The 55,836-nt window shown below is 70.8% G+C and carries 56 protein-coding genes and 2 pseudogenes (1 of these 58 only partly in view); 30 read left to right on the plus strand and 28 right to left on the minus strand.

Translation table 11 applies throughout. The features are described 5' to 3' along the window. On the plus strand, positions 1-2,585 hold a 2,585-nt coding region (locus tag LB823_RS04350), incomplete at its 5' end, for a transglycosylase domain-containing protein (protein ID WP_308011420.1). Further along, a complete protein-coding gene (locus tag LB823_RS04355) occupies positions 2,582-4,267 on the plus strand; it encodes a glycosyltransferase family 87 protein (RefSeq protein WP_374201271.1) in 1,686 nt (561 codons plus the stop codon). The genes LB823_RS04350 and LB823_RS04355, both read left to right, overlap by 4 nt. Here the strand turns inward: LB823_RS04355 and LB823_RS23665 are convergent. Together LB823_RS23665 and LB823_RS23975 are read right to left on the minus strand one after the other, a co-directional pair. Beyond that, positions 4,159-5,502 (minus strand): annotated as a pseudogene (locus tag LB823_RS23665) (hypothetical protein); the annotation flags it as partial. The gene LB823_RS04355 and the pseudogene LB823_RS23665 overlap by 109 nt on opposite strands. A 48-nt stretch (positions 5,503-5,550) precedes the next feature. Continuing rightward, complete coding sequence (locus tag LB823_RS23975; RefSeq protein WP_224645548.1) at positions 5,551-6,393, minus strand: CPBP family intramembrane glutamic endopeptidase; 843 nt, start codon at positions 6,391-6,393, stop codon at positions 5,551-5,553. A gap of 113 nt (positions 6,394-6,506) precedes the next feature. Here LB823_RS23975 and LB823_RS04370 point away from each other — a divergent pair, with 113 nt between their 5' ends. Further along, positions 6,507-7,055: a hypothetical protein gene (locus LB823_RS04370; protein WP_224645549.1), complete on the plus strand. Its 549-nt coding sequence runs from the start codon at positions 6,507-6,509 to the stop codon at positions 7,053-7,055. A gap of 10 nt (positions 7,056-7,065) precedes the next feature. Here the strand turns inward: LB823_RS04370 and LB823_RS04375 are convergent, their stop codons facing one another. Further along, a complete protein-coding gene (locus LB823_RS04375; RefSeq protein WP_224645550.1) occupies positions 7,066-8,556 on the minus strand; it encodes an aldehyde dehydrogenase family protein in 1,491 nt (496 codons plus the stop codon). A 78-nt stretch (positions 8,557-8,634) separates the two neighbouring features. Between LB823_RS04375 and LB823_RS04380 the strand changes: the two genes are divergently transcribed. The 3 genes from LB823_RS04380 to LB823_RS04390 all read left to right on the plus strand — a co-directional run bounded on the left by LB823_RS04380 (position 8,635) and on the right by LB823_RS04390 (position 10,993). Then, entirely contained in the window at positions 8,635-9,624 is a 990-nt protein-coding gene (locus tag LB823_RS04380) for a nitronate monooxygenase family protein (protein ID WP_224645551.1), read from the plus strand. Next, complete coding sequence (locus tag LB823_RS04385) at positions 9,621-10,382, plus strand: enoyl-CoA hydratase-related protein (protein ID WP_224645552.1); 762 nt, start codon at positions 9,621-9,623, stop codon at positions 10,380-10,382. The genes LB823_RS04380 and LB823_RS04385 overlap by 4 nt, the downstream gene beginning before the upstream one ends. A 110-nt stretch (positions 10,383-10,492) precedes the next feature. Continuing rightward, positions 10,493-10,993, plus strand: coding sequence for a DUF805 domain-containing protein (locus tag LB823_RS04390; RefSeq protein ID WP_224645553.1), 501 nt, complete (start codon positions 10,493-10,495; stop codon positions 10,991-10,993). 136 nt (positions 10,994-11,129) lie between these two features. Here LB823_RS04390 and LB823_RS04395 read toward each other — a convergent pair whose 3' ends face one another. Together LB823_RS04395 and LB823_RS04400 are read right to left on the minus strand one after the other, a co-directional pair. After that, positions 11,130-13,301 (minus strand): 3-hydroxyacyl-CoA dehydrogenase NAD-binding domain-containing protein, encoded by a 2,172-nt coding sequence (locus LB823_RS04395; protein ID WP_224645554.1) that lies wholly within the window; start codon positions 13,299-13,301, stop codon positions 11,130-11,132. 33 nt (positions 13,302-13,334) lie between these two features. Then, positions 13,335-14,543, minus strand: coding sequence for an acetyl-CoA C-acetyltransferase (locus LB823_RS04400; protein WP_224645555.1), 1,209 nt, complete (start codon positions 14,541-14,543; stop codon positions 13,335-13,337). Between the two features lie 112 nt (positions 14,544-14,655). On the opposite strand from LB823_RS04400, the gene LB823_RS04405 reads away from it, so the two are divergent. Next, complete coding sequence (locus LB823_RS04405; protein WP_224645556.1) at positions 14,656-16,239, plus strand: AMP-binding protein; 1,584 nt, start codon at positions 14,656-14,658, stop codon at positions 16,237-16,239. An 84-nt stretch (positions 16,240-16,323) separates the two neighbouring features. Beyond that, positions 16,324-16,893: a hypothetical protein gene (locus LB823_RS04410; protein WP_224645557.1), complete on the plus strand. Its 570-nt coding sequence runs from the start codon at positions 16,324-16,326 to the stop codon at positions 16,891-16,893. A 24-nt stretch (positions 16,894-16,917) separates the two neighbouring features. On the opposite strand, the gene LB823_RS04415 is transcribed toward LB823_RS04410, so the two are convergent. After that, positions 16,918-17,862, minus strand: coding sequence for an oxygenase MpaB family protein (locus LB823_RS04415; protein ID WP_224645558.1), 945 nt, complete (start codon positions 17,860-17,862; stop codon positions 16,918-16,920). Positions 17,863-17,989: 127 nt separating this feature from the next. Here LB823_RS04415 and LB823_RS04420 point away from each other — a divergent pair, with 127 nt between their 5' ends. Next, the gene (locus LB823_RS04420; RefSeq protein WP_224645559.1) at positions 17,990-19,174 is read left to right on the plus strand and encodes a TetR/AcrR family transcriptional regulator; all 1,185 of its coding nucleotides are present in this window, start codon (positions 17,990-17,992) and stop codon (positions 19,172-19,174) included. A 10-nt stretch (positions 19,175-19,184) separates the two neighbouring features. Here LB823_RS04420 and LB823_RS04425 read toward each other — a convergent pair whose 3' ends face one another. The 12 genes from LB823_RS04425 to LB823_RS04480 form a co-directional block, all read right to left on the minus strand. Next, positions 19,185-20,102, minus strand: coding sequence for an oxygenase MpaB family protein (locus LB823_RS04425; RefSeq protein ID WP_224645560.1), 918 nt, complete (start codon positions 20,100-20,102; stop codon positions 19,185-19,187). 10 nt (positions 20,103-20,112) lie between these two features. Next, a complete protein-coding gene (locus tag LB823_RS04430) occupies positions 20,113-20,307 on the minus strand; it encodes a hypothetical protein (RefSeq protein ID WP_224645561.1) in 195 nt (64 codons plus the stop codon). Further along, a complete protein-coding gene (locus LB823_RS04435; RefSeq protein ID WP_224645562.1) occupies positions 20,307-20,522 on the minus strand; it encodes a hypothetical protein in 216 nt (71 codons plus the stop codon). Before LB823_RS04435 ends, LB823_RS04430 begins: the two co-directional genes overlap by 1 nt. An 18-nt stretch (positions 20,523-20,540) precedes the next feature. Next, on the minus strand, positions 20,541-21,428 hold the full coding sequence (locus tag LB823_RS04440; protein ID WP_224645563.1) for a hypothetical protein: 888 nt from the start codon (positions 21,426-21,428) through the stop codon (positions 20,541-20,543). 14 nt (positions 21,429-21,442) lie between these two features. Further along, positions 21,443-22,402 carry an MlaD family protein gene (locus LB823_RS04445; protein WP_224645564.1) on the minus strand — a complete coding sequence of 320 codons (960 nt, stop codon included), beginning with the start codon at positions 22,400-22,402 and terminating at the stop codon, positions 21,443-21,445. Beyond that, a complete protein-coding gene (locus LB823_RS04450) occupies positions 22,399-23,442 on the minus strand; it encodes an MlaD family protein (protein ID WP_224645565.1) in 1,044 nt (347 codons plus the stop codon). The genes LB823_RS04445 and LB823_RS04450 overlap by 4 nt, the downstream gene beginning before the upstream one ends. After that, positions 23,439-24,548, minus strand: a complete 1,110-nt coding sequence (locus LB823_RS04455) for an MlaD family protein (RefSeq protein ID WP_224645566.1) — start codon at positions 24,546-24,548, stop codon at positions 23,439-23,441. The genes LB823_RS04450 and LB823_RS04455 overlap by 4 nt, the downstream gene beginning before the upstream one ends. Further along, complete coding sequence (locus LB823_RS04460; protein ID WP_224645567.1) at positions 24,548-25,612, minus strand: MlaD family protein; 1,065 nt, start codon at positions 25,610-25,612, stop codon at positions 24,548-24,550. Before LB823_RS04460 ends, LB823_RS04455 begins: the two co-directional genes overlap by 1 nt. Further along, entirely contained in the window at positions 25,600-26,619 is a 1,020-nt protein-coding gene (locus LB823_RS04465; protein ID WP_224645568.1) for an MlaD family protein, read from the minus strand. The genes LB823_RS04460 and LB823_RS04465 overlap by 13 nt, the downstream gene beginning before the upstream one ends. Before the next feature lies 1 nt (position 26,620). Then, complete coding sequence (locus tag LB823_RS04470) at positions 26,621-27,790, minus strand: MlaD family protein (protein WP_224645569.1); 1,170 nt, start codon at positions 27,788-27,790, stop codon at positions 26,621-26,623. A 4-nt stretch (positions 27,791-27,794) separates the two neighbouring features. Further along, positions 27,795-28,652 carry an ABC transporter permease gene (locus LB823_RS04475; RefSeq protein WP_224645570.1) on the minus strand — a complete coding sequence of 286 codons (858 nt, stop codon included), beginning with the start codon at positions 28,650-28,652 and terminating at the stop codon, positions 27,795-27,797. Positions 28,653-28,723: 71 nt separating this feature from the next. Further along, positions 28,724-29,578 (minus strand): ABC transporter permease, encoded by an 855-nt coding sequence (locus tag LB823_RS04480; protein WP_224645571.1) that lies wholly within the window; start codon positions 29,576-29,578, stop codon positions 28,724-28,726. Positions 29,579-29,780: 202 nt separating this feature from the next. On the opposite strand from LB823_RS04480, the gene rpsF reads away from it, so the two are divergent. The 4 genes from rpsF (at position 29,781) to rplI (ending at position 31,431) form a co-directional block, all read left to right on the plus strand. Continuing rightward, positions 29,781-30,065, plus strand: a complete 285-nt coding sequence (rpsF, locus tag LB823_RS04485) for a 30S ribosomal protein S6 (RefSeq protein ID WP_068570214.1) — start codon at positions 29,781-29,783, stop codon at positions 30,063-30,065. A 29-nt stretch (positions 30,066-30,094) separates the two neighbouring features. Next, the gene (locus LB823_RS04490; RefSeq protein ID WP_224645572.1) at positions 30,095-30,628 is read left to right on the plus strand and encodes a single-stranded DNA-binding protein; all 534 of its coding nucleotides are present in this window, start codon (positions 30,095-30,097) and stop codon (positions 30,626-30,628) included. Between the two features lie 78 nt (positions 30,629-30,706). After that, positions 30,707-30,964, plus strand: coding sequence for a 30S ribosomal protein S18 (gene rpsR / locus LB823_RS04495; protein ID WP_068526176.1), 258 nt, complete (start codon positions 30,707-30,709; stop codon positions 30,962-30,964). Positions 30,965-30,978: 14 nt separating this feature from the next. Beyond that, a complete protein-coding gene (gene rplI / locus LB823_RS04500) occupies positions 30,979-31,431 on the plus strand; it encodes a 50S ribosomal protein L9 (protein WP_224645573.1) in 453 nt (150 codons plus the stop codon). A gap of 64 nt (positions 31,432-31,495) precedes the next feature. Here rplI and LB823_RS04505 read toward each other — a convergent pair whose 3' ends face one another. Continuing rightward, complete coding sequence (locus LB823_RS04505) at positions 31,496-31,996, minus strand: hypothetical protein (RefSeq protein ID WP_224645574.1); 501 nt, start codon at positions 31,994-31,996, stop codon at positions 31,496-31,498. A 587-nt stretch (positions 31,997-32,583) separates the two neighbouring features. Between LB823_RS04505 and dnaB the strand changes: the two genes are divergently transcribed. Further along, positions 32,584-33,951, plus strand: coding sequence for a replicative DNA helicase (gene dnaB, locus LB823_RS04510; protein ID WP_224645676.1), 1,368 nt, complete (start codon positions 32,584-32,586; stop codon positions 33,949-33,951). On the opposite strand, the gene LB823_RS04515 is transcribed toward dnaB, so the two are convergent. Then, positions 33,896-34,288 carry a hypothetical protein gene (locus LB823_RS04515; protein WP_224645575.1) on the minus strand — a complete coding sequence of 131 codons (393 nt, stop codon included), beginning with the start codon at positions 34,286-34,288 and terminating at the stop codon, positions 33,896-33,898. The two genes, dnaB and LB823_RS04515, sit on opposite strands and share 56 nt — an antisense overlap. Positions 34,289-34,526: 238 nt before the next feature. On the opposite strand from LB823_RS04515, the gene LB823_RS04520 reads away from it, so the two are divergent. From LB823_RS04520 to LB823_RS04530, 3 genes are all read left to right on the plus strand, one after another. Further along, positions 34,527-35,501, plus strand: a complete 975-nt coding sequence (locus tag LB823_RS04520; protein WP_224645576.1) for an SDR family NAD(P)-dependent oxidoreductase — start codon at positions 34,527-34,529, stop codon at positions 35,499-35,501. Positions 35,502-35,566: 65 nt separating this feature from the next. Further along, positions 35,567-36,001 carry an SRPBCC family protein gene (locus LB823_RS04525; protein WP_224645577.1) on the plus strand — a complete coding sequence of 145 codons (435 nt, stop codon included), beginning with the start codon at positions 35,567-35,569 and terminating at the stop codon, positions 35,999-36,001. Between the two features lie 47 nt (positions 36,002-36,048). Beyond that, positions 36,049-36,765 carry a DinB family protein gene (locus LB823_RS04530; RefSeq protein ID WP_224645578.1) on the plus strand — a complete coding sequence of 239 codons (717 nt, stop codon included), beginning with the start codon at positions 36,049-36,051 and terminating at the stop codon, positions 36,763-36,765. Between the two features lies 1 nt (position 36,766). Here LB823_RS04530 and LB823_RS04535 read toward each other — a convergent pair whose 3' ends face one another. Further along, complete coding sequence (locus tag LB823_RS04535) at positions 36,767-37,648, minus strand: Lrp/AsnC family transcriptional regulator (RefSeq protein WP_224645579.1); 882 nt, start codon at positions 37,646-37,648, stop codon at positions 36,767-36,769. A gap of 225 nt (positions 37,649-37,873) precedes the next feature. Here LB823_RS04535 and LB823_RS04540 point away from each other — a divergent pair, with 225 nt between their 5' ends. From LB823_RS04540 to LB823_RS04550, 3 genes are read left to right on the plus strand one after another with little or no spacing between them, the layout of a single operon-like run. Further along, positions 37,874-38,269, plus strand: coding sequence for a nuclear transport factor 2 family protein (locus tag LB823_RS04540; protein WP_224645580.1), 396 nt, complete (start codon positions 37,874-37,876; stop codon positions 38,267-38,269). Beyond that, complete coding sequence (locus tag LB823_RS04545; protein ID WP_224645581.1) at positions 38,269-39,618, plus strand: cytosine permease; 1,350 nt, start codon at positions 38,269-38,271, stop codon at positions 39,616-39,618. Before LB823_RS04540 ends, LB823_RS04545 begins: the two co-directional genes overlap by 1 nt. 9 nt (positions 39,619-39,627) lie before the next feature. Next, positions 39,628-40,326, plus strand: coding sequence for a hypothetical protein (locus LB823_RS04550; protein WP_224645582.1), 699 nt, complete (start codon positions 39,628-39,630; stop codon positions 40,324-40,326). A 17-nt stretch (positions 40,327-40,343) separates the two neighbouring features. Here LB823_RS04550 and LB823_RS04555 read toward each other — a convergent pair whose 3' ends face one another. Genes LB823_RS04555 through LB823_RS04565 form a run of 3 tightly spaced genes read right to left on the minus strand, consistent with a single transcriptional unit; the run spans position 40,344 to position 43,772 of the window. Further along, a complete protein-coding gene (locus LB823_RS04555; RefSeq protein ID WP_224645583.1) occupies positions 40,344-41,825 on the minus strand; it encodes a class I adenylate-forming enzyme family protein in 1,482 nt (493 codons plus the stop codon). Beyond that, positions 41,822-42,952, minus strand: coding sequence for a DUF5938 domain-containing protein (locus LB823_RS04560; protein ID WP_224645677.1), 1,131 nt, complete (start codon positions 42,950-42,952; stop codon positions 41,822-41,824). Before LB823_RS04560 ends, LB823_RS04555 begins: the two co-directional genes overlap by 4 nt. 25 nt (positions 42,953-42,977) lie before the next feature. After that, positions 42,978-43,772 carry an SDR family NAD(P)-dependent oxidoreductase gene (locus LB823_RS04565; protein WP_224645584.1) on the minus strand — a complete coding sequence of 265 codons (795 nt, stop codon included), beginning with the start codon at positions 43,770-43,772 and terminating at the stop codon, positions 42,978-42,980. Positions 43,773-43,985: 213 nt separating this feature from the next. Between LB823_RS04565 and LB823_RS04570 the strand changes: the two genes are divergently transcribed. After that, positions 43,986-44,636, plus strand: coding sequence for a TetR/AcrR family transcriptional regulator (locus tag LB823_RS04570; RefSeq protein ID WP_224645585.1), 651 nt, complete (start codon positions 43,986-43,988; stop codon positions 44,634-44,636). A 180-nt stretch (positions 44,637-44,816) separates the two neighbouring features. After that, entirely contained in the window at positions 44,817-45,980 is a 1,164-nt protein-coding gene (locus tag LB823_RS04575; RefSeq protein ID WP_224645586.1) for a hypothetical protein, read from the plus strand. A gap of 14 nt (positions 45,981-45,994) precedes the next feature. Here LB823_RS04575 and LB823_RS04580 read toward each other — a convergent pair whose 3' ends face one another. After that, positions 45,995-46,588 (minus strand): TetR/AcrR family transcriptional regulator, encoded by a 594-nt coding sequence (locus tag LB823_RS04580; protein ID WP_224645587.1) that lies wholly within the window; start codon positions 46,586-46,588, stop codon positions 45,995-45,997. Positions 46,589-46,636: 48 nt separating this feature from the next. On the opposite strand from LB823_RS04580, the gene LB823_RS04585 reads away from it, so the two are divergent. Continuing rightward, on the plus strand, positions 46,637-47,251 hold the full coding sequence (locus LB823_RS04585; protein WP_224645588.1) for a DUF1345 domain-containing protein: 615 nt from the start codon (positions 46,637-46,639) through the stop codon (positions 47,249-47,251). A gap of 18 nt (positions 47,252-47,269) precedes the next feature. On the opposite strand, the gene helR is transcribed toward LB823_RS04585, so the two are convergent. Continuing rightward, positions 47,270-49,450: an RNA polymerase recycling motor ATPase HelR gene (helR, locus tag LB823_RS04590; protein WP_224645589.1), complete on the minus strand. Its 2,181-nt coding sequence runs from the start codon at positions 49,448-49,450 to the stop codon at positions 47,270-47,272. Positions 49,451-49,669: 219 nt separating this feature from the next. On the opposite strand from helR, the gene LB823_RS04595 reads away from it, so the two are divergent. From LB823_RS04595 to LB823_RS04620, 6 genes and pseudogenes are all read left to right on the plus strand, one after another. Beyond that, complete coding sequence (locus LB823_RS04595) at positions 49,670-50,314, plus strand: ABC transporter permease (protein ID WP_224645590.1); 645 nt, start codon at positions 49,670-49,672, stop codon at positions 50,312-50,314. Next, positions 50,311-51,483 carry an ABC transporter ATP-binding protein gene (locus LB823_RS04600; protein ID WP_224645591.1) on the plus strand — a complete coding sequence of 391 codons (1,173 nt, stop codon included), beginning with the start codon at positions 50,311-50,313 and terminating at the stop codon, positions 51,481-51,483. The genes LB823_RS04595 and LB823_RS04600 overlap by 4 nt, the downstream gene beginning before the upstream one ends. After that, on the plus strand, positions 51,480-52,277 hold the full coding sequence (locus LB823_RS04605) for an ABC transporter permease (protein WP_374201272.1): 798 nt from the start codon (positions 51,480-51,482) through the stop codon (positions 52,275-52,277). The genes LB823_RS04600 and LB823_RS04605 overlap by 4 nt, the downstream gene beginning before the upstream one ends. After that, positions 52,274-53,260 (plus strand): glycine betaine ABC transporter substrate-binding protein, encoded by a 987-nt coding sequence (locus tag LB823_RS04610; RefSeq protein ID WP_224645592.1) that lies wholly within the window; start codon positions 52,274-52,276, stop codon positions 53,258-53,260. The genes LB823_RS04605 and LB823_RS04610 overlap by 4 nt, the downstream gene beginning before the upstream one ends. 71 nt (positions 53,261-53,331) lie before the next feature. Then, a pseudogene (locus tag LB823_RS04615) lies at positions 53,332-53,829 on the plus strand (cysteine dioxygenase); the annotation flags it as partial. Positions 53,830-53,859: 30 nt separating this feature from the next. Beyond that, on the plus strand, positions 53,860-54,210 hold the full coding sequence (locus LB823_RS04620; RefSeq protein ID WP_224645679.1) for a rhodanese-like domain-containing protein: 351 nt from the start codon (positions 53,860-53,862) through the stop codon (positions 54,208-54,210). On the opposite strand, the gene LB823_RS04625 is transcribed toward LB823_RS04620, so the two are convergent. Then, on the minus strand, positions 54,207-55,358 hold the full coding sequence (locus LB823_RS04625) for a GAF domain-containing protein (protein WP_224645593.1): 1,152 nt from the start codon (positions 55,356-55,358) through the stop codon (positions 54,207-54,209). The genes LB823_RS04620 and LB823_RS04625 overlap by 4 nt on opposite strands. An 83-nt stretch (positions 55,359-55,441) precedes the next feature. Between LB823_RS04625 and LB823_RS04630 the strand changes: the two genes are divergently transcribed. Next, positions 55,442-55,690, plus strand: a complete 249-nt coding sequence (locus tag LB823_RS04630) for a hypothetical protein (RefSeq protein WP_224645594.1) — start codon at positions 55,442-55,444, stop codon at positions 55,688-55,690. Between the two features lie 5 nt (positions 55,691-55,695). Here the strand turns inward: LB823_RS04630 and LB823_RS04635 are convergent, their stop codons facing one another. Then, positions 55,696-55,836 carry the 3' portion of a response regulator transcription factor gene (locus LB823_RS04635; protein ID WP_224645595.1) on the minus strand. Its footprint extends 507 nt past the window's final position, so 141 of the gene's 648 nt are visible here — the last part of the coding sequence; the start codon falls outside the window, past its right edge; it ends in the stop codon at positions 55,696-55,698.

A 55,836-nucleotide genomic window follows, 5' to 3' on the forward strand; every position in this document is an offset into this window, starting at 1 on the left:
CCGCCGCCCCGGGCGCGGGTTCCGCACCCGGCGCGGGCCGCGCACCGTCGAGCCCGGCCCCGTCGAGCCCGGCCCCGTCGGGCCCGGGCGAGCCCCGCACCGCCTATCAGCCGCTCTCCGGCCGCCCCGTCGACGGTGCCGAGCTCGCGGCGGAGGCCGACCGCGGCGCCCCGTCGCGCCCGGCCGCGCCGGCCGAGCAGCCCGTCGTGATCCGCAAGGCGGCCCCCGCCGCGCCCGCCCCCGGCGGTGACGGACCGGGCGGTGACGGCCCCGGCGGCGATGGCCCCGGTGGTGACGGGCCGGGCGGCGGCGACGGTGACGGCCCCGACGAGCCGGACGACGGCGACCATGACGACTCCGACAAGAAGGGACTGCGAGCGCTCGTGAGCGGTTCACTGTTCCGACGCGTCGTGACCGGCGGCGTGGCCGCGGTCGCGCTGATCCTGGTGGTCGCGCTGCTGGCTTTCCTCGTCGGCTACTGGCGCACCGACGTGCCGCAGCCGGGCGAGATCCAGACCAATCAGGTCGCGACCATCGTCATGAAGGACGGCAACACGCCCATCGCGCGCGTCGTGCCCCCCGAGGGCAACCGCGAGATCCTGCCCGCGCAGGACATCCCCGACGTCATGAAGAACGCGATCATGGCCGCGGAGGACCGCGACTTCGCCACCAACCCCGGCTTCTCCCTCAAGGGCTTCGCGCGGGCCGTGTGGAAGCGCATCCCGGGCGTCGCCGGCGACGGCGAGGACGCCGGCGGTGGCTCCACCATCACCCAGCAGTACGTGAAGAACGCGCTGGTCGGCGACGAATCGTCGCTGTCGCGCAAGTGGAAAGAGCTCATCATCTCCACCAAGATGTCCAACTCCTGGTCCAAGGACGACATCATGGCGGCGTACCTGAACACGATCTACTTCGGCCGTGGTGCGTACGGCATCCAGGCGGCGTCGAAGGCCTACTTCAACGTCAACGCCAAGGACCTCAAGGCCGAGCAGGCCGCGCTCCTCGCCGGCCTCGTCCGCGGACCGTCGCTGTACGAGCCCACGACCCACCTGGCCGACGCCACCGGCCGCTGGAACTACGTGCTCGACGGCATGGTCGACATGAAGACCCTCGACCCCGCGCAGCGCGCCAAGCTGCAGTTCCCGAAGACGATCGCCCCGGGGCGCGGCGCCGGCGACGACCTGTCCGCGGGCCCGAACGGCCTGATCAAGACGCAGGTGCTGCGCGAGCTCAAGGACGCCGGCATCGACGAGTCCACGCTCAGCACGCAGGGCCTGAAGATCACCACGACGATCGACGCGCAGGCGCAGGCCGCAGCGGTGAAGGCCGCGGCGAACATGACCGAGAACCAGCCGAAGGACCTGCGCACGGCGATCGTCTCCGTCGACCCGAAGACGGGCGGCGTCCTCGCCTACTACGGCGGCAGCGACGGCAACGGCTACGACCGCGTCCAGGCCGGCCTGCAGACGGGCTCGTCGTTCAAGGTCTTCGCGCTGGTCGCGGGCCTGGAGCAGGGCATCGGCCTCTCCCGCGTCTACTCCTCCTCGCCGTTCAAGGCGCAGGGCGTCACGGTCAACAACTCCGACGGCGAGTCCTGCGGCAGCTGCAACCTGGCGACCGCGATGAAGATGTCGCTGAACACGGTCTACTACCGCCTCATGATGGACCTGAACAACCAGGCCCAGGACGTCGCCGACGCGGCGCACAAGGCGGGCGTCGCCGAGAGCTTCGGCAACATCCAGAAGACCCTGCAGCAGTCCGACGGCAGCGGCGTCGAGGGCGGCGTCGTCCTCGGCCAGTACCAGAGCCGCCCCATCGACATGGCGTCCGCGTACGCGACCTTCGCCGCCGAGGGGATCTACCGCGCGCCGCACCTGATCTCCAAGGTGACCACCGCCGACGGCCGCACGCTGCTGGACCGGCAGAACGATCCGGGCGAGCGCCGCTTCAGCAAGGACGTCGCCAACAACGTGACCGCGGCGCTGCAGCCCATCGCCTCGTACTCCAACGGCAACGGGCTCGCGGGGGGCCGCGCCTCGGCCGCCAAGACCGGCACCGCGCAGTACCAGGACACGGGCCAGAACAAGGACGCCTGGATGGTGGGCTACACCCCGTCGATCTCCACCGCGGTGTGGGTCGGCAACGACAAGGGCGGTCCGATCACCAACGGCTGGGGCGGGCCCATCTACGGCTCGGGCGTCCCGTCGACCGTGTGGAAGCAGACGATGGACGGCGCCCTCTCGGACACCGATTACGAGTCCTTCCCGACCCCCGGCATGATCGGCGGCCAGGCGGGCGTCCCGGTGGAGACCCGGGTGCGGCCCTCGTCGACGGGATCGGCGTCCGCGTCGGCGTCGGCGGGCGAGAGCGGGTCGGCGACCCGCACCGTGCCGGGCCTGCCCGGCGTGCCGCTGCCGACCTTCCCGTGGGACCCGACGACGCAGCCCGGCGGCGGCAACCCGACCAACCCCGGTGGGCAGACCACGCGGCCCCGGCCGGGCGCCGGGACCGGTAACGGCAACGGGACGGTCCCCGGCAACGGCGGCCGCACGGTGGCACCGCGGGTGACGAACCCGGTGCCGTGACGGAACCCCGCGCGACGGCCCCGGAGGCGGACGACGACGATCGCCTCCACGTCAGCCCCGGCCCGTTCGACCCGGCCACGGTCATCGAGCCGGACCGGGACGTGCCCAGTCACACGGATGCCGTCGCGCGGGACTTCTCGACGGTGCTCGGCGGCCCGGTGGGCGCGCACGCGCTCGTCGGCTTCCAGCGCTTCTTCACGCCGCTGCGCCTGATCCTGCTGGTGGCGGTGCTGTTCCTGGCCCTGGGCTGGACCACCAAGGCCGGCTGCCTGCAGCAGAAGTCCGACGGCGGGCAGCTCGTGCTGGACTGGTCGGGCAACCGGCCGTACGCCGCGATGTGCTACTCGGACACCGTGCCGCTGTACGGCGCGGAGCGGCTCAACGAGGGCCTGATGCCCTACGTGACCCAGTTCTTCGACACCGACCCCACGGGCGCCCGCCAGGAGCGCTACATGGAGTACCCGGTGCTCACCGGCATGTACCAGTACGCGTCCATGAAGGTCGCCAAGGTGTGGGTGACCCTGCACGAGAAGTGGGGCGTGCCCGCGGCGATCGAGGTGGTGCTGTTCTTCACCGTGGCCGCCGTCGGGCTGGCCCTGTTCTGGCTGATCGCGGTGTGGGCCACGACCCGGTTAGCCGGCGGCGCGGCCTCCCCGTCGCGCCCCGCCGCGCGCCGCCCGTGGGACGTGATGCTCATGGCCGCGTCGCCGCTGGTGATCGTGCACGCCTTCACCAACTTCGACGCGATCGCCGTGGCCGCGATGGCCGTGGGGATGCTGCTGTGGTCGCGCGAGAAGCACGCCTGGGCCGGCCTGGTCCTGGGGCTGGGCACCGCGGCGAAGCTCTACCCCGCCTTCCTGCTGATCGTGCTGTTCTTCCTATGCCTGCGCGCCGGCCGGCTGCGCCCCTGGTTCACCGCGACGGCGGTGGCGCTGGCGACGTGGATCGCGGTGAACCTGCCGATCCTCGTGGCCGCCCCGCGCGGCTGGTGGGAGTTCTTCCACCGCAACTCGATCCGCGCCGTCGACATGGACTCCATCTACGCCGTGATCAGCTCCTTCACCGGCGGCTGGGTGTTCGGCGGCCAGGGCCCGCGCGGCGGCGCCTCGTCGCTGGCGAACGGGATCACGCTGCTGCTCTTCGTCGCGGTCATCGCGGGCGTCGGCTACCTCGCGCTGAAGGCGCCGCGGCGGCCGCGCGTCGCGCAGCTCGCCTTCCTGCTGGTGGCCGGCTTCCTGCTGGTGAACAAGGTGTGGAGCCCGCAGTACTCGCTGTGGCTGGTGCCGTTGGCCGTGCTCGCGATCCCGCACACCCGGATCCTGCTCGCCTGGATGACCATCGACGCCCTCGTCTGGGTGCCGCGGATGATGTACTTCCTCGGCATGCAGAACAGGGGCCTGCCGGAGCAGGCCTTCACGGCCACCGTCCTCCTGCGCGACCTCGCCGTGATCGGCCTGTGCGCGCTGGTGATCCGGCAGATCTACCGGCCCGACGAGGACCTGGTCCGGTCGACGTTCCCGGGCCCGTACTCGCCGCCGCTCGACGACCCGGCGGGCGGCGTGCTCGACGGTGCGCCGGACTCCTCCTCGCTGCGCAGCCGCAGCGCGCAGCGCGGCAGGTACCAGATGAAGACGACGAGCAGGGCCGCCCGGCCCCAGACGCCGATCCAGACGCCCCACTGAACCCACCAGGTGATGGGCAGGTGGGCCGCGTGCTCGGAGAAGTAGTTCCACACCGTGAGCTCGAGGCTCAGGTCGAACAGCAGGTACGCCGCGATGAGCCGCCAGTCGACCCTGAGCAGGATGAAGAAGGGCAGCAGCCACAGCACGTACTGCGGTGAGTGCACCTTGTGGAACAGCATGAACGCGGCCAGGATCGCGCCGCTCACGCCGAGCCAGGGATACACGCCGGTGCTCCGGTAGCGCAGCCAGCCGTACACCAGCAGCGCCGCGATCGAGATCACGATGAGCAGCGGTGAGACGGAGGAGACGAAGGCGTCGTAGTCCTTCGGGTCGTCGAAGGCCTTGAGCACGCCCCAGTACCAGATCGAGTTGGTCGACAGGTCGGCCGTGCGCAGCTCCTGGAACTTCAGCGACGCCCGCCAGCCCTCGAAGCCGAAGACCATGAAGGGCACGTTGATCGCGACGGCCACCACCACGGCCGTCGCGGCCGTGGCCGCGGCGCCCACCCAGTCGAGCAGGCGCCAGTCGACGCGGGCGCGCCGCCCGGGACCGTCGGGCAGGGCGACGGTGCCCGACCTGCCGTGGGTGAGCACGTACAGCACCAGCGGCGCGACGAACAGGCCCGGATAGATCTTGAGGTCGAAGCCCACGGCGAGCACCGCGGCCGTGGCGATCGCGGGGATCCGGATCGACCCGCCGGTCCTGTCGGCCCAGGCCATGATGCCGAAGCCGACGGTCGCCGCGGCGACCACCGGTAGCTCCATGTTGTGGAAGGCGTAGAGCGCCAGCGGCGGCGCCACGGCCCACAGCGCGGCGGTGCGGCCCGAGACCTTAGCCAGCACCCAGCCGGTGAGCAGCCCGAACGGGGCCAGCAGCAGCGCCATGTGCAGGAGGAACTCGGCGTCGTTGTGAGCGCCGATCGCGCCGACCCAGAACAGGAGGCCGCTGAGCACGGGGTACTCGATGGCGCCGCCCTGCAGCTTGCCGTCGCCGTCGATCCAGCCGGTCAGGTACGGGAAGACGTGGTTGTTGACCTCGCGGCCCGTCCACAGGAACTGGATGTCGGAGTAGCAGATCCGGCCGGGCGTCGACGCGAAGCCCTCGGAGCGGCCGAACTCGTCGAAGGGCGCGCCGGTGCACTGCGCCTTGATCTGATAGCCGATGACGAGCGCGAGAACGGTGAGACCGAGCACGGTCCACGCCACCCGATCTGGGCGGAAACTGGGCCGGGACATGCGCCCCACCCTATCCGCCTGCGCGGACGGCCCAGGTCGACGGTGCCGTCACGATCCGGACGCGAGGAACTGCAGCGGGTTCGCGTTCCATATGCCGTGGATCACCAGCAGCGGCCACATCACGCGGTACCGCAGCCACAGGAAGCCCAGGAACAGCCCGCTCACGCCCTGGTTCGCGAGCACGTTCATCGCGTCCAGGGGTAGGTCGCCGGAGCCCTGGATGGCGACGTGCCAGGACGCCCACACCAGCGCGGAGAGCGCGACGGCCGCCCACGGCCCGAGCACCGCGTGCCAGCGGGTGAGCAGCCACCGCCGGTAGAACACCTCCTCGAGCAGCGCGTTGATCGCGAAGCCGACGAGCAGCAGGAGCGCCGCATCGAGCAGCGGCACCCCGGCGAGGAAGTTCTCGCTCCGGTCGCTCAGCGCCAGGTACACGGCCAGGTAGGCGATCACGGCGGGTACCGGCGTCCACCCGGCCCGCGCCGTCGGGTCCGGCCAGCGGCGGCCCCACCGCCGGTCGAGCGCGAAGACCGCGGCCGGCACCGCGAGCAGCAGCCCCAGCTTGAGCGCCGTGTACTTCGGCTCCTCGGGGCCGAGCACGATCAGCGCCGCCGCGAAACCGACGCCGCAGGCCAGCAGGATCCAGGCCTGGGGCCGCGGGTTCGACGGTGCGGCCGTCCCGGTCCCGTCCGCCGACGTGCCGCGCGCGCGGACGGCGAGCGCGACGAGCAGGCCCGCGACCACCGGGGCCCAGGGCTGCCACCACGGGATCGTGTCCGGCGAGTCCGCGGTGTACCGCAGGCCGCGCCCCGTCGTCGCGGCGACCAGGGAGGAGCCGGCGATCGCGCCGATGCCGAGCACCGCCACCGTCCGCCCCGCCCACGCCTTCACGCCCCTACTGTGCGTGCGGCGACGAGGAATGTCCAGACCTGTGTTAACGATCTTGTGCCGCCGGTCGATCAGGGGGTAGCCGGATCACGGGGAGACGGTGGGGAGGATCTGTCATGCATCGATCGATCGGAATCGCCGCCGCGCTGCTGTGCGCCGCGGGCCTGGTGGCGGGGTGCTGGGACGACGGCCCGTCGGCCGCCCCGACGGTGACCGTCACCGCGGGGCCGAGCGCGACCGTGGGCGCGCAGGGGCCGGGCACGGGCGCACCGTCGGGCGGGACGACGGTGACCGCGACGGCCGGTGCGACCCCGGCCGCCCCGACGCCGCTGCCGGTCACCGGCACGGGCGTCACCCGGGTGGTCACCGAGTCGGGGAAGACCACCTGCAACGTCTACGCCGAGTACGTCGACTGCCAGTCGCCGGACTTCGGCCGCACCTACCGGACCGAGGCGGGGCAGCCGGCCACCGGCTTCCGTTACTCCGTCAGCGGGCTGGAGTGGCACTACGGCAACATGTCGGTCGCCACCCCGGCCACCACGGTCCGGTACGGGCACGTCTACACGGCGTCGGGGTGGACGATCGCGGCGTCGGCGGGCAAGACCGTGTTCACCCGTGGCACCCGCGGCGTGAGCGTGGACGTCGCGAACACCACGACCTTCTGAGCCGCGGCGCTCAGCGCCCGTAGAGGTGCTTGAGCATCATCCGCACGGAGTTCATGTCGCGCTCCTTGCGGGTGAAGGAGAGCAGGTCCATAGGCAGTGCGAACTTCTGCGCGGCCACGGACTGGGGCCGGCTGAACTCGCGGAGCCCGTCGGCGCCGTGGATCCGGCCGAAGCCGGAGTCGCCGATGCCGCCGAAGGGCAGCGCGGGCACGGAGGCGAAGGACAGGAACGAGTTCACCGCGACGGCGCCCGTGCGCAGCCGGCGGGCCAGTTCCTGGCCGCGGGCGAGGTTCTTCGTCATGATCGCGGCGGAGAGCCCGTACGTGCTGTCGTTGGCCTTGTCGATCGCCTCGTCGATGTCCTTGACGCGGGTGACGACGACCGTGGGGCCGAAGGTCTCCTCGGTGACGGCGGTCGAATCGTCGGGCACGTCCACGAGGAGCACGGGCTGGACGGTGCGCTCGCCGACCGACTCCCGGCCGCCGACGAGCGCGCGGCCGCCGCGGCTGAGCGCGTCGTCGATGTGCGAGGCGATGATCTGCAGCTGCTTGGGCATGGTCGCGGGGCCGTAGTCGACGCCGTCGGACTCGCCGCCGTGGATCTCGCGGGACGCGGCGGCCAGCTTGTCGACGAACTCGTCGTACCGGTCCGCGACGACGTACACCCGCTCGACGCCGGCGCAGGTCTGCCCGCCGTTGCCGTAGGCGCCGAACGCCGCGGCCTTGACGGCGCCGTCGATGTCCGCGTCGGCGTCCACGATCATCGCGTCCTTGCCGCCGCCCTCGATCGTGACGGGCGTGAGCGTCTCCGCGCACGTGGCCATGACGGTGCGCGCGGTGCGGGCCGAGCCGGTGAACGCCAGCTTGTCGACGCCCGCGCGACAGAGCGCGGCACCGGTGTCGCCGTAGCCGTGCACCACCTGGAGTACGGGCTGGCCGGGGCAGGCGGCGGCCCAGGTGTCGGCGAGGAACCGACCGACGGCCGGCGTCAGCTCGCTGGGCTTGAAGACGATCGCGTTGCCCGCGGCGAGGGCGTACGAGATCGAGCCCATCGGGGTGTAGACGGGGTAGTTCCAGGGCCCGATCACGCCGATCACCCCGAACGGCCGGTGCTCGACGGTGGCGGTCAGGTTGGCGCCCATCATGCCGGTGCCCACCTTGCGCCGGCCGAGCACCTTCTCGGCGTTCTTCGCGGCCCAGTCCAGGTGGACGATCGCGAGCATGACCTCCAGGAGCGCGTCGTCGTGCGGCTTCCCGGTCTCGGCGGCGACGACGCCGGCCAGCTCCTCGGAGCGGCGGGCGAGCTCGCTGCGGAAGCGCAGCAGCCAGTTGCGCCGGGCCTTGGGCTCGAGGCCGCCCCACCACGTCGCGGCGCTCCGGGCGGTGTCGACCGCGGCGACGACGGCCGCGGTGTCCGCGATGGGGAAGCGGGCGACCTCCGCGCCGGTGCGCGGGTCGGTCGAGATCAGGTCGCCGGTCGCGGTCTTCGACGGTGCGGTCATGACGGTCCTCCAGGATCGGAACAGGTATCTGGCAGATATGTTAGAGACTGTTCTCTCATCTGTGCTAGCTTTCGGAACATGTTCTCCACACGCTTCACCGAGCAGTTCGGCGTCCGGTACCCGATCGTCCAGGGCGGCATGATGTGGGTGGGTCGCGCCCGCCTCGCCGCCGCGGTCTCCGAGGCCGGCGGCCTCGGCATCCTCACGGCGCTCACCCAGCCCTCGCCGCAGGACCTGCGCGAGGAGATCGCGCGCACGCGCGAGCTCACGGCGAGCCCCTTCGGCGTGAACCTCACGGTGCTGCCGACGATCGATCCGCCGCCCTACGACGAGTACCTGCGCGCCGCGGTCGAGTCGGGCGTGAAGATCATCGAGACGGCGGGCTCGAACCCCGCGAAGTTCCTGCCGTACCTGAAGGACAACGGCGTCAAGGTGATCCACAAGTGCACCAGCGTCCGGCACGCGCTCAAGGCGCAGGCCATCGGCGTCGACGCGGTCTCCATCGACGGCTTCGAGTGCGCGGGCCACCCCGGCGAGGACGACATCCCCGGCCTGGTGCTGATCCCCGCCGCGGCCGACGCGCTGGAGATCCCGATCCTCGCCTCCGGCGGCATCGCGGACGCCCGCGGCCTGGTCGCCGCGATCGCCCTCGGCGCCGACGGCATCAACATGGGCAGCCGCTTCCTGTGCACCGTCGAATCGCCGATCGCGCCCGAGGTGAAGGCGCAGATCGTCGAGAACTCCGAGCTGGACACGAAGCTCATCTTCCGCACGCTCGGCAACACCGCCCGGGTCGCCAAGAACTCGGTGTCCGTCGAGGTGGTCGAGACCGAGGCGCAGGGCTGCGAGTTCGACGACATCCGGCACCTCGTCGCGGGCGCCCGCGGCCGCAAGGTCTTCGAGGACGGTGACGTCGAGGCCGGCATCTGGAGCGTCGGCCTGTGCCAGGGCATCATCCGCGATGTGCCCACCTGCGCGCAGCTCATCGAGCGGATGATCTCCGAGGGCTCGTCCATCATCGAGCGGCGGCTCGCGCCGCTGGCGAGGGTCGCGGAGGGCGTGGCATGAGCGAGGACTTCCGACGCGTCGTCGACGGCGGCGTCCTGACGGTGACCATCGACCGCCCGCAGCGCATGAACGCCTTCGGCATTCGCGCCGCGTGGGAGCTCGCGCGCATCATCGAGGAGGCCGACGCCGACCCCGCGATCCGCGTCGTCGTGGTCACCGGCGAGGGCCGGGCCTTCTCCACCGGCGCCGACCTGGCCGGCGAGGCCGCGGAGCCGCAGGAGGCGCTCGAGGCCGTCAACGCCTACATCCGGGCGATCGTGGGCGCGTCGATCCCGGTGATCGCCAAGGTGAACGGGCCCTGCGCGGGCATGGCGGTGGGCCTCGCGCTCTCGGCCGACCTGACCTTCGTCGCCGACACCGCGTACTTCCTGCTGCCTTTCGTGGGCATCGGGCTGCTGCCCGACGCGGGCACCACCGCGCTCGTTCCCGCCGCCATCGGGCGCACGCGCGCGATGGGAATGGCGTTGCTGGGCAACCGGATCTACGGCCCAGAGGCGCTCGCCTCGGGCATGGTCACCGCCGTCCACCCCGCCGAGGAGCTCGACGGTGCCGTCGCCGCGGCCGCCGCGAAGCTCGCGGCCGGCCCGCGGGAGGCCATCGCCGCCACCAAGCGCGCCGTCAACGCCTCCACCCTCGCCGGCCTGGACGACGCCCTGCGCCGCGAGACCGAGTCCCAGGTCATCCTGCTCAAGACCGAGGATCACCGCGAGGGCGTCGACGCCATGCTCAACAAACGCCCCGCCCGCTTCACCGACTGACGGCCCCTGATCAACCCAGGGTGATGTAAAGCATATTGCACGGTCGTCTTATGGCGCTCTAAGTTTCTCCCCGACGGTCGAACATCGGCCAATTGACCAGGGGGAATCAGATGACGGACTATTATCAGCAGCAGTACGAGGTACCGACCGCCGGGACGCGCAATCCTGACGATCTGACATCGCCGCTCTACGGCGCGACCTTCGGGCAGGCGCTTCGCCGCTTCTTCGCGAGCTACCTCACGTCCGCGGGCCGTGCGTCGCGGAGTGAGTTCTGGTGGGTGGCGCTGGCGGCGGCGGGCGTGTCCGCCGTGGGCATCGTGCTCATCGCCATCGGCAATGCGATCACGGGGGACGACGGGAGCGGTGCCGCCATGTTCCCCACGATCATCGGCGTCGTGGTCCTCCTGGTGAGCGGCTTCGTCTTCGGCCTCGGCAGTATCTGCCTGACCATTCGGCGATTGCACGACATCAACGCCTCCGGCTGGTGGTACCTGCCGATCTTCCTACTGGGACCGATTCCGCTCGTCGGCTTCCTCGTCTACATCGCGATCATCGTGATCGGAGTGCTGCCGAGCAACCCCTCGGGAATCCGCTTCGACGCCCGGTCGTAGCCAGCAGCACCTTTCGCTTCGAAAGATGTTCGGCCACGGGCGCTCCGGCGCGGTTCTCGCTGTGACCGAAACGAGAGGGCCCGGCACCGTCGAACGACGGTGCCGGGCCCTTCGCGCTACGGCCTAGCGGTGAGTCCTACTCGTAGGTCTCACCGGCCTCGGCCTTGGCGACCAGGGAGGCGGGCGGGGTGAACTGCGCGCCGTACTTGGTCAGCTCCTGCGCGCGCGCGACGAAGGCCTTCGGGCCCACGGTGCCGTCCGGGGCGGTGTAGCCGTTGATGAACTGCAGCACGCCGCCGGTCCAGGCGGGGAAGCCGATGCCGAAGATCGAGCCGATGTTGGCGTCGGCGACGGAGTCCATGACGCCCTCGTCGAAGCAGCGCACCGTCTCGAGCGACTCGGCGAACAGCATCCGGTCGATCATGTCCTGCAGCGGGATGTCCTGCCCGGCGGGCAGGAGATCCTTCAGCCCCGGCCACAGGCCGGTGCGCTTGCCGTCCACGTAGTCGTAGAAGCCGGCGCCGTCCTTGCGGCCGGTGCGGCCCGCGTCCACCATCGCGTCGACCACGGCGTCGCTGCCGTGCGGGGGCAGCGGGTTGCCCGCGGCCTCGGCGGCGGCGCGGGTCTCCTTGCGGATCTTCTGCGGCAGGGTGAGCGTCAGCTCGTCCATGAGCTGCAGCGGCGCTGCCGGGTAGCCGGCCTGCTGGCCCGCCTGCTCGATCAGCACCGGGTTCACGCCCTCGCCGACGGCCGCGATGGCCTCGTTGACGAAGGTGCCGATGACGCGGGAGGTGAAGAAGCCGCGCGAGTCGTTGACCACGATCGGGGTCTTCTTGATCTGCAGCGTGTAGTCGATGACCTTGGCCAGCACCGCATCCGAGGTCTTGGCGCCGCGGATGATCTCGACCAGCGGCATCTTGTCCACGGGGGAGAAGAAGTGGATGCCGATGAAGTCCTCGGAGCGCTTGACGCCCTCGGCGAGAATGGTGATGGGCAGCGTCGAGGTGTTCGAGCCGAGGATGGCGTCGGGCTCGACGATGTCCTCGATCTCCTGGAAGACCTTGTTCTTCACCTCGACCGACTCGAACGCGGCCTCGATCACGAGGTCCACGCCGGCGAAGTCGGCGGGATCGACGGTGGGCGTGATGCGCGCGAGCAGCTCCGCCGACTTCTCGGCGGTGGTGCGGCCCTTGGCCAGTGCCTTCTCCTCGAGCTTCTCGGAGTAGGCCTTGCCCCGCTTGGCGGCGTCGAGGTCGATGTCCTTGAGGACGACCTCGATGCCCGCCTTGGCGGAGACGTACGCGATGGCCGCGCCCATCATGCCGGCGCCGATGACGCCGACCTTCTTGGCGGTGTACTTGTCGTAGCCGTCGGGGCGCGAGCCGCCGCCGTTGATGTGCTGCAGGTCGAAGAAGAACGCCTTGATCATGTTCTTCGAGACCTGGCCGGTGGCCAGCGAGATGAAGTAGCGGCCCTCGATCACGCTGGCGGTGTCGAAGTCCACCAGCGCGCCCTCGACGGCCGCGGCCATGATCGCGCGCGGCGCGGGCATGGGCGCGCCCTTGAGCTGCTTGCGCAGGTTCGAGGGGAAGGCGGGCAGGTTCGCGGCGATCGCCGGCGAGGTCGGCGAGCCGCCGGGGATCTTGTAGCCCTTGACGTCCCAGGGCTGCACGCCGCCCTCGGGGTTGGCCTTGATCCACGCCTTCGCGGCCGGGATCAGCTCCTCGACGGTGTCGACGACCTCGTGGACCAGGCCCACCTCCTTGGCCTTGGCGGGCTTCATGCGGGTGCCCTGCAGCAGCACGCCCATGAGGGCGCCCTGCAGGCCCAGGAGGCGCACGGTGCGGGTCACGCCGCCGCCGCCGGGGAGCAAGCCCAGGGTGACCTCGGGCAGGCCGATCTGCGAGCCGCGCGCGTCGGCGGCGATGCGGTGGTGCGTGGCCAGCGCGATCTCCAGGCCGCCGCCGAGGGCGGCGCCGTTGATCGCGGCGACCACGGGCTTGCCGAGTGTCTCGAGGCGGCGCAGCGCGGCCTTCATCGACTCGACGTTGTCGCGCAGGGTCGCGGCGTCCTCGGGCCGCGCCTGGCGGATCTGGTTCAGGTTGCCGCCGGCGAAGAAGGTCTTCTTCGCGGAGGTCAGCACGACGCCCGTGATGGAGTCCTTCTCGGCCTCCAGGCGGTCGATGGTGGCGCCCATCGACTCGCGGTACAGGTCGTTCATGGTGTTCGCGGAGCTGGAGGGGTCGTCCATCGTCAGCACGACGATGCCGTCGGCGTCCTGTTCCCAGCGGATCATGTTCTCAGCCATGTCTATTGTTGTCTCCGTAGTCTTTCCGGCCGGTCAGAGGCGCTCGATGATGGTGGCGATGCCCATGCCACCGCCGATGCAGAGGGTGATCAGGCCGTAGCGGCCGCCGGTGCGCTCGAGCTCGTCGAGCACGGTGCCCACCAGCATCGCGCCGGTGGCGCCCAGCGGGTGGCCCAGCGCGATGGCGCCGCCGTTGACGTTGACCTGCTCGCGATCGAGCTTGAAGTCCTTCATCCACTTCATGACCACGGAGGCGAAGGCCTCGTTGAGCTCCCAGACGTCGATGTCGTCCTTGGTGAGGCCCGCGAGCGCGAGGGCCTTCTCGGTGGCCGGCGTCGGGCCGGTGAGCATGATCGTCGGGTCCGAGCCGGTGACGGCGGTGGCGACGATGCGGCCGCGCGGGGTCAGGCCCGCCTTCTTGCCGCCCGCCTCGTTGCCGATCAGCAGCAGGGCGGCACCGTCGACGATGCCCGAGCTGTTGCCGCCGGTGTGGACGTGGTTGATCTTCTCCACGGTGTAGTACTTCTGCAGTGCGACGGCGTCGAAGCCGCCCATCGCGCCGATTCCCTCGAAGGCCGGCTTGAGCTTGCCCAGGCTCTCGGCGGTGGTGCCGGGGCGGCGGTGCTCGTCGTTGTCCAGCACCGTCAGGCCGTTGAGGTCCTTGACGGGGACGACCGACTTCGCGAACCGCCCCTCCTCCCAGGCCTTCGCGGCGTTGGCCTGCGACTGCGCGGCGAACTCGTCGACGTCGTCGCGCGTGAAGCCCTCGATCGTGGCGATGAGGTCGGCGCCGATGCCCTGCGGCACGAAGTAGGTGTCGTAGTTGGTGGTGACGTCCTGGAACATCGCGCCACCGTCGGAGCCCATGGGCACGCGCGACATGGACTCGACGCCGCCGGCGAAGACGAGCTGGTCCCACCCGGAGCGCACCTTCTGCGCCGCGGTGTTGGTCGCCTCGAGGCCCGAGCCGCAGAAGCGGTTGAGCTGCACGCCCGCGACGGTGTCCGGCAGGCCCGCGGCCATCGCCGCGGCGCGCGGGATGACGCCGCCCTGCTCACCGACGGGGGAGACGACGCCGAGCACGATGTCGTCGACATCGGCCGGGTCGAGGGTGGGGAAACGGTTCTTGACCTCGTCGATCAGGCCGACGACGAGGTCGATCGGCTTGGTCGCGTGGAGCGATCCGCCGCGCTGCTTGCCGCGTGGCGTACGGATGGCCTCGTAGATGAAAGCGTCGGACACGGTGTTCCTTCCTGGTGTGCTGTCCGTTAGGGATGATTACAAGTGAATCACTATTCTCTAACTTTCGGCGATTCTGCTCCCGACGAACATGTTCTAGAACACAATCGCATACATGACCGCACTTGAGAACATCGCCTGGTTCCCCCGGACTGAGGAACCCCGCAGCTCGCAGCGCAACACCTGGAACAACAGCGTCCGCAACCACGCCGTCATGCGCGGCGATCAGGTGGCCCTGCGGTACCTCGACAAGGAGGTCACCTGGGCGGGCCTCGCCGAGCGGGTGGGGGCTTTCGCCGGCGCGCTGCGCGAGCGCGGCATCGGCGCCGGCGACCGCGTGCTGATCCTGGGCCTGAACCGCATCGAGTACGTCGAGGCGGCGCTCGGCGTCACGGCCCTCGGTGCGATCGCGGTCCCGGTCAACTTCCGGATGGCGCCGCCCGAGGTGGCCTTCCTGGTGCAGGACACGATGTGCAGCGCCGTCGTCTACGAGGCGCTCTTCGACCCGCTCATCGCGGGCGTCGCCGGGACCGGCGCCGAGTTCGGCCTCCGCATCCGCTTCGACGGTGCCGACGAGGCCGCCGGCGCCCTCGGCTACGACGACCTCGTCGCGGAGGGCCGCCCCGACCCGCACGCCGACGTCCCCGAGGACTCCCCGGCGCTGATCATGTACACCTCGGGCACCACCGGCCGCCCCAAGGGCGCGGTGCTCACGCACGTCAACATGACCGCGCAGGGCTGGACCAACCTCGTCGCGCCGGGCGTCGTGGACCCCGACGCCGTGGGCGCCGTCGCAGTCCCCCTGTTCCACATCGCCGGCTTCGGCGTGCTGGCGACGGCCTTCCTGCAGGGCCTGACCTCGGTGATCTTCCCGCTCGGCGCGTTCGACCCGGCGCAGACCCTGGACGCGCTGGAGCGAGAGGGCATCACCAGCATGTTCATGGTGCCGATGCAGTGGCAGCTCGCGGTGAACGAGCAGAAGCAGCGCCCGCGCAACCTCAAGCTCAAGTTCGTGTGGTGGGGCGCGGCCCCCGCCAGCGAGACCCTGCTCCGCGAGCTCGCCACCACCTTCCCCGACGCCGAGATCTGCGCCGTCTTCGGCCAGACCGAGATGTCGCCCGTCACCTGCGCGCTCTCGGGTGCCGACGCGCTGCGCAAGTTCGGCTCCGTCGGCAAGGTGGTGCGCACCGTCGCGGCCCGGGTCATCGACTCCGAGGGCAACGACGTGCCGCGCGGCGAGGTGGGCGAGATCGTCTACCGCGGACCCAACATGATGTCGGGCTACTGGAACAACCTCGAGGCCACGAAGGAGGCCTTCCACGGCGGCTGGTTCCACTCGGGCGACCTCGTGCGGATGGACGAGGAGGGCTTCGTCTACGTCATCGACCGCGCCAAGGACATGATCATCTCGGGCGGCGAGAACATCTACTCGGTCGAGGTGGAGAACGCCGTCGCGGCGCACCCCGATGTCACCGAGGTGGCCGTGATCGGCAAGCCGGACGAGCGCTTCGGCGAGTCGGTCGTGGCGGTGGTGCAGCTGCGCGACGGTGCCGCGCTCACCGTCGAGACGCTCTCGGAGTTCCTCAACGACCACATCGCCCGCTACAAGCACCCGCGCCACGTGGTCGTGATCGAGGCCCTGCCGCGCAACCCCACGGGCAAGGTCACCAAGCCGGTCCTGCGCCAGCAGTTCGGCTGACGGTCCTCCCTGCCCGACGGTGCCGCCCGGCCCGTCGGGCGGGGTTGCAGCGGGCGTCCGGGGCCCGCGCATATCGTTGAACTCATGAAGGCACAGCTCGCGGATCTCGCACGGATAGTGCCTCCACCCGCGGGCCCACCCGCGGTGGATCGCGATTGGTCGGAGATCGAATGTCGGCTCGGACCGCTACCGGCCGACTACAAGCTGTTCATCGACGTGTACGGGGCGGGCCGCTTCTGGGGAGGCGAGCTCGGCATCGCTCCTCCGGAATGGATCGCCGCCACTGGGGATCGGTCGGCGCAGGGGACCGTCGCCTTCCTGCAGGGAGAGGCGGACGCGCGTTCAGACCATGTCGCCGTGGCCGGTCGCGCCTCAGCAGACGACATCTATGGGCGCGCGACCGACAGCTACCTCGTCTTCGGCGTCTCCGGCTGCGGCCAGAGCTTGCTGTGGCGCACGAGCGCCGCCGATCCCGACCGCTGGCCGGTCATCGCCACCGACGGTGCAGGAATCGACTTCGACGGTGACGGCATGATCAGCTATCTCATAGGCCTGCTGGGCGGAACCGCTCCAAGCGCAGCGTTCGACGAGGAATGGCTCCACGACGTCATGGATCTGCATCCGGACGAGCCGTACGTGCGGGTGGAGCGGTAGCTCCGCCGGCTGTCCGGCATCGGCTCAGACCAGCCGACGACCGAACTTCGCGCGCAGGCGCATGTCGACGAGGAGCAGGTGGTACGGCAGGCGCCGCAGAGCGAGCGGGGTGAATCGGTTGCTGAAGGCGACGAGGCGCCACAGGGCGTCGAAGCGCCGCTGGTCGCGGTCGGTCCACTCGACCTCCATCGCTTCCCGGAACTTGGGCGCGAGGAAGCCGGCGGTGAGGAAGCGGTTGAACGACTTGACCGGCTGCGGCAGGTCGCCGACGAAGGTGAAATCGACCAACTGGCGCAGGTACTCGCGGGCGGGTCCGTCGGGGTTGATCTTCGTCGCGCACAGCTCGATCCACAGGGCGTCGAACTCGTCGGGGGTCGCCGGCCAGAGGTCGGCGGGGACCTGGAGCGTGGTGCCGAGGGGTGCCGCATCGCGGTAGAACAGCGCGCGCTGCTCCCGGTTCATGCGGCCGCGCAGCAGCTGGTGCGTGTCCTCGAAGCCGATGTACAGGCACATCGCCACCCACAGCTGCAGGCCGCGGTCCATGGCGTTGTACTTGACCGGGCTCGACGCGGTGCTGCGGACCTGCCGGTGCGAGGTGTTCACCGCCTCCCGGTAGCGCAGCTTGTCGGTCGCCGTCCCGAGCACCGCGACGGCGAGGTAGGTGATCGTGGTGCGGGTGCGCTTGACGGGATGTTTGTACAGCGATCCCGAGTCGACCTTCGACTCCATCACGCCGTAGCCGACGGGCTTGTTCACCAGCTGCATGATCACGTTGGCGGCGCCCGCGCCGAGTGAGGTCACGTCCGCCGCGTCGGACAACGTGGTGAGGACGTGCGCCGGGCGCACGGGCGTACTGACGGCGATGCGATAGCCGTCCGCGACCGGGTCGACGGCGCGCGCCGGCGGTGCGGATGGAGCGGCGCCGGTCGCCGGGGTGGTCGTGGCGTTCGGCTCGGCGCTCGTGGTCATGCGGTCCTCCCAGTTGTTCCACCGATTCGGTGTGTGAATGTTCACTTACTTATAGTGTTGACGGTACACCGCGGACGGGCGCGCGACAGTGAGTAGCCTCGATGCGGACGGTGGAAGAGGAGTTGACGTGACCCAGGCGCGGCGGAAGCGGCCCAAGGACCGGCGCGAGCAGATCGCGCGGGTCGCCGCTGAGGACTTCTCCCGGCGCGGCTATCACGGCGTCGGGATCGAGGAGATCGCCGCGTCGCTCGACATCAGCGGTCCCGCCGTCTACCGGCACTTCCCCAACAAGTACGCGTTGCTCGAGCACGCCATCACCTCGGCCTCCGATGCGCTGTGCCACGCCGTCGACGACGCGGCCGAGGCCACGGCGGGGAAGCAGCCCGGGGAGCGCGTGGACGCGATCATCGAGGCGGCGCTGGGGGTCTCCTTCGAGCGCCGCAACACCGGGGGGCTGTTCCGATGGGAGCAGCGCCTCCTCGAGGGCGAGGACCGGGCGCGGATCCGTGGGCAGCTCACCGCGATGATCGGCACCGTCGCCGATGCGGCGCAGCCCGCGCTCCCGGGTGTCGCCCGGGCCGAGATCGACCTGCGCAGCGTCGCGCTGATCAGCGTGACCGGCAGCGTCACCGCGCACCGGACGGTCCTGGCCCAGAAGCGGGCCGAGGCCGTGCTCGGCGCGGCCGCGCGGCAGGTGCTGGCGCTGCCCGCCCCGCGAGTGCCCTACACGGTCGCGCCGCCGGCCGAGCCCGCACCGGAGGCGGGCCGCCAGGAGCAGGTACTGGTCGAGGCGATCGAGCAGATCTTCCAGCACGGTTTCCACAACGTGAGCATGGGCAAGATCGGGACCGCCGCGGGGATCGTCCCGTCGGGCATGTACCGGTACTTCCCGAGCAAGGCCGGCATCCTGGTGAGCGCCCTCGATCAGGCGGCGGAGGGCGTCGCGGGGGCGATCGCGGAGGTCTCCACCTCGGTGCAGGACCCCGCGGACCGGCTCGCCGCGCTCGCGCAGGCATACGTGCAGCTGTCCTTCCTGCGGTCGAAGCTGATGACCGTCTACTTCCGCGAGATCGGCAACGTCCCGGACGCCGACCGCAGCCGGCTCGCGGGCATCCAGCGGGCCAACATCGCGGCGTTCGCCGACGCGGTGGTCGCCGTGCGACCCGAGCTCACGTCCGCGGAGGCCACGTTCCTCGTGCACGCGGCGTTCGCCGTGGTCTTCGACGTGGGCCGCACCCGGCGCTTCGACACGGACCCCGCCTTCCAGGCCGAGGTGTACGCCCTCGTCTGCGCGGTGCTGTTCCCCGCCTGACCGCGCGCCCTCAGACGAGGGACTTGCCGGCGCCGATCCGCAGGCGCACCTCCAGCAACACCGATCGCGTCGGCCCGAACCGCAGGAACCGCGGGATGAAGCGGTTGACGAACGCCACGAACGCGAAGAGGTTGTCGAACCGGCGCTGATCCGCCGCCGTCCACTCGACGTGCATCTGTTCCCGGAAGTACGGCGCGAGGAACCCGGCCGTGAGGAACTTCAGCAGGCCGCCGAACACCAGCCGCATCGGCCAGTTGATCATCCGCAGGTTCAGGAGATCGTCGATGTACGCCGCGATGGGCTCGTCCAGGCGGGTCTCGGCGCACGCGCGGACCCAGTACTCGTCGAACTCGGCGCGCGTCGCCGGCCACATGTCGCGCGGCACCTGCAGGGTCGTGCCGAGCGTCGCGCAGGACTGGTAGAAGCTCTCCGCCTGATTCTCGGGGAGCTTGCCGTTGAGCATCTGGTACGTGTCCTCGAATCCGACGAAGAGGCACGAGGCGACCCAGAGCTGCAGGTTCCGGTCGAAGGCGTTGTACTTGACCGGGGCTCCCGGTTTCGACTGCACGTGCCGGTGCACCGCATTGACCGCCTCACGGTAGGCCTCCTTCTCCGCGTCGGTGCCGAGGATCGCGACCGCGAGGTACTGGGTCGTGGTGCGCGCGCGCTTCCACGGGTGCTTCATCAGTGCGCCGCTCTCCACCGGGGATTCCGCAACGCCGTGCCCCACCCCGGGGCTCATCATCTGCATCGCCACGTTGGCGGCGGCGCCGGCGAACCCCCAGAAGTCGAGCGCATCGGTGACCGCCAGCTCCCGCTTCGTGTACCTGCGGTGGGTGCTCGGTATCGCGATCCTGGTGCGCTCGAGGGTGAGTGGCGCACCGTCGGGCGAGCCGACGTCGCCGGCGGGGCTGGGCGAGCGTGACATGGCGGTGCTCCTATCGGGTCGGCGGGAGGGTCGCGAGGTGGTCGTTGAGCCGGACCAGCCCCACGACCGCGAGGGCGGCGGCCGCGAGAACGACGGCGACGAGCAGCAGCCAGGCCGCGATGCGGACGACGGCAGGCACCTGCTGCCGTCCGCCCAGGATCTTCACGTACTGGACCACCACGTCGATGATCCACACCAGGGCCATCACTGCATCGTCACGTTCGAGAAGAGCAGCACCGGCCAGCAGACGATGGCGCCGAGGAAGGAGATGATGCGATCGATTCCACTGAGGTTCCCGAGGTGGTCCATGTGCGTCAGCGACCAGACCAGGCCGATGATCCCGTAGGGGATGCCGACCAGGATCAGGAAGCCGAGGAACTCCGAGACCTTCATCTCGTAGTCGAGGAAGCGCTGCAACATCGTTCGTCCTCCGGACGGTCAGTTGGGGGTGCCCGACGGTGCCGGGAGTGCGGGCATGGTCGGGGTGGCGGGCGGCTGCGGGGTGGCCGCGGCGGACGGGTTCGCGGACGGTGTCGTGCCGGTGCCGCCGAGGCCGTTGAGCACGGCGTTGGGGTTCGCGGGATCGCCCGCCTCCGTGATGATCCAGTCGCGGTTCCGGTCGAGGCTCACCGAGTAGGTGCTGGCGCTGATGGTGCCCTGCGGCGCCTGGATGTTCTGCGAGGAGACGTCGACCGCGACCTTCACCTGATAGATGCCGTTCACTTCGGAGGTGGTCTTGGCGAAGGACGCCCGTCCGCTGGAGGTGAGCCGCAGCGGCGTGACCACCTCGCGCATGACGTCGAGGATCGAGTCGAACTTCTTCGCCAGTTCCGGTGTCACCCCGGCTTTCACGCCGTTGAGCCACGGGGTCAGGTCGCGGTAGTCCATGGTCGCCGCCTTCACGGCGTAGTCGGAGGCGATCTGCTCCGCCCGGGCGCGGTCCGCGGCCTCCTGGCGCTCGGTGGAGAGCGTCCGGGTCTGCAGATACAGGAGCACGGAGACGGCGACGAGCGCCACGACGACCACCGTCGCGAGCACGGTACGCAGTGTGCCCGATGTCGTCCGTCCGGCGGGCGCCGGGGATTCCGTACGCGCCTTCGTCCGTGCGGCGCCGGACGTGCCCGCGGGTCGGTCCGCCGACGGCGGCTTCGTCGTCCGCTTCTTCTCGGTCGAGACCACGGGGCCCGGCGTCGCGTCGGCGTCCTCCGTGGAGTCCGTCGAGTCCGCGGCCTCCGGAGCGGCCTCGGCTTCGGCGGCGGTGCCGCGGGGGTCGGTCTCGGGCGTGCCGGCGGCGGCCTCGTCGGGGCCGTCGTGCTCCTGCGCCATGGGGTCCTCTCGAGTCAGGGGCGGGGAAGGGTCAGGGTGACGCGGGCGGCACCGTCGGTACCGGCCACCTGCAGGGCGTTCGACAGGAGCGTGCTGAGATCGATCTGGGGCACCGTGCGATTGAGCGCCGAGAAGATCGAGATGAACGGCCCGCCGGTGGTGGCGAGCGCGGGTAACAGCTCGTCCAGGTACGGCTTGAGCCGCCTGAGGAAGGGGTCGACGGTGTTCACGAACGGGTCCGGCGCGTTGAGCGTCAACACCATCCGCTGCACGGCCTGCACCGCACTGAGCACCACGTTCCCGGTGTTCTCGAACTCGGCGCCGAGGCGCTGCACGGCGTTCGCGGTCCAGTCCAGATCCGCCGAGTAGACCTGCGTGTTGGCGAACATGCTGCGGATCGCCGGCATCCGGCTGAGCACCGTCGAGCTGAGCAACTGGCCCGCCCGGCTGAGCGTGGTCAGGTCGTCCTCGCGGCCCGATGTGGCCTGCCACGCCGTCTTGACGATCCCACCGAGCGCTCCCGCGTCGGCCGTGCGGTTCAGCGCGGCGAGCGCCTGGAAGACGTCGCTCACGGACCGCGATTGGGTGACCGCGGTCGCCGGGATCTCCGCGCCGGACGCGAAGACGGCGCCGCCGGAGGAGCGGGGCGCGAACTCCACATAGGGCTCGCTGAGCGCGCTGAGCTGCTCGACCGACAGGGCCGAGTCGACGGGGATGCGGTAGTCCGACGGGTAGCGGAGCGCGATCCGCACCCCGTCGGTCGACGGCTCGACGGCGGTGACGTCGCCGATCCGGACGCCGCGCAGCAGGATCGGCGAACCGGTCGCCAGCTGTCCGGTGTGCGCGAGCTTGAGGGACAGCGTCGTGTACGTCACGCCCGGCCGCAGCCCCATGTACCCGACGAGGAGGATGAACAGCCCGACGAGGAGGACGACGGTGAAGGTGACCGCATTGGCGAGGAGTTCCTTCTTCATCGCACCGCCCCGATCATGCGCATCGCGCGGAGCGCCTGCTCCGCCTTCTCCGCGGTGGGTACCGCGGGCCCGTCGGAGATCTTCACGACGTTCACCTTGGGGCCGTGCTCGACCCACGGGATGATGGTGTCCCGAAACAGGTTCCGCAGATTGATGAGGTTGTCCGGACGGGTGGCGCCCACCGGCCGGTCGAGGAGCAGCAGCGGGCTGACGACCTGGGTGAAGAGGGCGGCGAGGTCACGGATGCCGGGGGTCAGCGGTGCGGCGTTCTTCAGCAGTGGCGCCAGCGAGGCGTAGACCTCGGTCACGCGGGCGGTCTCGGAGATGATGCCCCAGCGGCGGAGGCCCTCGGGCGCGAGGTACTCGCTGAGCATCGCGTGCTCGGCCGCGAGCGATCCGGTGACCCCGACGACGGAGCGGAGCGCGGTGTCGAGCGAGCTCGTGTCGTTGGCCCAGGCCATGATCGTGGACGCCAGGTTGTCGGTGATCTTGCGGGTGCGGGCCGGATCGTCGGGGAAGGCTCCGTCGATCCGTTGGATCGTGTTGCCCAGCTGCGAGACTCCGCCGCTGCCGAGGAAGCCCGACAGGCTGGTCATGAGGTCCTCGATGTGATCCGGCGGGCGGCTCTGCGCGAGGGGGATGAGCCCGCCCGCGCGCAGCGGTTGCGCGGACGAGGTGGGCGCCGAGACGAGGGCGATGTAGACATCGCCGAGGAGCGTGTCCTGCCGCAGTTCGGCGGTGGTGTCCGTGGGGATGGTGGCAGGCTCGCTGATGTTCAGGGTCGCGACGGCGCGGTCGCCGTCGAGCCGAACCGATTCCATCCGGCCCACGGAGCGGCCGTTGAACCGGACCTGCGCCTGGTCGGGCAGGTTGAGGGCGTTGGAGAACTCCACGCGCAACGGCCATCCCGAGGTGGACCAGGTGGTCGGATCGGGCAACGTCGACGGGCTCGCCCGGAGCACACCGACGACGCCGAGTCCGAGGACGACCAGCAGGAGAAGGCCGCGGGTGATGCGGCTGCGCAGTGTGGGGCGGTTCATCGGGCGGCTCCCGTCCCGCGGAGGATGGCCGAGATCAGGTCGACATCGATGTGGCCGGGGTCGACGACCTTGCACTGGCCCGGTGCGATCCGGTTGACGTTCGCACAGGTCAGTTCCGGGTTGCGGGCGACCATCTTCGTCGGCGGCGGGGTGAAGACGATCTTGAGGCCGAGGGTGCGCTGGTCGAAGGAGACGTTGAAGGCGTCGATCAGCGGCGGGAGGAAGCCGAGGAGATCGCCCCAGTTCTTGACTCCGGCGCTGACCAGCCGCGACGCCGGGATGACGGTGTCCAGGATCGGCCAGAGATTGTGACCGTAGTGGGAGATCAGGTCGCGCAGCAGCTTCCCGAGCGGGATCAGGGCCTCGGCGAGGGTCTCGGTCGTCTTCGCGGTCGGCACGATGATGTCGGCGAGGCCGTCGGGGGTGGTCAGGAGGAGCTGCTTGAGCGGGTTCCAGTTCGCGGTCATGCCGCCGGTGAGGGAGGAGAGCGAGTCGATGCTGCGGCCCACGTCGCCGATACCCGGCCCCGGATCGTCGAGAAGCGCGGCGAGGCTCTCGATGACACCGTTGACGTCGGGCCCGGTGCCGTCGACCGCCGCCGCGAGCGAGGTGAGCGAATCCTGAACCTGCTTGGTCTGCTCGGGGCCGCCGCCGGTGGTGAGCTTGGCGGCCGCGTCGCCGAGGGAGCTGAGGCTGCGGCTCAGGGACTGCGGGGTCTTGGTGTCCGTCAGGCACGTCCCCGCCTGCAGCGCGGGGCCCTTGCGGGCATCGTCGATGAGCGCCAGCTGTCGGGAGGCGATCAGCGAGGCGGCGACGGTGACCGCGCCGGTACCGGAGCTGACGGCCTGGTCGGCGTCGACGTCGAACTCCACTCGGGCCGCGGCGTTCTCGGGGCTCACCGCGGTGACCCTCCCGATCGGAACGCCGAGCCGGGTCACCGGGTTGCCGACGTAGAGCCCGATCGCGTCGGGCATCAGCGCGCAGTACCGCGTCTGCGCCTTCTCGGGAGTCCGCGCGACGTACAGCGCGCCGGCGATGATCGACCCGACCACCGTGATCGCGATCGCGGTGACCAACCATTTCGAGCCCAGGATCTTGGAGATCATCAGCACGGTGCCCCTTCCAGCGGGATGCAGTACTGGGACGAGATCGTGGGGACGGAGCCGTCGAAGACGATGGTGCCGTCCGGTTTCACCGAGGACTGGATCCGCCCCAGCAGGGCCATCGCGTCGTCGATCATCTTCTGGTACTTGGTGAGCAGTGCGCCGATCTGGCCCGACATGAGGTTGAACTGGGCCTCCATCGAGGCGAGGTTCTCCTGGTAGAAGTTCGCCGGCGGAATGATCCGCTTGAGCACGAGATCGAGCGAACTCATGAAGCGCTTGTACCCGGCGACGTTCAGGCGCGCGGTGGAGAAGTAGATGTTCATGTCGCGCATCACCTGGGTGAGGACGTCGCCGTTGCGGTCGATGGCGGCGGAGTACTCGGACAGCGTCTGCACGAAGCCGCCGACCTCGTCCTTCTGCGTCGAGATGCTCTGCACCACGCCCTGCAGGGTGGACAGCAGCTCCTTCATCTGCCCGGAGTTGCCGCTCGTCGCCCGCTGGATCTGGGCGAGCGACTCGCGCAACGGCGTCGGGTCGATCGCGCGGATCTTCGGATCGGCCTGCTGGAAGGTCTCCACCAGGCTGTACGGGATTCGCACGCGGGCCGGCGGGATCGCCGTAGCGCCCAACGAGGAGGTGCCGATCGAGTCGATGTCGACGAAGTACCCGCCGACGCCGGTCAGCATCTTCACCGCCACCCGGGACTGATCGCCGATGTGCACCTTCTTCTTGATCCGCAGGCCCACGTTCACGTGGCCGCCCTCCAGTGCCACCCCCGCGACGGAACCTACGGAGACGCCGGCCACGCGGACGTCGTCGCCCGGGCGGACCATGCCCGCTTCGGGGAAGTTCGCGGTGTAGGTGGTGGTGCCGATCGGACGGACCGCGAGCACCGAGCTGGCGATCATCAGCACGAGCGCGAACGCCACCCCGAGGACGCCGAAGGTGAGCTGCCGCTTCTTCGAACTCGGCTGCGCCCAGGCCTCCTCGATGCCGGAGGCGAGCTTCGTCGCGATGCCGTAGCCGTCGCGCAGCAGGTTCACGGGCAGGTTCAGCGCTTGCACAGCGTCACCTTCGATCCGCGGAGGAAGACGAGGACGCCGGCCGGTAGCTGGGCCTCGCCGCGGCTGCAGCCGGTGTCCCCGCCGGCGGAGGGGACCTGCTGCTGGGTCAGGTTCGCGAACAGTCCGGGGAGCAGCGCGGCGAGGTCCACGAGGCTCTGCAGGCGCGGTAGTTCGGGGCGGGCGAGCTCGAGGAGCGAGCTGCCGGCGGGCTGCAGGCCCGCGCCGCGCAGGAGCGAGTCCGCGGCCGAAATCAGTTCGGCGCCCTGATCGGACAGGATCTTCGTCGACGGCGCCGCGTTCCGCATCACCTCGCCGATGCCCTTCAGATAGCCGATCACGGTGGGCAGGGAGCCGGACTTCCCGCCGAGGCTGTCGTTGATCGTCTTCAGGTTGCGCACCAGGGTCTGGAGGAGCGCGGAGCGGTCATTGGTGAACCGGCTCAGCGTCTGCAGCGCGTCGAGCAGCGGCCCCAGGCCGGAACCGTCGCCTTCGACGACGGCCGCGATCGACTGCGCGAGATGGTTGATCTGCTCGGGCTGCATCGCGGCGAGGACCGGCTGCAGGCCGTTGAAGATCGTCGTGACGTCGAACGAGGGCACCGTCCGGTCGGTCCCGATCGTCGACTTCGGGTCGACGGTGCCGGCCTGCGCGTCGCTCGGCGAAAGGTCCAGATACCGCAGGCCGGTGAGGTTCTGGAATCGGATCGACAGCGTGGTGGCGGTGGTGATCCGCTGGTCGCGGTTCACTGTGAACGCGACCCGCGCCAGCGAGCCGCGCGTCGCGTCGTCCTGGTCGAGCGTGACATCGCTGACCTTGCCCACCTGCACCCCGAGCAGCCGGACGTCGTCGCCGGAACGGAGACCGGAGGCGTTGGTGAACATGGCCGTGTACGGCGACTGCGCGGCCTGCGCGGGTCGCGTGAGCGCGCGGACGGTGAACGCCCCGCCCACGGCGATGAGGACGACGAAGATGAGCAGCAGGGTTCCGGGATTGCGGGCGGTGCGCACGTCAGCGGCCCCTCGTCGTGGTCGGCGCGGTCGTGGTCGGTGCGACGCCGGTGGTGGCGGTCGCCGTCGCACCGGGTGATGGTTTCGGCGCGGGAGTGACCTTCGGCGGGGCGGGCCTGCCGGGCGGGGTCACGGAGAACTGGGGTACGGGCGGCAACAGCGACGCGATCGCGGGGAACTGCTGGAACGTGACGTCGAGATTCAGGACCGGACCGGATCCGTTGTCCGGCATGGACCGCCGGATCCGCTCGATGAGCTCCTCGAGCTGGCGGCCGTTGCGCGCGGCGTCGGGGAAACTCGTGACCGCCCGGGTGGCGAGCTCGCGGACGGGCACCAGGACCTCGGTGAGCGCGGCGACGTTGGGCGCGCTGAGCAGAGCCGTGAGTGCGGGTGAGAAGTCGTGGGAGATGGCGTCGATCGTGCCCTTCTGCCGCTCCGGGTAGCCGGGGGTGTCCGGACCCGACCAGGACCAGAGCGCGCGCAGACCGGGCAGCATCCGCTTGACCGACGAGTCCAGTGCGCCGAGCGTCGACGCGATCGTCGGCAGTGTCTCGGACGTCGGGATCCGCTGCGTATCGGCGTTCGCCTCCGCGATCGCGCCGACCGCGCCGAGGAAGGGCAGGAACTGCCGCGTGGTGGTGTCCAACTGGGCGATGAGATCGGCCATGTGCGGGCGGAAGCTCTCGCGCTCCATTGTGCTGAGGGACCGGAGCAGCGACGCCATGGTTCCGTCGTCGGGGGCCGAGAGCGGCTCCCAGGAGGCGCCCGAGGTGAGGGCGCGGCCACCCCGGCCCGGGGTGAGCGCGACGACCGTGATGCCGAACATGTTGCCCGGCGCGAAGGCGACCTTGACGGCGTCGGTCACCAGATCGTCGGCGGCGCCGTTGAACCGCATGGCGACGCCGAGCCGGCCGGCGCCGCGGTCGACGATGTCGGTGACCTCGCCGACGCGGAGTCCGTCCATCTCCACGGCGGTACCCGGCCCGACGCCGGGAGCGACGTTGCGCACCACCAGGGTCAGGGTCTTCGGCGGCGTGGTCATGATCGCGCGGACCGCCCAGATCGTGGTGGCGGCCAGGACCACCACGAGGACCGCGGCGATGCCGCGGCGCAGCAGCACGGGGCCGGGCGTCATCATGCCCGTCACCGGCGAGGGCCATCGCGTCGTCACGTCGTCACCCCCGGAAGACCAGTTCGCTGCTGGCACCCCAGATGCCCAGGGTCATCAGCATGTCGAGCACCACGATGGCCACCATCGAGGCGCGGACGGCGCGCCCGGACGCGACGCCCACGCCCTCGGGCCCGCCGGCGGCGAAGAAGCCCTGGTAGCAGTGGATGAGGATCACGGCACAGATGAAGACCACGACCTTGGCGATGGAGGCGATGAGGTCGGAGGGCGAGAGGAACTGCTGGAAGTAGTGCTCGTAGGTGCCCGCCGCGTCGCCCTGGGCCAGCGTGACGATCGTGCTGCTGGCGAAGAAGCTCACGATGATCGCGATGAGGAAGATCGGCACGATCGCGACCACGCCGGCGATCATGCGGGTGCTGACCACGAAGGAGATCGAGCGGAGGCCGAGCGCCTCCAGCGCGTCGATCTCCTCGGTGATCCGCATGGCGCCGATCTCGGCGGTCATGCGGCAGCCGGCCTGGACGGCGAAGCCGGCGGCGGCGAGGATCGGCGCGAACTCGCGGGTGTTGGCCAGCGCCGCGATGACGCCGGTGAGCGGGCCCATGCCCAGCAGGTCGAGGGAGGCGAAGGCCTGGATCGCCACGGTGCCGCCGACCGCGAGGCCCAGGACCACCATCATCAGCGACGTTCCGCCGCCGACGATCACCGCGCCGCGGCCCCAGGTGAGGTCCGTGATGGTGCGGACCGTCTGCTTGGGGTAGTTCCGCAGCGCGTGCGGGATGAGCGTGACCGAGGCGACGACGAAGGACACCATTTGGCCGAGGCGCGCGAGGGCACCGCGCAGCGAATCCGTCAGCCTGCCGAGGGTGCGGAACCCTCTCGGGCGGTAGGGCGCGATCGTCACGGGTCAGCCCACTCTCGTGCGGGACGTGGAGGGTTGTGCGTGAGGTGCGTGAGGTGCGTGGAGGTGCATGGTCAGCCCACCCTCATGGGGAAGTAGGTCGTGTAGATCTGGGTGAGCGCGAAGTTGAGCACGATGATCCCGACGGTGGAGACCACGACGGTGGTGTTCACGGCGTCGGCGACCCCGCGCGCGCCGCCCTTCGCCTCGAGACCGTGCTGGCAGCCGAGGACGGCGATCATGATCCCGAAGATCACCGCCTTGAACAGTGCGAACCCGAAGTCGCGGGTGGTGGCGTAGGCGCCGAAGCTGAGCCAGTAGCTGCCCGGCGTGACGTCCTGTCCGGCGATGGCCAGGTAGTACGCGGCGCCGATGCCGACGACGGTGATGAAGACGCAGAGCAGCGGCGCGACGAAGGCTGCCGCCAGAATGCGCGGCACCACGAGCCGGCGGACGGGGTCGATGCCCATGACGCGCATGGCGTCGACCTCCTCGCGGATGGTGCGGGAGCCGAGGTCGGCGGCGATCGCGGAGGCGCCGGCGCCGCCCAGCAGCAGCCCGGCGGCCATGGGGGCGGCCTGCTGGATCACCGTGAGGCCGCTCGCGGCGCCCATCAGCGAGCCCGCGCCGATCTGATTGACGATGCTGCCGATCTGGATGGTGACGATGACGCCGAACGGGATGGCCATGAGGAAGGCGGGGATGGCGGTCACGCTCACGAGGAACCAGGCCTGGACGACGATCTCCCGGAATTGGACGCGGCCCCGGAGGAGGTCGGCCACCATGGACACCAGGGAGTGGAGGACGAGTTCGACGGTGCGACCGAGGGTGCGGACCGGGCCGAGCGCGTTGTCGTCGAGATTCCTGCGGAGTGCGTCGAGTGCGCCGGGTCGCGCGGTGGGCGCTTCCTGAGACGATCGCGATGCCATAGCTCACCTCCTTCCTGGCACATGTTAGGGAATGTTCTCTATCTCGGCAGGGTTTTGCGATGATTTTCCGGGCCGACTCGTCAGTCGACTGATTTCGCTGGTGGCAGGGGGTTGGGGTACCCTGGTCCGGTTGCCTTGAGGGCAACGCTCCTGCCGTGGAGAGTCCACGGCCGCATAGTCCATAGGAGGAGGCGAAAAGCCCATGCGTAATTACGAACTGATGGTGATCCTGGATCCGAGCCTGGATGAGCGCACCGTCGCGCCCTCGCTGGAGACCTTCCTGAACGTGGTCCGCAAGGACGGCGGATCGATCGGGAACGTCGACATCTGGGGCAAGCGCCGTCTTGCTTACGAGATCTCGAAGAACGCCGAGGGCATCTACGCGGTGATCGATCTGACCGCCGAGCCGGCGACCGTCAACGAGCTGGATCGTCAGCTCAAGCTGAACGAGTCGGTGCTTCGCACTAAGGTGCTGCGGCAGAACTAGTCGCGCACTAACTACAGGGAGAAGACACCATGGCAGGCGACACGATCATCACGGTCATCGGCAATCTGACGGCGGATCCGGAGCTGCGCTTCACCCCGTCGGGTGCGGCGGTGGCCAACTTCACCGTCGCCTCCACGCCCCGCACGTTCGACCGGAACTCGAATGAGTGGAAGGACGGCGAGGCGCTGTTCCTGCGCTGCAACATCTGGCGTGAGGCGGCGGAGAACGTCGCCGAATCGCTCACGAAGGGCACGCGCGTCATCGTCTCCGGCCGGCTCAAGCAGCGGTCCTACGACGATCGTGACGGCAACAAGCGCACGGTGGTGGAACTCGAGGTCGACGAGATCGGCCCCTCCCTGAGGTATGCGACGGCGAAGCCGACGCGCACGCAGCGCGGCGGTGGCGGCGGCGGTTTCGGTGGCGGCAACCAGGGCGGCGGTGGCGGTTACAGCCAGCCCGCCCAGCAGGCTCCGCGCCAGAACCAGCCCGCAGACGATCCGTGGGGCAGTGCCCCCGCGGCCGGGAGCAGCTTCGGCGGCGGCAACGACGATCCGCCGTTCTGATCCCCGGGATCGAACACTGTGAAGGGCGTGACCGGCTCGCCGGGCGCCCAGTAGACCTCATCAAGGAGTACCAACACCATGGCCGGTAAGGGCAATGGCCGGAAGGTGCGCGTCGAGAAGGCCGTCAAGGCCAAGGCGTGCACGTTCTGCAAGGAGAAGAACACCAAGATCGACTACAAGGACACGACGCTGCTGCGTCGGTTCCTGTCGGAGCGGGGCAAGATCCGCAGCCGTCGCGTGACGGGCAACTGCGTCCAGCACCAGCGCGACATCGCGATCGCCGTCAAGAACGCGCGTGAGGTGGCCCTGCTGCCGTTCACGTCGACGACCCGCTAAGGAGGGGTGAAGAAATGAAGCTCATCCTCACCGCCGACGTCGACAACCTGGGCGCCCCCGGCGACACCGTCGAGGTCAAGGACGGCTACGGCCGTAACTACCTGCTGCCCCGCGGCCTGGCCATCGTCGCCACCCGTGGCGCCGAGAAGCAGGTCGAGGGCATCCGCCGCAGCCAGGAGGCCAAGCGCGTGCGCGGCCTCGATCACGCCAACGAGCTGAAGCAGGCCATCGAGGGCCTGGAGTCCGTCTCGCTGACCGTGAAGACCGCCGATTCGGGCAAGCTCTTCGGCTCGGTCACCGCTGCCGATGTCGCCGCCGCGCTCAAGTCTGCCGGCGGTCCCGCCGTCGACAAGCGCAGCATCGAGCTGCCGCAGGGGCACATCAAGTCCACGGGCTCGTTCCCGGTGGTCGTGGTGCTGCACCCGGACGTGCGCGCGAAGTTCGCGCTCACCGTCGCCGCGCAGTAGTCGCACAGACGAGAAGAACCCCCATCGCCTCCGGGCGGTGGGGGTTCTTCCGTGTCCGGGTCGGTCAGACGGTGATGGTGCCGACGCAGGGGGTGCTGGTCTGGGTGCCGATCCACTCGCTGCCCGCGCCGGCCTTGATGACCAGGTTGAAGGTCACGGCGCCCTTGCCGGTGGTGATGGGCGTCTTGTTCAGGGTGGGCAGGGGGCCGACGCCGTTGAGCTTGGCGCTACCGAACTTGCCGGAGGTGGTGTTGTTCCACGACAGGCTCGCGGACGAGGCGAACTGGCTCAGGACGAGGTCGCGGGCGCCCGCGTTGCCGGTCGCGGAGACCAGGATCTGGCCGGGGGCGCCGACGGTGGCGGTCACCTTCCAGGTCAGCATCTGGCCTCCGACCACGAACATGGGGTTCGCGCTCGTGCAGGTGGCGGACACCGAGGCGGGCTTCGGCTTCGGCTTGGGGGCGGGGGTCGGGGCCGCCCCCGCGGATCCGATGGCGCACGTGGCGACGGCCGCGAGCGCGACCGCGACGCCGGCCGTGCGCGCCGAGATCGTGGAGGTGTTCATCGGGTGGATCCTTCCGCAGTGATTGATGCACCGATCAGAATACGCGGCCACCGGGGCCGGAAGAAGGTGCACCGGTGTTGCGTGACGCGTTCGCGCTGGTAGGGGGCACGGCAGGTGACCGGTCGGTAACAACTGAGGGTGGTTTTCGCAGCCCGACGGTGACCGATTCACTCACGACACGCCCGAATGTCAAGTCGGTGCGACACGCGGAGGAATCTCGATCCACAACGGTACCCACCCTCATTACCCGATATGAACTGGGGCGACGCCGAACGCCCTCCCGAGTTTCCACAAGTTTTCCCCATCGGTCCACACCGGCGTCCCAACCCTGACCGCGCGCCATCCACAATCCACTCACAGATCCATCCACAGCTCCGCTTTGCGGTGTCGAGCGGAGGGCCTAGCGTTCACGTGCGTCGGTCGCGCTCCCGTGCGAGGTTTGCTATTCGAAAACCTGTCAGGGGTCCGCGGTAGACCGATCGCAGTACGGGTGAGTCCTCGCCGCCGCTCGGCGGCCGGGACGCGAGAGAGGTGGGTGCGCGGTGTCGGTCACGGACGAGCAGGAGTTCACTCCGGGGCCCGGGCCCGTGGGTCGTCCGGAGCCCCGGCCCGACGGTCCGCCCGCCGAGGACTTCGGCCGCCAGCCCCCGCAGGACATCGCCGCCGAGCAGTCGGTGCTGGGCGCCATGATGCTCTCCAAGGACGCCATCGCGGACGTCCTCGAGGTCATCAGCCCGGGCGACTTCTACCGTCCCGCGCACCAGTCGGTGTACGACGCGATCCTCGACCTCTACGGCGCGGGGGAGCCCGCGGACGCGGTCACGGTCTCCGCCACGCTCGACCGCAAGGGCGAGCTCAAGCGCGTCGGCGGCGCCCCCTATCTGCACACCCTGATCTCCACCGTGCCCACCGCGGCCAACGCGGGCTACTACGCGGAGATCGTGGCAGAGAAGGCCATCCTGCGGCGCCTCGTCGAGGCCGGGACCCGGATCGTCCAGTACGGCTACTCGGGGTCCGACGGTGCCGACGTGGCCGAGGTCGTGGACCGGGCCCAGGCGGCCGTCTACGACGTCACCGAGCGCAAGGCCTCCGAGGACTACGTGATCCTCGAGGAGCTGCTGCAGCCCACGATGGACGAGATCGACGCCATCGCCTCCCGCGGCGGCGTCAGCATGGGCGTGCCCACGGGCTTCACCGACTTCGACGCGCTCACCAACGGCCTGCACTCCGGCCAGATGATCATCGTCGCCGGCCGTCCCGGTGCGGGTAAGTCGACGATGGCGCTCGACGTGCTGCGGTCCTGCACCATCGAGCACCAGATGCCAGGCGTCCTGTTCAGCCTCGAGATGAGCAAGACCGAGGTGGTCATGCGCCTGCTCTCCGCGGAGGCGCGGATCAAGCTGGCCGACATGCGCTCGGGCAAGATGTCCGACGACGACTGGACCCGCCTCGCGCGCCGCATGTCGGAGATCTCCGAAGCGCCGCTCTTCGTCGACGATTCGCCGAACCTCACGATGATGGAGATCCGCGCGAAGGCCCGCCGGCTCAAGCAGCGGCACGACCTCAAGCTCATCGTCATCGACTACCTGCAGCTGATGACGTCGGGCAAGAAGGTCGAATCCCGTCAGCAGGAGGTCTCGGAGTTCTCCCGGCAGCTCAAGCTGCTCGCGAAGGAGCTCGAAGTCCCGCTCATCGCCGTCGCACAGCTCAACCGTGGTCCCGAGCAGCGCACCGACAAGAAGCCCCAGGTCGCCGACCTCCGTGAGTCCGGCTCGCTCGAGCAGGACGCCGACATGGTCGTCCTGGTGCACCGCCCCGACGCCTACGAGCGTGACGACCCCCGCGCCGGCGAGGCCGACTTCATCCTCGGCAAGCACCGCGCCGGCCCCACCGCGACCGTCACCGTCGCCCACCAGCTGCACTACTCCCGCTTCGTGGACATGGCCAAGGGCTGACAGCGTCCTGCCTTCCCGACCCGGATCGTCTAGTCGTCGGTCCCCCGTGCACCGTTCGCGACTCGCCGGCTCGGATCAGGACTTTCGCGCCGCTCCCAGCACGCAGCGCCTGGATGGCTTCGACGGTGAGGTCCAGGTCCGTCTCCCGGACCCAGCCGGTGAGGTCGTACAGGCCGGAGGCCATCGCGGTGATCACCTCGTCGAACCCCTCGTGCGTGTAGCCGACGGCATCCACGACCTCGGTCTCGGCGAGCATGAGCTGCGTCGGCTGGAACTCGATCGCCTGCTCGTAGAACGCGAGGACGACCACGCGGCCGCCGGCGGACAGGCAGGACACGCCGAGGACAACGCGGACCCGCCCCCGCCGCGGCGCTCACCGAGGGCGGAGGGGCGGACGTGGCGATCGCCGCGGCTGCGGTGGGGAGATAGCTGGGGATCGAAGTCCGGTCGGGCAGAGCCGTCGAACGGCGGCCGGGAGATCACATCGTCCCCTGAGCGCAGGCGATCCATCCGGATGGCCGACGGCGACGAATACAGGGTGTCCGGATAGTCAGCGGATCGACGATGGGGTTCACATGACCAGTGGGCGCAGAGGCCCGAGACTGAGGTTGTTCGATACGGCACTCGACCGATCGATCGTGTTCGGATACTCGAACATCGGCTATGCGCTGCGCAGGTCTCGGTGGGACGACGGCGATCCGCCCCCTCGATCACTGACCGGGCGCACCGTCGTCGTCACGGGAGCCACGTCGGGCATCGGGGCCGCGATCGCGCAGCAGGTCGCGGACCTGGGCGCGAAGGTCGTGATCATGGGACGGAACAGTGCGCGCGCCGAGGATGTTCGGGACCGCATCGTCCGGCGCCGGCCGGATGGGACCGTCACCGTCGAGCTCGGTGACGTCTCCGACCTCGACGCGCTGCCCGATGTGGCCGAACGGCTCGCGACGCACGGCGTCGATGTGATCGTGCACAACGCCGGCGTGATGCCGCCGGAGTGGACGGCCGCGAGCAACGGTCACGAGCTCTCCCTCGCGACGCACGTGCTGGGGCCGATCCTCCTGACCGATCTGCTGGAACCGCAGCTGGCGGCCGCCGCAGACGCCCGCGTGATCTTCATGTCGTCCGGAGGCATGTACACGGCCGAACTCCCGACGGACGATCTCGACTACCGCAGCGGTGAGTACAAGGGCGCCGTCGCGTATGCACGGAGCAAACGTGTCCAGGTGGCGATGGTGCCGATCCTGGCGCAGCGGTGGGAGTCGGCAGGCGTGACCGTGGCGGGGATGCACCCCGGCTGGGTGGCCACCCCCGGAGTCGCCGATTCGCTGCCCGGCTTCACCACGGTGGCGGGCCCGCTGCTGCGGAAAGCGGATCAGGGCGCCGACACGGCGGTGTGGCTGGCGGCGACGACCCCGAAGCCGGCGAACGGCAGGTTCTGGCACGACCGTGCAGAACGGCCCGAGCATTACCTGCGGCGCACCGAGTTCAGCGAGAGCGACCGCCGCGCCGTCTGGAGCGACGTGCGCTCCTTCGCAGGGATCGCTCCCTGACCGGCCACTCCGCCCGCCGATCCGAGCTCGCAGACCCAGCTCGCACACCTATGGAAGGACACAGCGTGATCACAAAGCAGCACACCGTGCACACCTCCGCGCCCGTGGACGTCGTCTTCACCTACCTGGCCGACTTCACCAACGCTCAGGAGTGGGACCCCAACGCCGTGAGCGTCACGCGCCTCCTGGGGAACGGTGGCGTGGGTTCGACGTACCGAGTCACGAGCAGGTTCGCCGGTGCGACCACCGACCTCGACTACGAACTCACCGATCTCCAGCCCACGTCGCTGATCCGCCTGAGGGGCCGTAAGAGCTCAGTGACCGCGGTCGACACCATCTCCATCGCGCCCGAGGAGGCGGGCAGCGCCGTCACCTATGCGGTGGAGTTCACCTTCCACGGCCTCCTCCGCTTCCTGGAGCCGGTGCTCACCCTCGCCGTGGACAAGCTGTTCGTCGACGGCGCCGAGGGATTGTCGGCGAACCTCGACCAGCTCGCCTGATTCCAGACGGCCACGGCGAAGCCGGCCGCGGGCATACGATGCGCATCATGGTCCGGTACGTCGACGAGGATCTGCGCGGAGCGGAGTTCCGCGAGTGCGACCTGTCGGGGGCGCGGTTCGTCGGAGCCGTCATGCAGGACGTCGTGGTCGACGGCCTCGTCTCCGGTCTCGTGGTGAACGGCGTCGACGTCACCGAATACGTGGAGTCTGAGCTCGACCGGCGGTATCCGGTGCGCGCCCTGATCCGCTCGGAAGAGCCCGCCGACCTGCGCCGTGCGGCGGCGACGCTCCACGCCGACTGGGCCGTGACCGTCGAGCGCATCCGCCGCGCCCCCGGCCTCGAGCGCCGCACCGTGCGCGGCGAGTGGTCGGCGGCGCAGACGCTGCGACACCTGGTCTTCGTCCACGACTCCTGGTTCCGTCGCTGCTGCCTGGGCTCGCGTGACACCTTCACACCGATGGGGCTCGGCCCGGAGATCGCCCCCTACCGCGGGGCCCACGGGCTCGACCTCGCCGCGGACCCGCGCTTCGACGAGGTGGTCGGCGCGCGCGACGCCCAGGCCGCCGAACTCGAGGGCTGGCTCGACGGGGCCACCCAGGAGCAGCTCGCGGCGCCCGCGCCCGTGCCCGACGACGACGTCTGGCCGCCCTACGCGCGGGGCCGCTCGGTGGGGCAGTGCCTGCGCACCGTGCTCACCGAAACCTTCGAGCACCACCGCTACTGTGTCCGCGACCTCGACCTCATCGAGGCCGAGGCGCACTGATTCACTCGGTCGCGCCCAGCGACGCGTACGACTCCTTGACGAACCGCAGGTGCGACCACGTCTCCGCCCCGGCGACGGAGGGCAGCGAGCGCACCGCGTCGACGGTCGTCGCCAGGCCGATGGCCGACGGTGCGCGGACCGTCGCGAGCAGGTCGAACGTCCCGACGGTGCGGGCGAGGAAGCTCACCCCGTCGAGCACCTCCAGGTGCCCGGCGGCGTCCCGCGCGTCGCCGCGGACGTGGATCCCCATGCCCAGCGCGTGCTCCGAGCCGCGGCTGACGATGGGGCCGATTCGCACCACGGAACCCTCCACCAGGCGGAGCACGCGCCGCCGCGCGGCGGCCGCCGACACCCCGGCCGCCGCTGCGAGTTGGACGTACGACGCCCGGCCGTCGCGCTCGAGCACTTGCAGGAGCGCGACGTCGGTCGCGTCGAGTTGCGCCGTCGCCTCACCGACGGGGCCGACGGCGTCCCGGAGCACCTCGCGGTACGTCAGCGTCTCCGCCCGAGCCACGCCGGAGAGGGCCCGGAGGCGGGCCAGCGCGGCGTCGACGGCGTCGCCGGATCCCGTCCGGATCTCGGCCGCGACGGCGAACCGGCCGGTGGTGATCGACACGTAGACCACCTCCGGGAGCGCGGCGACCGCCTCCGCGACGGGCGCGGCGGAACCGTCGACTTCGATCCGGGCGTAGCAGACCGAGCCCCGGCTGAGCACCGACGGATGCACCACGCCCTGCACGGTGAACGCCCGGGAGTCGAGCAGCCGCCGCATCCGTGCCGCCACGGTCGCGCGGGTGACCCCGGCGGCGGCGGCGAGCTCCCGGTGACTCAGCCGGCCGTCGCGGCTGAGCAGGGCGACCAGGGTCCGGTCGACCTCGTCCATCGTCCCCTCCCGAAGTTTCGCCCACTGCGTTTTCGGAGTGCAGCGATGTACTGATCATGCACAGAGGATTCGCATGGCGCAGTGAATGACGCATATCGGCTGCGCACCGTGCACACATCGTGCGCGATTGCGTTCGCCCGTGGAGTGAACTGCTTGCGAGGCGCTGTGATCGGCCTTACAGTTGGCCGATCCGGAGCGGGAGAACCGCAGGTCAGGAGGCACGACATGCAGCACACGATCTCCGAGGGTGAGGTGCTCGCGGAGGCCGATCGCATCATCGAGGCCTTCGCCGCGACGAACACCGAGGGCTACTTCGCGGGCTTCCACCCAGCGGCGACCTTCGTCTTCCACACCGAGCCACGCACGCTGGCCGACCGCGCGGAGTACGAGCGGCTCTGGGCCGGCTGGGTCGACTCCGGCTGGCACGTCGTCTCCTGCGAGAGCAGCGAGCGCCTCGTGACGGCCGTCGGCGCCACCGCCGTCTTCAGCCACGCGGTGCACACGGTGACGCAGGACGGCGACGGCACCCGCACCGAGACCCGCGAGCGCGAGTCGATCGTCTTCACGACGACGCCCGACGGTGCGCTCGTCGCGGTCCACGAGCACCTCTCGGCCGCCTGATGCTGCGCTACTACCGCCGCCTCGACGCGCACCTGCACGCCGGCGCCGACGACGGCACGCCCGTGCGGGGCGACCTCAGCGGCCGCCGGATCTTCGCCATCTGGCTCGCCGCCAACCTCGTGGTGACCACGATGCTGACCGGCACGTTGTTCGTGCCGTCCGTCTCGCTGAGCAGCGCCCTGGTCCTGATCGTCGTCGGCACGGTCGTCGGAGCCCTGGTGCTCGTCGCCGTCGGCAACGTGGGAACCCGCACCGGGCTGCCGACGATGGCGCTCACCCGGGCGTCCTTCGGGGTGCGCGGCAGCCGGATCCCGGTGGCCGCCAACATCGCCGTGCTCATGGGGTGGAGCTGGGTGCAGGCGATGCTCGCCGGCGTCACCGTGAACTACGTGATCGAGCAGCAGACCGGATACTCGAATCCCGTGCTGTTCTCGGTGCTGTGCGAGGTGCTCGTGGTCTCGCTGGCGATCTTCGGTCACGCCGGCATCGCCAAGGTGGAACCGATATTGGCCGTGGTGATCCTGGCCATCATGGCGTACCTGTTCATCGACATGTTCGGCGACGGCCTCGCCCGCCTGAACGCGCTGCCCCGCGACCCCGAGGGCCTCAGCGGCCTCGGCATCTTCGACATCGTGGTCGCCACGGCCATCTCGTGGACGGTGCTCTCGGCCGACATCAACCGGTTCGCGCGGAGCGAGCGCGGCGGCGTGATCGGCTCGGGCCTGGGTTACATCGCCTCGACGGTGGCCGCGATGACCCTGGGCGCCACCGCGATAGCGTGGCTGCTCGCGAACGGCATGGACGCGCCGCCCTTCGACCCGACGGTGATCGTGGCCGAGTTCGGCGTCCCGCTCGCCGGCGTCGTCTTCTTCTCCGTCATGGCGACCAATTCGATGGCCGTCTACGGGATGGTCACCTCGCTGGTGAACGCCGAGCCGGGACGCATCCGATTCCTGCCCGCCGCACTGGGACTCGGCGTGATCTCGATCGCGGGGTCGGCGTGGCTGGCGCTGCTCGACAAGTTCACCTCCTTCCTCACCGCCATCGGCATCGTCTTCATCCCCGTCTTCGCGATCATCGTCGTGGACTACTACCTGCTGCGGCGGGGGCGATACGCGGCGTCGCTCGCCGAGGCCGGGTCGCGCGACTACTGGTACCGCGGCGGATGGAACCCGATCGCGGTGACGGTGTGGATCGTGGGCGTCGCCTTCTCCTCGGCGATCACCTACCTCTGGGTGAGCCCCGTGGGCGCCACCGCCCCGACCTTCCTGGTGAGCGCGGGCCTGTACTGGGCGGCGAGCGTCGCCGTCCGCGGCCGGTCCACGACGGAGGACCTCGTCGCGGGCTAGTGTCGGACCATGACACCGGCACGTGGTCTCTGCGCGATGCTCGCCCTCGGTGCGATGGCCCTGGCGGGCTGCGGAAGCGGATCGGGAGCCGACGGGAGCGCGGCACCGTCGAGTTCCGCGTCCGCGCCGGCGGCTTCATCGCGGCAACTCGTGCTCGCGGCCGCCGATCTTCCGTCGGGGATGTCGATGGCGGACTTCGCGATGGACGACGACGTCGTCCGCGCCGTGCTCGAGCCGCTGACGGGACAGCGGCCCACGGGCACCACGTACTCGCCGTCCGCGTGCGCGCCGGTGTCGATGTTCGACGGTGCCACCCAGCCCGCCGCCTCCCTCGCCGGGGTCGCCGCGGGCGAGGGAGGCGGGCGGTCCACCTTCACGGAAGCCGTCGTCGCCCGCCGGCCCGACATCGCCGCGGTCGCGGCCTACGTCCGCCGGTGCCCGATCGTGGTGCAGAACGACGGGGGAACCCCGTTGACCACCACCTTCGCGGTCCGCGACGGGGACCGGGGCCGAGCGGACCAGTTGCTCGTCGTCGAGGAGACCCCGGACGATCCGCTCTCGAAGCAGCGCGCCCTCGTGGCGTACGCCCGCGTCGGCGACTACGCCGTGTGGGCGCGGCTGCGGGCTTTCCAGGGCGAGAGCGTCGACCGCGCGCAGTTCGACCGGCTCGTCGCCGCGGCGGTCGACAAGGTCGCCCGCTCCGCCTGAGCCCGCGCGCCCGAACCCTACGCCTGTGCCCGGTCCCGCTGCCGCAGCGTGGGTTTGTCGATCTTCCCGACGGGGTTCTTCGGTATCTCGTCGAGCAGGATCAGGTCGACGGGGACCTTCACCTTCGCCAGCTCCCCGCGCAGGCCGTCGAGCAGGTCGCCGGCGGTGACCGTCGCGCCGTCGCGGAGCGAGACGTAGGCGACGGGCACCTCGCCGAGCACCTCGTGCGGCCGCCCGATCACCGCGGCCTCGAAGACCTGCGGGTTCCGGTACAGCTGGGCCTCGATCTCCTTGGGATAGATGTTCTCGCCGCCGCGGATCACCATGTCCTTCACGCGATCCACCAGCCGCAGGTAGCCGTCCTCGTCGAGCAGTCCGACGTCCCCGGTGCGCAGCCAGCCGTCGACGATCGTCTCGGCGGTGGCATCGGGCCGGTTCAGGTACCCGGCCATCACCACCTTGCCCGCGATGAGCACCTCGCCGGTCGCGCCAGGCGCGACGTCGCGGAGCGCACCGTCGACGATGCGGATCCGCTGGCCCGGGAGCGCGGGCCCGACGGTGCCGGGCTTGCGCGGCCCGTCGAGCGGGTTGATCGCCGACGCGGTGGTGGTCTCCGACAGCCCGTAGCCCTCGACGATCGGCACCCCGAAACGCGACTCGAACCGCTCGATGAGGTCGACGGGCATCGGTGCGGCGCCGCAGATCCCGAACCGGAGCGATGACGAATCCGGGCGCACCTCCTCCGGCAGCGCGGTGAGCATCGCGTAGATCGCGGGCACAGCGGAGAAGTAGGTGGGACGGTGCCGCTCCACCGCGGGGAAGAACTCCTCCGGCCGGAACCGGCCGACGATCGTCGCGCGCCCGCCGGCCCGCAGGGGGCTGAGCGTGCCGAGCACGACGCCGTTGGCGTGGAACAGCGGCAGCACCAGCAGGCTGTGATCGCGCTCGGTGAACGCGAAGTGCTCGATGAACGAGGCCGTCATCGCCGCGATGTTCCCGTGGGTGATCATGACGCCCTTGGGTTTCCCGGTGGTTCCCGCGGTGTAGATGAGCAGTGCGAGATCGGAGGGCCGCACGGCGACGGCTTCCACCGGCTCGCCGTCGGACACGGCGAGGAGCTCGTGGCACGCGACCGCGGCGACGCCGTCGGGGGTCTCGGCGTCGGCCTCCGTCACCAGCACGCGGGCGCCGGCGTCGGCGGCCTGGTAGGCGATTTCGGGGGGTGCGAGCGCGGGATTGATCGGGGTGGCCGCTGCGCCGAGGCGCCACGCGGCGAACAGGGCGACCACCAGCTCGACCCGATTGGGCAGGAGGAGTCCCACCACATCGCCACGGGAGACCCCGTACTCCTCCAGCCGGATCGCCGCGGTGCGGACGGCCGCGGCGAACTCGGCGTTCGACAGGTCCAGCCGGTCGTCGGCGAGGGCGGGGGCCGCCGGTGCCCGCGCCGCCCGGGTCTCCGGGAGGGCGGGCACCTCGGGCAGGTCGCGCACCGTCATCGATGCACCGTGACGATCGGCTCGGAGATGAGGCCGAAGGTTCGCAGCACGCCCTCGAGCTCGCGGTGGCCGAAGGCCTGGCACCCCGAGGCGAGGCCGACGCGCTTCGGGGGCTGCTGCAGCAGCGAGTACGCGGCGTAGGCCTGCAGCAGGCCCGTCTGCTTGTAGTTGCTGTTGCCGTGGATCACCACGTGCGCGCGGCCCAGCGGGCCGGAGGCGTGGACGGAGTCCAGCGACTTGTTCACGCGCGGATTCTCGCGCGGCGGCATCGAATTCATGACTTGGGCGGCGACGGCGTCGAGGGCGTCGGCGCGGTCCTCGGGCGACATGTCCTTCGTGGCCTCCAGCGCGTCGGCCACGATCACGGGCACGTTGTTCATCAGGGCCGCGTTGAAGACGCCGCCCTGCGCCTTGCAGTTCGCGACGCGCGGATCGCGCTTGAACCACACCGGGTGCGAGGTGCCGCCCCACGGCAGCGACTGCGCCAGCTCGTGCTGGCCGGGAACCGCGAGCGGCACCAGCCCCTGCATCGGGTCGAAGGAGGTGTACTGGTTCTGCTCGAGGTAGAAGGCGTCGCCGCCCGCCGCGTTGACCAGGATCGTGCGGGTGGAGGCGATGGTGGGGCTGCCGCCCCAGAAGACGGCGATGTCGAGGGTGTCGAGGCCCGGTGTTTCCAAGGCGATCTGGGCCGCGATCTCACCCGTCGTGTACATCTGCGCGATGCCGGGCGCGAGGAGTAGGCCGGCCTCCGCGTACCGCGCGTGGAAGGTCTCGTCGAGGTGGATCAGCCAGTCCTGCTCGCCCGTGGTGTCGCTGTAGTGCGCGCCCGCGTTGAGCGCCGCCTCCACCACCGCGTCGCCGAACTTGATGAAGGGCCCCACCGTGTTCAGCACCACGGAACTGCCGCGGAAGAGCTCGGTGAGGGAGTCGACGTCGTGCTTCACCTCCACGATCTCGTAGTCGGCCGTCTCGATCCCCGCGACGTGCGCGTTCATCGAGTCGGTCAGTGTGCCCTCGTCGCGGCCCGCCGCGGTGAAGGGCACGTTGTACTCGCGCAGGTACTCGCAGATGAGGCGGCCCGTGTAGCCCGAGGCCCCGTACACCACTACCGGCTTGTTGCTCATGATTCTCCTTCGTCCTGAGAGGTTTTCGTTACATGCCCATGCCGCCGTCGACGGGCAGCCCCGCCCCGTTGACGAACCGGGAGGCGTCGGAGGCGAGGAAGACCACCGCGTCCGCCATGTCCTGGACCTCGCCGAGGCGGCCGCTGGGCGTGAGGCCGACGACCGCCTCGACGGCCTCCTCCGGAGAGCCGAACAGGCCGATGTTCGCCATGTCGACCGCGAGGCCGGTGCCCATCTCGGTGGGAACGAGGCCCGGGTAGATGCAGTTCACGCGCACGCCGTAGCCGAGCTTCCCGGCCTCCATGGCCGCGACTCGCGTCATCCGGTCGATGGCCGACTTCGTGGCCGAGTAGATCGCGATGCCGGGGAAGGCGATGGTCGCCGCGACCGAGGCGACGTTGATGATGGCTCCGCCGCCCCCGGCCGCGCCGCCGGGGCGCAGGGCCCGCAGCCCGTGCTTGAGGCCGAGGGCGGTGCCGAGCACGTTCACGTCGAGCTGGCGGCGCACGTCCTCGACGGAGATCTCGGTGAGCAGCCCCGTGATCTCGACGCCGGCGTTGTTGACCACCACGTCGAGCCCGCCGAGCCGGGCCACGGTGGCGTCGATGGCGGCGGCCCAGCTCTCCTCCGAGGTGACGTCGAGGTGGACCGATCCGCTCCCGTCGCCCAGTTCCTTCGCGACGGCGACGGCGCGGTCCGCCTGCAGGTCGCCCAGCATGACTCGGGCGCCCGCGGCGGCCAACGCGCGGGCCATGCCCTCGCCGAGCCCCTGTGCCCCGCCGGTGACCAGGACCCGCCGGCCGGTCAGATCGAATGCGCTCACGACTACTCCCTTGATCGAGATGGATCGGACTCCGGTGCGGCCCGCCCTGTGGCGGCCATCACATCTCAGAATCTAGACGACTGTCAAGAAAAATGTTGGACGTTCGTCAAGACTTTTCGCCCGGGGTGTGGCCACCGCCCGCGACACAGGGGTTATCCTGGGACGATGCCGACCGGGCCCTCCGCCCCGTCGGCCGCGAGGAAGGGAGCGCGGGTGACCGAGGTGATCGCGCAGGCGACCGCGCCCGCCGCCGTGGGCGCCACCAAGCACGCCACGAAGGTCGCGGCCAAGCGCGACGAGCTGGCCCGCGCGGCGCTCAAGACGCTCTCCGAGCTCGGCTACGCGCGCACCAGCCTCCGCGAGATCGCCGCGAACTCCGAGTACAGCCACGGCGTGCTGCACTACTACTTCGCCGACCGGCTCGAGCTGATCGCGCATTGCGTCCACCTCTACAAGGCCGAGTGCATCGCCTCCTACGACGACGTCCTCCGCGCCGACAACGACGCGCCCGGGCTGCGGACCCGGTTCGCGGAGCGGCTCGCCGCGACGATGGAGCACGACCTCCCGACCCACAAGCTCTGGTACGACCTGCGCTCGCAGGCCATGTTCGAGGCGGCGCTCACCGACGACGTCCGCGAGATCGACGGCTCTCTCGAGGCGATGATCTGGCGGGTCGTGAGCCGCTACGCCGAACTCGCGGGCGGCGCGCCGCTCCTCGATGCCGCCGGCACCTACGCCGCGCTCGACGGCCCCTTCGAGCGTGCCGTCCGCCGCCGGGTCCTCGGCGATGAGACCGCCGCCACCGTGCTCACCGCGCAGGTCTTCGCCCTGCTCGACGCCCTCGTCGTCCGACCGGCCGGCTGAACGTGGCCCGACCGCGAACCCGGCGACGGGCGCCGAACAACAGCTCCCCGGGGCGGCCGAGCATACCTGCGACCTGGAACGGCAGGTCAAGGCGCGCAGCATTTTTCGGTGTGATGTATCAACTTCGTTAGCCCGAGATCAGACCCGGCTCGGCCGCCGACTTCTGGCTACCATCGCGTTGTGATCAATCCAAGTGCGCGTTCCCGAGGTGGCGCGAGTCACTTCGCCGGACGGCTGGCCCGCGCCGCCGCCGGGTCCGGAATGCTCGCCGTCTTCGGGGCGATGACGGCGGGTGGTGCGGTGTACGCGCTCGGCGGAACGCCGGCGCAGGAGCCGGTCCCGCAGACGCCTCGTCAGCCGACGGTCGCCACCGCTCCGGGACCGTCCGCCTCCGTCGCACCGCCCACGGACCCGGCGCGGATCGCGCTCAAGGCGGCGGACGACTCCCGCACCATGTTCACCCTGCTGTCCAACGCGGTCACCACGTCGACGGCCGGGATGTCGACCGCGATGGCGGGAGTTCCGCAGGTCTTCGACAGCGTGACGACGGCCCGAGCCGACGCCGATGAGGTGGCCGCGGGCCTCGCGGAGACCGCGACGGCGTCGGCGGCCCTGGACCAGGTGTCCGCGTCGGCGAAGTCGTGGTCCGGGACCATCGGAGAGCTGCAGAGCCTCTCCGGGATGGCGGTCTCGATCCGCACCAACGCGGTGCAGCTGCGCACGCGACTCGTGGCGCAGCCGACCCCGGATGCGGCGGCGACCGTCGCGCAGCTGGACCAGCTCATCGCAGCGACGGACGGACTGTCGGCGCTGGGCGCCGCGGACGGCCTCGCCACCTCGCTGACATCGCTGACGCAGGCGGCGTCGTCCTCGTCGACGTCGCTGGGCCGGGCGCGCATCGCCGCGCGGTCACTGCGCGACGGGCTCGCGACGATCGAGAAGGCGCGACCCCAGGCGCTGGCCGCGACGACGAACCTCTCGACCGGTCTCCGGCAGCTGGACGTCGCACTGCGGTCGATCGACGCGCAGCTCGCGCTGGTACAGGCGAAGCTCCGCGAGTCGGTGGACAACGGCTCGGAGACGCCCGCGCTCGTCGCCTCCCCGGTCGATCCGGGCACGCGCTGGGCGTGGTCGCTCTGCGCGGCCGGTGCCGCCGGGGCGATCCTTTCCCTCGCGGGGTTCGGGCGGCCGCGCCCGGCGCCCGCGCCGCCGCAGACGGCGGCACCCCTCGCCGATCTCGCGCGGGCGATCAGTGAGATCCCCACTCCGAGCCACGGGTTCGCGCGGCCCGACTCCGCCCACACCGACCCCTGGCTCCCGGTGCAGTTCTCCCGCGAGAACTGAGCGGGCGCGCGCGGTCAGCGGGTTGCCGGACCGCCCGGTTCGGGATCGTCGAGGGCCGAGCCGAGCGCACCGTCGGTGAAGGTGCGGAAGGCGAAGGCCAGGGTCTCGAGCGATTGCAGGGTGCCGCTCTCGTAGCCCACCAGCAGGTACAGCGCGGTGGTGGCGTACTTCTCGGCGAGCTCACGGTCGCCGATCACCTCGGTGTAGGTCTCCGCGATCACATCGCGCCGTTCGAGGTCGACCTCGGCCTGGTGCCGCGCCACCTCCGGATCGTGCGCCGCCCACACCCGGATCGCGGCCTCGGTGGCGTGCGGCAGCGTCAGGCCGACGTGCGTGAGCGACATCAGCCGGTCGTAGGCGTCCGGTACCTGGCGGGCGGCCTCGATCAGCCGGTCGCTCTTGGTCTGCCGCCAGTACGTGATCAGCGCCGACGTGAACTCCGGCCAGCTCGGATACGCGTGGTAGAAGCTGCCGGTCGACGATCCGGCCTGCTCGCACACCGCGGCCAGCTTCAGCGCCGCGTGCCCCCGCTCGGCCAGGACCGCCAGCCCCGCCTCGAGGAAGCGCAGCTGCACGTAGCGCGACGGGCTCGAGCGGGCGGGGGGCATGCGGCGATGGTATCCGCCGGGCGCGGGGTGCCGTGGAAAGCTGAGCGCATGCGACGCTCGGTACTGGTCCCCCTGCTCGAAACGGTGCTCACGCTGCTGGGCCTGGCGTGGCTCGCCGCGGTGCTGGTGTTCGGCAGTTCCGCCGTGCCCCTGCTCATCGTGTGGAACGTGGCGGCCGTCGCCTACGTGGTGGCCGGCTGGTTCCTGCTGCGCCGCCGGATCCCCGCGGGCGAGGACGATCCGGACCTGATGTCGGCGCCGCGCTGGCAGACCACGCTGTTCGCGGCGGTGGTCAGCGGCTCCGGCCTGGTGGGCGGCCTGCTCATGATCGCCACCCGCGGCGACGAGCCGGATCCCGTGCTCCAGCCCGTCGCCGCGGCCACGGTCCTCCTCTCCTGGCTGCTCCTGCACACCGCGTTCGCCCAGATCTACGCCCGCGACTACTTCTCCGCCGGCGGCCTGCAGTTCCCGGACTGCGAGCGCCCGCAGCTCACCGAGTTCGTCTACTTCTCCATCACGATCGGCACGTCCTTCGCGGTCTCGGACGTCACCGTCACCCGGCGTTCCACGCGGCGGCTGGTGATCGTGCACAGCGTGCTCAGCTTCTTCTTCAACGCGGCCGTCGTGGCGATCGCGCTGGACTGGATCAAGAGCGGAGGCTGAGCCCGTCGCGCCCCGGCGTCAGGACGCGGCGACGGGGCTCCCGAGCCCGGACAGGCACGCCGGCAACGGCGCGCGGTGCAGGACGCCGAGGCGCTGCGTGGCGCGGGTGAGCGCCACGTAGAGCTCCGCCGCGCCGCGCTCGCCGTCGGCGAGGATCGCCTCGGGGTCCACCACCAGCACCGCGTCGAACTCGAGCCCCTTCGTCTCCGAGGGCGGGACCGCGCCCGGCGTACCGTCGGGCCCGATGACGACGGACGTGCCCTCCCGCCCGGCCTCGTCCCGGACGAACTGCTCGATCGCCCCGGCGAGACCGTCGCCGGTCACCCGCCGCGCCCACGGCCGGACCCCGGAGGCGCGCACCGACTCCGGCGGCACGGTGCCGGGCGCGAACTCCGCCAGCACGTCCGCCGCCACCGCCATGATCTCCGACGGGGTGCGGTAGTTCACCGTGAGCGCGGTGTACGCCCATCGGCCCGCGACGTACGGATCCAGCATCTCCGCCCACGAACGGGCGCCCGCGGGCGCGCTGCGCTGCGTGAGGTCGCCGACCACCGTGAACGAGCGGGACGGGCAGCGGCGCATCAGCACCCGCCAGTCCATCGCCGAGAGCTCCTGCGCCTCGTCGACCACCACATGCCGGTACACCCAGGTGCGGTCGGCCGCAGCGCGGTCCACGAGATCACGAGTATCGCGCTCCTCGAAGCGTTCGGCCAGGTCGTCGGCGTAGAGCAGGTCGGTGGCGAAGAGGTGGTCCTCGTCGTCCATCGAATCCGCCCGCGACACCAGCGAATCCAGCACGCCCTCCGCGAACTCCGCCTGCTCGCGCGCGGCCCGCGCCGCGGAGTCGTCCGGGACCTCGTGCGGGCCGAGCAGCTCCGCGAGCTCGTCCAGCAGCGGCACGTCCGTGACGGTCCAGGCGGCACCGTCGGATCGCAGCAGCGACGGGTCCGCGCCCGCCGCGGCCAGCCGCTCGGGCGAGCTCAGCAGGTCCGCGAGCAGCGCCTCGGGGGAGAGCACGGGCCACAGCCGGTCGACGGTGCGCCGGAACGTCCCGTCCGCCGCGAGGTCGGCGAGCATGCCGGCCCGCATCTCCTCCCACGCCCGCGTGTCCTCGCGGCGCAGCCACTGCTTCCCGATCCGGCCCAGCGCCCGCTCGGTGATCGCCCAGGTCAGCACGTCGAGGAAGACGGTGCGCGCCTGGTTGTGCGGCTGCCCGCTGTCGCGCGCCTCGTCCCGGGCCCAGCCGACCACGTCGGCCTCGATCCGCACCGTGGCGTCGCCGAGCCCGATGGAGACGGGCGTCTCCGGCAGGGTGGAGAAGTCCGCGACCGCGGCGGCGAGCACGTCCGCCATCGCGGCCGCGCCCTTGATCCGCGCGACTGCGGGCGTGTCCTCCGCGCGGGTCGTGACGCCCGGGTAGAGCGTCGCCGGGGTCGCGAACACCACGTCGGATTCGCCGAGCGAGGGCAGCACCCGCCCGATGTGCCGCAGGAAGGACGTGTTCGGGCCCACCACCAGCACGCCGTGCCGCTCGAACCGCGCCCGCTGCGTGTACAGCAGGTACGCCACCCGGTGCAGCGCCACCACCGTCTTGCCGGTGCCGGGGCCGCCCTCGATCACGGTGACGCCCGGATTGTCGGAGCGGATGATCCGGTCCTGATCGGCCTGGATGGTCGCGACGATGTCGCGCATCCCCTCGCCGCGCGGCGCGTTCACCGCAGCCAGCAGCGCCGCGTCGCCGCGGGCGTCGGCGCCCGGGCGGCCCAGCATCTCGTCGGTGAACGCGGTCAGCGCGCGGCCCTCGCTGAGGAACTGCCGCCGCCGGTGCACGCCCTCCGGGTGCGCGCCCGTCGCGGTGTAGAACGGCCGCGACGCCGGGGCCCGCCAGTCCAGCAGCAACTCCTCCTCGCCGTCCTCGTCGTCGAACAGGCCCAGCCGCCCGACGTACCTCGTCCCGACGGTGCCGCCCGGCTCCCCGTCGAGCCGGCCGAAGGCCAGCCCCTCCTCGGCGACGCTCAGCCGCCGCACCTCCCGCGCGGAGGTCATCACGTCGCCCTCCCGGTCCACCGCCCGGCCCTCGTGGTCGCGCAGGGCGTCCGTGTAGCGTCGCCGCGCCCGGTCCCGTTCGGCGTCCAATCGCGCGTACAACCCCGCCACGTACTCGCGCTCCGATGTCAGCTCGTTCTCGTATTCAGACATGCACCCACCTCGACAGAAATCGGATCCGGCCAGCGAGTATGCGCCCTCCACGGGGCCTTGCGGCAAGGCCCGGGGTGCGTTATAAGTTAGAAGGGGAAAGACTTCGGGGTGCCGTGTGTCCGCTCCCGCTTCGCCGCACGCCTTCTCCGTCCATTCCCGGTTCGGCCCACTCTGGCGCGAATCGCGCGCGAACCCTCCATCGTCTGTAGGTTCGGATCCGTGGACCTCCGAAGATTCCTCGACGGTCGTGGGGGTCAGCTCGGCTTCCTCACCTATCAACACGCCTCGCTGGTGATCCAATGCGTGGTGCTGGGAGCGGTGATCGCGCTGGTCATCGCGGCGCTGGTGTACCGCTCGCGCGCGGGGGCCGCGTTCGCCACCGCCGTCGCCTCCGTCGGTATGACGGTGCCGTCCCTCGCCCTGCTCGCGCTGCTGCTCATCGTGTTCGGGCTGGGCGTCACCCCGTCGGTCACGATGCTGGCCTTCTACGCCACGCTGCCGATCCTCACCAGCGCGATCGTCGGGCTGCAGGCGGTGCCGCCGGCGCTGGTCGAGGCGGCCCGCGGCCTGGGCATGCCCCGCTGGCGGGTGCTGGCCACCGTCGAACTGCCGAACGCGTGGCCCGTGATCCTCACCGGGATCCGGGTCAGCACCCAGCTCGTGGTCGGCGTCGCGACGGTCGTCGCCTACGTGCTCGGGCCGGGCCTCGGCTCCCTGATCTTCTCCGGCCTCGCCCGCCTCGGCGGCGCCGGTGCACTCGAATCCGCGTTGGTGGGCACCGTTCTCGTGGTGGCCGTCGCGCTCGTACTCGACGGTCTGCTGGTGCTCCTGGGCCGCTTCACCGTCTCGAAGGGACTGCGATGAGTCAAACCACGGGCGTTGCCATCGAGCTGGAGAAGGTGATCAAGCGCTACCGCGGGCAGGAGAAGCCGGCGGTCAAGGAGCTGTCCATCGTCATCGAAGCGGGCGAGACCGTCGCCATCGTCGGTCCCTCCGGCTGCGGGAAGACCACCACGCTGAAGATGATCAACCGGCTGATCGAGCCGACCTCGGGGCGGGTGCTCATCGGCGGGACGGACGTCACCAAGGCGGACGCCGACGGCCTGCGGCAGGGCATCGGCTACGTGGTCCAGGCCGGTGGCCTGTTCCCGCACTGGACCGTCGAGAAGAACATCGGCGCCGTGCCGGGCCTGCTCGGCTGGGACAAGGCCCGCACCCGCGCCCGGGTCACCGAGCTGCTGGAACTGGTCGGGCTGGACCCGGACGTCTTCCGCGGCCGGTTCCCCAAGGAGATGTCCGGCGGCCAGCAGCAGCGCGTCGGCGTCGCCCGCGCGCTCGCCGCCGATCCGCCGGTCCTGCTCATGGACGAGCCCTTCGGCGCCGTCGACCCCATCACCCGCGTGCGGCTGCAGGACCAGCTCCTCGCGATCCAGGAGGAGCTGCACAAGACCATCGTGATCGTCACGCACGACGTCGACGAGGCGATCAAGCTGGGCGACCGGGTGCTGATCCTCTCCGAGGGCGGCCAGATCGAGCAGTTCGGCACGCCCGAGGAGATCCTGACGGCGCCGGCCAACGCCTTCGTGGAGGAGTTCGTCGGCTCGGGCGCCACCCTCAAGCACCTCTCGCTCAGCTCCCTCGGCGAGATCCCCAGCGCCCCCGTCGTACTCGCCCGCCCCGGCGACCCGTCGGAGGAGGTGGCCGCGCGGGCCAAGGAGGCGAAGCTCAGCTGGGTCGTCGTGGTCGACGAGGACGACCGGCCGCGCGCCTGGCCCTCCGTCTCCGAGGTGCTGAGCAAGCCCGTCGTCTCGACCTACGTCGACCAGCGGCTGCCCGTCGCCGAGCGCACCGCGACCCTCGCGGACGCGCTCGACGTGATGCTGGCCGCCAGCCAGGGCGGCGTGCTGGTCACGCAGCGCGGCAAGGTGATCGGCGCGCTCACCATCGAACAGGTCGCGCAGCGGATCCGGGAGCGGCAGGCCATCGCCAACCCGGAACAGGCCGCCGACACCTACCGGGCGGCCCCGTCGTGACCGCCGCGGCGAACGCGTCCAAGGAGGCGCGCGTCGGGCCCACGCCGCGATTCGCGGGCGGTGTGCCGATCGACCTGATCCTCGAACCGTTGCTCGTCGTGGTCGGCTTCGTCGGCTATCTGATCTGGCACGCGAGCCAGGACTTCTCGGAGACCGAGGCGGTGCAGCTGCAGTGGTCCGAGCTCGGCGGTTCGGTGTGGGAACACATCCAGCTGACCGTGGTCTCCGCCGTGCTGGTGGTGCTCATCGCGATCCCGCTGGGGATCCTGGCGACGCGCAAGCGGTTCGCGCGCATCGCGCCGGTGATCGTCGCCCTCGCCAACGTCGGCCAGGCCGCGCCCGTGCTGGGCATGGTCGTGCTGTTCGCCATGTGGTTCGGTACCGGCTTCGGCACCGCCGTCGCCGCGCTCGTCGTCTACGCGGTGCTGCCGATCCTGCAGAACACCGTGACCGGCCTGCGGCAGGTGGACGACCGTGTCATCGAAGCGGCAAGAGGCCAGGGTTTCTCGGCCTTCCAGACGTTGATCCGGGTCGAGCTGCCGCTGTCGGTTCCGGTGGTCCTGCACGGTGTGCGCACGGCGCTGGTCATCCTCGTCGGCACCGCCACCCTCGGCACCTTCATCGGCGCCGGCGGACTGGGCGTGCTCATCACCACCGGCGTCACCCTGTACTTGCCGGCCCTGCTCTTCTCGGGCGCGCTGCTGGTCGCGCTGCTCGCGCTCGGCATCGACTGGCTGGCCCGGCTCGCCGAGTACCTGCTGGCGCCGCGCGGCCTGCGCGGGGTGACCGCATGACGGCGCGCGGGACCGGGCGGGTGCGCGTGCGGCGCGCACTGCTGCCCGTGGTGGCGGCACTGTCGCTCGTGCTCGCAGGCTGCGGGCTCGAGAGTTCGTCGGGCCACTTCGTGCACGCCGAGTCCGCGGACGGCCAGACCCCGCTGGCGGGCGCGAAGATCTCGGTGACGTCGAAATCCTTCTCCGAGGGCATCCTGCTCGGCAAGATCAGCACGACGATCCTGCAGGCCGCGGGCGCCGAGATCACCGACCTCACCAACGCGCCGGGCTCGATGTCCTCCCGGCAGGCGATGACGAGCGGCGCCGCCGACGTCTCGTGGGAGTACACCGGCACCATCTGGGTCAGCTACCTCGGGCAGACCGAGACGATCAGCGACTCCACCGCGCTGTGGACCCGCGTCCGCGACGCGGAGCGGGCCAACGGGATCGAGGTCCTCACCCCGGCCCCGTTCAACAACACCTACGCCTTCGCGGTGACCCCGGCGCAGAAGGCGCAGCTGAAGCTGAACACGCTGAGCGAGTTGTTCCGGCTGCCGCCCGCGCAGCGCTCCCTCTGCGTCGACCCCGAGTTCCAGTCGCGCCCCGACGGACTGGGGCGCCTCTTGGACAAGTACGAGGTGCCGCTCGGCAGCGGCACGCCGGCGAACACGATCACGACGATGGACGCGGGCGTGATCTACTCCGCGATCTCCGGCAACACCTGCCTCGCGGGCGACGTCTACGCCACCGACGGCCGCATTCGCAAGCTCGGGCTGCAGTTGTTGGAGGATGACCGGAAGTTCTTCCTGCCCTACGACGGCGTGCCGGAGGTCCGGACGGACGCGCTGGCGAAGTACCCCGCCATCAAGGACGTGCTGGCCAAGGTGAGCCGCCTGCTGACCAACGAGACGATGCAGGAGCTCAACGGGCAGATCGACATCGAGGGCCGCGATCCCGCCGACGTGGCCGCCACCTGGCTCAAGAAGGTGGGGCTCGTCCGCTGAGGGCCCGCGGCTTTCGGTCGCGGTGAGCGGAAGGGTTCACCCCGCGGGTGCCCCGTCCGACACTGAACCGCATGACCGATATCGCACCGGACCTGCTGGCGCTCACCGCGACCGAGGCCGCGAAGGTGTGTGCCGGCGAGTACGACCGCGTGATCCCCACCGACTGGCCGGCGGGCGAGCGGTGGTCGACCCGCCTGTGGGGCGACGACGACGTGGACGTCTGGCTCATCAGCTGGGTGCCCGAGCGCTCGACGGAGCTGCACGACCACGCCGGCTCGCTGGGCGCGCTCACCGTGGTCTCGGGCGCGCTCGCGGAGCGCAGCTGGGACGGGGAGGCCCTGCGGGAGCGGCGGATCGACGCCGGCGGGCAGGCGTCGTTCGACCGCGGCTGGGTGCACGACGTGACCCGGCACGCCGACGCCCACGACGCGGCGACGGGCGAGGCGGCCACGCCCACCCTCTCCGTGCACGCCTACTCCCCGCCGCTCACCGCGATGTCGTACTACGAGGTGACGCCGGTCGGCAGGCTGCGCCGCGTGCGCAGCGAGCTGACCGACGAACCCGAGGGCCCCACAGGCGGGCGCGGGGTCGACGGGCTGTTGGCCGGCGCGCGGGACCGCATCGACCGGGTCGAGGCCGCCGACCTGCGTGCCGAGCTGGACGCCGGCGCCGTCCTGATCGACACCCGTCCCGCGGCGCAGCGCGCCGTCGAGGGCGAGGTCGACGGAGCCCTGATCATCGAGCGGAACGTGCTCGAATGGCGGCTCGATCCGACGTCCGACGCCCGGATCCCCGAGGCCACGGGCTGGGACGTGCGGTGGATCGTGCTGTGCTCGGAGGGCTACGCCAGCTCCCTGGCGGCCGCCGCCCTGCGCGACATCGGGCTGCACCGCGCCACGGACCTCGCGGGTGGGTACAAGGCGCTCACGGCGGTGCCCTCCGCCGGTTAGGAGTCCCGCGGAACCGACCACCGCACGACGGTGCCGGGCCGCTCCGCCGTCGCGTCCGCCGGCAGCAGGTCGACGGTGCCGCCCCGCAGCTCCGCGCGGGTGGCGAGGTTCCGCAGCCCGCTGCGTCGGCCACCGTCGGGGATGCCCGTCCCGTCGTCGGCGACCTCCACGGTGACCGCGTCGCCGCTCGCGATCACCGTGACCGCGACGCGGGTGCCGCCCGAGTGGCGGATCGCGTTGGAGACGCTCTCCGTCACCACGGCCTCGAGATCACGGGCGAGGCCGTCGTCGGCCACGGCGCTCTCCACCGGGCCGGAGAAGCCGACGTCGACGGCCGTCCCGCCGCCGTGCGCGACGGCCCGTACCGCGCGCACGAGCCGGCTCCGGAGCCCGCTCCCGTCGGTCGAGAGCTCGAAGATCGTCGAGCGGATGTCGGCGATCGTGCGGTCGAGCTCACCGATCGCGGCGTCGAGCCGCTCGCGGACGGGCTCGTCCGCCGCGGCGGAGCGCGCCACCTGCAGCCCGAGGCCGGCGGCGAAGATCCGCTGGATCACGTGGTCGTGCAGGTCGCGCCCGATCCGCTCGCGCTCCTCGATGACCTGCAGCTCGCCGAGACGCTGCTGCTGGCGCAGCGTCTCCGCGTGCATCTGGGCGTTGTCGATGGCGACCGCCGTGGCAGCGGCGAAGATCTCGATCGCCTTCGCGTCGCCGGCCGTGAAGGCGACACCGTCGGCCTTCTCCGCCAGGTAGATGCACCCGAACAGGTTCCCGCCGACGATGATCGGCGCGCCCAGGAAGCTGTGCATCGGGGGGTGATTCGGCGGGAAGCCGACCGAGGACGGGTGCTCGGAGAGCTCCGCGATCCGGACGGGCTGCTGCACCTCGAGGAGGTACCCCAGCAGGCCGCGGCCGCACGGGGGATCGCCGATCAGCGCCGCCGTCTCCGCGTCCACGCCGACGTAGATGAACTCCTCCAGCGAGCCGTCGTCACTGCTCACGCCCACGGCGCCGTACCGGGCGTCCACCAGTGCCATCGCGGAGGTGACGATGCGGCGCACCGTCGCGGGCAGGTCCAGTCCCTGGGCCACGACCATCACCGCGCTGAGGATGTCCTGCAGGTCGGCGTCCGGCCCGTGCTCCGCCGTCACCGGACCGCTCCCCCTGGACGGGGGAGCACCGTCGGGACGAACGTCCCTGGCGCGGAGCTCATCCGGCCGCCACGCTGGGCGGCGTGAACGGAATCGACATCGACCCGCTGGACCGGTCCGACGTGCGCGCCCTCGTCGTGGACCTCGCCGAGGCCGCCTACACCGGCCGCCTCGCCCGCTGGAACGAGGTGCGCACGACCGCGGCCCTCGACGACCTGGATTGGGAGTACCTGGTGTGCCGGCTCCTGGGCCGGCTGCTCGCGGAGCGCGCGGTGCAGCGCGGCACCCCCGCGGTCGACGCGTGGCGCCAGGCCCGCGCGGCGCTGGCCTGAGCCGGTCATCGGCGGACCCCGCCCGCGTCGCGCCATTGCGCCGCGCGCAGGGCCGCCTGCACCCGGTTCTCGACGCCGAGCTTCGCCAGGATGCCGGTCACGTGGTTACGGACGGTCTTCTCCGCCAGGAACATCCGCTCCGCGAT

Origin of the sequence: Tsukamurella sp. M9C, from assembly GCF_020169415.1 — a bacterium.
Taxonomy (GTDB): domain Bacteria; phylum Actinomycetota; class Actinomycetes; order Mycobacteriales; family Mycobacteriaceae; genus Tsukamurella.

What these genes read in the sequence shown, in the direction of transcription:
- LB823_RS04455 (WP_224645566.1), bottom strand. Translation starts at nt 24,548, where the DNA reads ATGATCTCCAAGATCCTGGGCTCGAAATGGTTGGTCACCGCGATCGCG.
- LB823_RS04505 (WP_224645574.1), bottom strand. Translation starts at nt 31,996, where the DNA reads ATGAACACCTCCACGATCTCGGCGCGCACGGCCGGCGTCGCGGTCGCG.
- rpsR (WP_068526176.1), top strand. Translation starts at nt 30,707, where the DNA reads ATGGCCGGTAAGGGCAATGGCCGGAAGGTGCGCGTCGAGAAGGCCGTC.
- LB823_RS04585 (WP_224645588.1), top strand. Translation starts at nt 46,637, where the DNA reads ATGCGACGCTCGGTACTGGTCCCCCTGCTCGAAACGGTGCTCACGCTG.
- LB823_RS04535 (WP_224645579.1), bottom strand. Translation starts at nt 37,648, where the DNA reads ATGGACGAGGTCGACCGGACCCTGGTCGCCCTGCTCAGCCGCGACGGC.
- rpsF (WP_068570214.1), top strand. Translation starts at nt 29,781, where the DNA reads ATGCGTAATTACGAACTGATGGTGATCCTGGATCCGAGCCTGGATGAG.
- LB823_RS04370 (WP_224645549.1), top strand. Translation starts at nt 6,507, where the DNA reads ATGCATCGATCGATCGGAATCGCCGCCGCGCTGCTGTGCGCCGCGGGC.
- LB823_RS04375 (WP_224645550.1), bottom strand. Translation starts at nt 8,556, where the DNA reads ATGACCGCACCGTCGAAGACCGCGACCGGCGACCTGATCTCGACCGAC.
- LB823_RS04540 (WP_224645580.1), top strand. Translation starts at nt 37,874, where the DNA reads ATGCAGCACACGATCTCCGAGGGTGAGGTGCTCGCGGAGGCCGATCGC.
- LB823_RS04445 (WP_224645564.1), bottom strand. Translation starts at nt 22,402, where the DNA reads ATGAAGAAGGAACTCCTCGCCAATGCGGTCACCTTCACCGTCGTCCTC.
- LB823_RS04550 (WP_224645582.1), top strand. Translation starts at nt 39,628, where the DNA reads ATGACACCGGCACGTGGTCTCTGCGCGATGCTCGCCCTCGGTGCGATG.
- LB823_RS04380 (WP_224645551.1), top strand. Translation starts at nt 8,635, where the DNA reads ATGTTCTCCACACGCTTCACCGAGCAGTTCGGCGTCCGGTACCCGATC.
- LB823_RS04410 (WP_224645557.1), top strand. Translation starts at nt 16,324, where the DNA reads ATGAAGGCACAGCTCGCGGATCTCGCACGGATAGTGCCTCCACCCGCG.
- LB823_RS04580 (WP_224645587.1), bottom strand. Translation starts at nt 46,588, where the DNA reads ATGCCCCCCGCCCGCTCGAGCCCGTCGCGCTACGTGCAGCTGCGCTTC.
- LB823_RS04530 (WP_224645578.1), top strand. Translation starts at nt 36,049, where the DNA reads ATGGTCCGGTACGTCGACGAGGATCTGCGCGGAGCGGAGTTCCGCGAG.
- LB823_RS04490 (WP_224645572.1), top strand. Translation starts at nt 30,095, where the DNA reads ATGGCAGGCGACACGATCATCACGGTCATCGGCAATCTGACGGCGGAT.
- LB823_RS04545 (WP_224645581.1), top strand. Translation starts at nt 38,269, where the DNA reads ATGCTGCGCTACTACCGCCGCCTCGACGCGCACCTGCACGCCGGCGCC.
- LB823_RS04430 (WP_224645561.1), bottom strand. Translation starts at nt 20,307, where the DNA reads ATGGCCCTGGTGTGGATCATCGACGTGGTGGTCCAGTACGTGAAGATC.
- LB823_RS04450 (WP_224645565.1), bottom strand. Translation starts at nt 23,442, where the DNA reads ATGAACCGCCCCACACTGCGCAGCCGCATCACCCGCGGCCTTCTCCTG.
- rplI (WP_224645573.1), top strand. Translation starts at nt 30,979, where the DNA reads ATGAAGCTCATCCTCACCGCCGACGTCGACAACCTGGGCGCCCCCGGC.
- LB823_RS04520 (WP_224645576.1), top strand. Translation starts at nt 34,527, where the DNA reads ATGACCAGTGGGCGCAGAGGCCCGAGACTGAGGTTGTTCGATACGGCA.
- LB823_RS04435 (WP_224645562.1), bottom strand. Translation starts at nt 20,522, where the DNA reads ATGTTGCAGCGCTTCCTCGACTACGAGATGAAGGTCTCGGAGTTCCTC.
- LB823_RS04425 (WP_224645560.1), bottom strand. Translation starts at nt 20,102, where the DNA reads ATGTCACGCTCGCCCAGCCCCGCCGGCGACGTCGGCTCGCCCGACGGT.
- LB823_RS04610 (WP_224645592.1), top strand. Translation starts at nt 52,274, where the DNA reads ATGACGGCGCGCGGGACCGGGCGGGTGCGCGTGCGGCGCGCACTGCTG.
- LB823_RS04395 (WP_224645554.1), bottom strand. Translation starts at nt 13,301, where the DNA reads ATGGCTGAGAACATGATCCGCTGGGAACAGGACGCCGACGGCATCGTC.
- LB823_RS04555 (WP_224645583.1), bottom strand. Translation starts at nt 41,825, where the DNA reads ATGACGGTGCGCGACCTGCCCGAGGTGCCCGCCCTCCCGGAGACCCGG.
- helR (WP_224645589.1), bottom strand. Translation starts at nt 49,450, where the DNA reads ATGTCTGAATACGAGAACGAGCTGACATCGGAGCGCGAGTACGTGGCG.
- LB823_RS04390 (WP_224645553.1), top strand. Translation starts at nt 10,493, where the DNA reads ATGACGGACTATTATCAGCAGCAGTACGAGGTACCGACCGCCGGGACG.
- LB823_RS04415 (WP_224645558.1), bottom strand. Translation starts at nt 17,862, where the DNA reads ATGACCACGAGCGCCGAGCCGAACGCCACGACCACCCCGGCGACCGGC.
- LB823_RS04440 (WP_224645563.1), bottom strand. Translation starts at nt 21,428, where the DNA reads ATGGCGCAGGAGCACGACGGCCCCGACGAGGCCGCCGCCGGCACGCCC.
- LB823_RS04405 (WP_224645556.1), top strand. Translation starts at nt 14,656, where the DNA reads ATGACCGCACTTGAGAACATCGCCTGGTTCCCCCGGACTGAGGAACCC.
- LB823_RS04600 (WP_224645591.1), top strand. Translation starts at nt 50,311, where the DNA reads ATGAGTCAAACCACGGGCGTTGCCATCGAGCTGGAGAAGGTGATCAAG.
- LB823_RS04480 (WP_224645571.1), bottom strand. Translation starts at nt 29,578, where the DNA reads ATGGCATCGCGATCGTCTCAGGAAGCGCCCACCGCGCGACCCGGCGCA.
- LB823_RS04385 (WP_224645552.1), top strand. Translation starts at nt 9,621, where the DNA reads ATGAGCGAGGACTTCCGACGCGTCGTCGACGGCGGCGTCCTGACGGTG.